A 42,762-nucleotide genomic window follows, 5' to 3' on the forward strand; every position below is an offset into this window, starting at 1 on the left:
GCCCGAAGAAGTCGCGGTTCCCGTCACCACACCGACCCTCGTCGGCGTGGTGACGGCGAAGAGAAGCGCTGCAGCCCAGTGTCCCGGTCGCCCCGCGTCCGTGCCGAATGAGGGCTCCCCCTGCGACGACAGCGGGTCGGGGACCGTACGGGTGAATCGGGGTGAATCGGTTTGGGCGGTGAGGGAGGCGGCTGCCAGGATCGCAAACATGATCTTCAAGCGATCCCTCGCCGCCCGGCCGACTGCACACCGTCCCCTGGGACGCGCCGCGTTCGTGGTCTCCGTCGCCGCGGCCCTGTTCTCAACGCTGGCGGTCCAGCCGGCGTCGGCGACCGACGGCGCCACCAGCGTGTGGGGCCCCACCGGCGCGCAGGACAGCTCCACGTTCAAGGTCTCCACCAGCTCGGTGCTGTGCCCGGAGGGGATGTCCGTGCAGTCCGCCGGCTACATGACCGGAGGCTTCCAGGGCTCAGCGACCGAGTCGTACCAGTTCATCCTGGCCAGCTTCCCCATCGTCCAGGACGGCCGTGTCGGGTGGCAGGTGTCCGCCGCTTACTCCACGGTGACCGCGAACATCGTCTGCGTCCCCGAGGCGAAGCCGGGCGAGCAGACCATCGTCGTGGGCCCCACGGCCAAGTGGACGGGCAGCAACCGTCCGATGTCGGTCGCCTACTGCCCGGCCGGCAGCACCGTGGCCACCGGTGGCTACCGCCTCGACAACCTCACCACCAACGGCAGCCGCATCACCGCCCACGTCCTGGCGAACGGCCCGACCCAGAGCGCCAGCGGCTGGTACACGGAGACCTACGGCTCGGACGCCACCACCGCTGCCCTCTGCACCAAGAACTGACCGCCACCCCGGCCGACACGCGACCTGGCCGGCCCGTGCACCGCACGGCACCGGTCCATCACGCGCCACACCCAGAACACGGCTCTGCCCCAGCGCAAGCCGGGGCAGACCGCCAAGCGGAGGCGTGGAGGCTCAACGCCCCCACCAGAGGTCAACGAGCACACAACCCGACTCGCTCCCCGTGAAGACCATCGGTCGGTTCAGTCCTTCGGCCGCAGTCGGAGGAACACGGCGGCGGCGCACAGCGCCTCCCCGACCCCGACCACCTCCCCCGGAGACTCCACCTCCCGGCCGACCACGGCCCCGCCGCATCCTCGACGCCACCACACCCCGGCGCGCCCCTCACTCCCGCCACGCACGCCCTCAGCGTCCACTTGGCCTCCTGCGGCTCACGACCGCTGCCCTCGGACGGGTGGTCTTCTCCACGGGCTCCGGCTACACCCCGTACGCGCTCCTCGAAGACCGGTCACACCAGCTCTTCGACCTGCGACTCCCATGTGCGGTTCCGGTCAGCCGGAGTCCTGCGTCATGGCGTGGGGCCGCGCAGCCTCACGGCCGCGGTCACCGGACTTCCCGCCGCACCCGGACCCGCGGGGCACGCGGATCCGGCGCTCCGGGCCCGGGACCGGCCGACCGGTCGCCCCCGTGCTCCACCGGAGTCCGGTGCGGCCCGCGGCGCCTCCTGATCAGCCTTCTCCCGATCCGTGCCCTGGACGGTGAGGCGGCACACCTCCTCGTCCACGGACAGCGACATCCAGAAGGTGGGAGCGGAGCCTTTTCCCCACAGGTCCCGGGCTGCCGCGTGCACGACGCTGACGAGCGCCTCAGTGTCGCCGGTTGCGAGCCCCATCGAGGTGCAGGCGGAACGGGCGAGCCTGACGGCCAGCACGACGCCGAGCCGATCGCGAGGCAGTTCTAGTTTCCAGGAGAATTCCATGCGACTCCCGCCCCTGCCTGGGTGCCGAGCAAGCCGTCCGTCCGGCTCTCCCACGTTCCTCGTACCGAAGGAGGGCTGACAGGGCCGGACGGCTCTGCGGGAGAGCCGTCCGGCCCCGTTTCCACTGCGGTACCGCGCGGCCGGATCGCGCCGCACCCGGCCGTTCGAGCCGTTCGAGCCGTTCGAGCCCGCCGGACGGGACCAACGGTCCCCTCGCTCGGGACGCCCGGCCCCTCCATCCTCCCCGCGCCCCGGGACCACGGTGGTCGCGGAGGTTGCACATCCATGAATCCACGCATCAGTCACCTGGCGGCGGGCACCGGCCCCACGTCCATCCCCACCGACCGGGACCGGGGTCGCGATTCGGACAGCCATGATCCACACGATCCGCACGCCGAGGGCGGCACCACCATGAAGGCACGCGCCGAGGAGCTCCACCGTGCGCTCACCGAACGCGCCGCTCCCGGCCTGCCGAACCTCGCCATCGTCTGTGAGCTTGCGGTCGAGGCCTGCGGGGTGGAGTCCGCGGCGATCCTCATCGGCCGCGGTCAACAACGGGGCTCCCTGCACAGCACCGACGGCGTCGCCGGCGCCATGGAGGACCTGCAGATCACACTGGGTGAAGGGCCCAGCGTCGACGCCTGGGACAGCCGGGAACCCGTGACCGCGGGCGACCTGGCGGAGCCCCGCTTCCTGGAGAGATGGCCCGGCTTCACACCGCAGGCCCACGGGGACGGCGTCTGCGGGGCCTTCGCCTTCCCCCTCCAGGTCGGGGCCATCCGCCTGGGAACGCTCTCGCTCTACCGTCGTGAGCCGGGGCACCTGATGCCCTTGCAGGTCCGTGACGCCCTGCTGCTCTGCACCGTGGCGCTCAACCAGTTGCTCTCGCTGTCCGAGGACAGCGCCTCGTCGGAGCCCGGAACCCTCGGTCTCGGAGCGGAGAGCCTTCAGGTCTACCAGGCAACCGGTATGGCCGCCTCTCAGATGCAGGTCGGCATCGAGGAGGCGTTCGCCCGGATGCGGGCCCATGCCTTCAGCGCCGGGATGTCCCTGTCGGAGGCCGCTCGACAGATGACCGCCGGCCAACTCGTCTTCGAACCGGTGAGCGACGGCAACAGTCCGCGATGCGGGCCGGCCGAAGAGCCCGGTGACGAGGTGAACGGTCAGGGAGGAACACAGTGATGGACAGGGAAGAGGCCCTGGCCTCCGCATTCGTGGAGCTGGCAGACACCCTGGTCGAGGACTTCGACATCATCGACTTCCTCAACAGACTCGCCGAGCACTGCGTGTCGCTCCTGGACGTGGAAGGCGCCGGCATCCTGCTGACCAATCCGCAGGGGGAGCTGCACCTGATCGCCGCGTCCAGCGAGAAGACGCGCCTGCTGGAACTCCTTCAGTTGCAGGGGCACCAGGGCCCCTGCGTCGCCTGCTACACGGAGGGACGCAGAGTCGACTACACGGATCCGGACCCAGCTCAGGAGGTGGCCAGCCTGCCCTGGCCACGATTCGCCAAAGCGGCACGACAGGAAGGTTTCCGCGGCGTGTGTGCCCTACCCATGCGGCACAAGGGCACCGTCATCGGCGCGCTCAACCTGTTCCTGCACGAACCCGGTCCGCTCGACGACCGGCGTGCCGCGCTCGGCCAGGCCCTCTCGGACATCGCCACGATAGGCATCCTCCAGGAACGGGCCACGAGACGCCAGGAGATCCTGGCGGACCAGCTGCAGTACGCCCTCAACAGTCGAGTGGTGATCGAACAGGCCAAGGGATTCCTCGCCCATCGGCTCGACACCAGCCTGGACGAAGCCTTCACGGCGCTCCGTGGACTGGCACGCGGGAGCAACCGCAAGCTGGTGGACATCGCCATGGAGGTGATCACGGACCCCAACAGCGTGGTCCCCGATCTCCAGCCGTGAAGCCCTCGGCCGGACGACCGGCGCACCGCATAAGTCCTATCGTCATGCTTATTTCGCGTCATCGGCGTGGCGCCGTGACACGGCACTAACATGCGCTTCAGGCCCCCCTCGGAAAGACGGGGGCCTGAACCAGGTGCCGCCCCAGACCCCGGCGGACTGAGGACACTCCACGCCCGGAGTTGTGGTGCACCTTTTCACGCTCAATCTCGCCCATCCCCACCACTATGTCGTCTCCTGCCATGGCGATGCAGACATCGTGAGCGCTCCCCTCATACGACGTGCCCTCGGCAACGCCCTCCGGCACGCCGGAAACCGTGACGTCGTGGCCGACCTCTGCGAGATCGACTTCATGGACAGCTCCGGTGCGGCCCCCCTGGTCGAGGCGGACCGGCTGCTCCACGCCAGGGGCCGCCGTCTGTGGATCGGCTGCTCGGGCGCACACGGAGCCCGCTTCCTGCACCTGCTGAAGCTGGACGGGTACTTCCCCAGGGTGCCCCCGTCGGTGGCGCTCCCGCTGTGCAACAGCGGCCTCGGCCACATCACCGGGATGGAGTAGCGGGCCCCGCACCGCCGTCGTCACCCTGCCGCATTCCGGCCGTGTCCCTCCTGCCGCGCACCAGCGCGAGGGGGCGCATGCTGAAAGAGGCCGGAAGGGACGGGCCGAAGGGAGGCGAGAGCCCATGGGCGCCCTTGACCTGGTGGTCGTCGTGGCCGCCGTCGTGGTGATCGGCGGGTTGGGCTGGTACTTCTTCGGACCCCGCCGGGCCGGAACGGCCCGGCTGGAGGACGGGGTGCAGCGGGTGGACGTGGTCGTACGGGGCGGCTACAGCCCGAACCTGATCAAGGTCCGGCAGGGCACGCCGCTGGAGCTGGTCTTCGATCGGCAGGAGTCAGGGGAGTGCACCTCCCGGGTCGTGTTCCCCGATCTCCACGTGAGCGCCGGGCTGCCCGCCCACACGCGCACCACGGTGCACCTGCGGCCCGACCGTCCAGGCTCGTTCGGCTTCGCCTGCGGCATGAACATGATCCACGGCACCCTGCTCGTCGAACCGGACGGCGACCCCGGATCGGCCTCACCGCCTCCGGACGCCGGGCGGGCCGCCACCGCATCCGCCACTGCTTCCGGCAGCCCATCCGGCGGGGCCCCGGCTTCCGCCGTGGAGCGGTCGGCGGCCGAGGCGGAGGCCGCCGACGTCGCCGAGCGGCAGGCGGAGATCGCGGACCTGACCCGTCGGGTCGCCACCGGTGCGGTGCTCACCCTTCCGGTGCTGTTCGCGGTCATGGCGCACGAGCTGTTCGGTGCCGACTGGGTACCGGGATGGCTGCTGAACCGCTGGCTCCAGCTGGCCCTGATCACCCCGGTGATGTTCTACACCGGGTGGCCGATCCACGTCACCGGCTGGCTGGCGCTGCGCCACCGCGGTGCCGACATGAACTCGCTGATCACCCTGGGCACGAGCGCCGCCTACGCCTACAGCCTCCTCGTCACCCTCGCCCCGGGACTCCTTCCGCAGGACGTGCGCGAGGTGTACTACGAGGCCGTCGGCGTCATCCTCACCCTCATCCTGCTCGGCAGACTGCTGGAGGCCCGAGCGAAGGCCGGCACGGGCGAGGCCATCCGTTCCCTCCTGGGACTCCAGGCCCGCACCGCACGCGTCGTACGGGACGGCACCGAGAGCGAAATCCCCGTCGAGGACGTGACCGTCGGCGACGAGATCGTGATCCGGCCCGGAGAGAAGATCCCCGTGGACGCCGAGGTCCTGACCGGCTCCTCCGCGATCGACGAGTCGATGGTGACGGGCGAGCCGATGCCGGTGTCCAAGCGCACCGGGGACCAGGTCATCGGGGCCACCGTCAACACCACCGGGTCCCTGCGCGTACGGGCCTCCAAGGTCGGCGCGGACACGATGCTCGCCCAGATCATCCGCCTCGTACAGGCCGCGCAGGCGTCCAAGGCGCCCATCCAGCGCCTCGCCGACGCCGTCTCGGCGTATTTCGTTCCCGCCGTCATCGCCATCGCCGTCGCCACGTTCGCCATCTGGTTCACCCTCGGGCCGCCGCCGGCCCTCACCCTGGCCCTGGTCTCGGCCGTGGCCGTGCTGATCATCGCCTGCCCGTGCGCGCTCGGGCTGGCCACCCCGCTGTCGGTGATGGTAGGCACCGGCAAGGGCGCCCAGGCCGGCATCCTCATCCGCTCCGCCGAGGCCCTGGAAACCGCCCACAAGATCGGCACCGTCGTCCTCGACAAGACCGGCACCGTCACCGCCGGAAAGCCCGTCCTCACCGACGTCCACACCGCCGACGCCACCACCGAGGACGAGCTGCTGCGGCTGGTGGCAGCAGCCGAGGAGCCGAGCGAGCACCCCCTTGCCCAGGCCATCGTCGCCGGCACCCGCGATCGCGGCGCAGCCTCGCCGGCGGCCCCCGTCTCCGGCTTCGAATCCGTCACCGGTCAAGGAGTCAGGGCGACCGTCGCCGGCCACACCGTTCTCGTGGGCTCCCCCCGCCTCCTGGCGACCGCCGGCATCGACACCGGCTCGCTGAGCGCGGAGGCGGCGCGCCTGTCGGCCGAGGGAAAGACCCCGGTGCTCGCCGGGATCGACGGCAGGCCGGCGGGGGTCCTGGCCGTCGCCGACACCGTCAAGGACGACTCCGCGGATGCCATCGCCGCCCTCCAGCGCCTCGGCATCGAAGTGGTCATGCTCACCGGCGACAACGCCCGTACCGCCGCCGCGATCGCCACCCAGGTCGGCATCGGCCGGGTGCTGGCCGAGGTGCTGCCGGAGCACAAGGCCGACGAGATCCGCCGGCTCCAGGCCGAGGGAAGCACCGTCGGCATGGTCGGCGACGGCATCAACGACGCCCCCGCGCTGGCCGCCGCCGACGTGGGCCTCGCGATCGGAACCGGCACGGACGTCGCCATCGAAGCCGCCGACGTCACCCTCATCTCCGGTTCCCTCAGCGGAGTCGTCACCGCCGTCACCCTCTCCCGCGCCACGATGCGCAACATCAAGCAGAACCTCTTCTTCGCCCTCGTCTACAACGCCGTCGGCGTCCCGCTCGCCGCCGGAGCCCTCTACCCGCTGTGGGGCATCCGCCTCAGCCCGATCATCGCCGCCGGAGCCATGGCGCTGAGCTCCCTGTCCGTCGTCACCAACGCCTCCCGCCTGCGCCGCTGGCGCCCCGCTCCCCTGCCGCACGCCGCACCGGCCCGCGTCCGGCCCCGGGTCGAGACTCCGGCCGACCGCGCTGCCGCCCTCCGCCGCCCCGACACCACGGGCCCCCACCCGCATCCTGGCGAGGAACACCCGGAGCCCGACAGCGCCGCCGCCGCACGACGGGCCGTGGACCCCGTGTGCGGCATGCGGATCGACGCGAGGGACCCGGCCGCGCCGCGCCGCCGGACCGGCACCGGCGAGTACCTCTTCTGCTCCGCCCACTGCGCGGCCGCCTTCGACGCCGACCCGAGCCGCTACGCCACCGGACACGACGGCGCACACGAGACCCGGTGAGCCCGTCTTCGCGCGCGGGCTGAGGGCGTCCGGCCCGGCTCCGGCCGCGACGGCCGGGGCAGGGGAGCCGGAAGGGACGCGCGCGACCGCCCCGACGGTGGGCGGCCCGGCGCGTGCCTGCGGCTCAGGGGGCGGCGAAGAGCGGCCGTACGGCGCGGACGGCTCGTTCGAAGGGCTCCGTACTACCGCTCGCCCGGCACAGCACCTGGGCGCCTTCGAGGAGGGCGATCAGCAGGGCGGCCTTCTCCTGCGCGTCGGCCGCCGGCAGTCCCGCCTCGCCCAGGTTCCGGACGAGCTGGTCGGTCCATGAGGTGAAGGTCTCGGCAGCGGCCCGGCACAACGCGCCGCCGTCCTCGTCCGCGGGGACGGTCACGGCGGCCACGGCGCATCCGGCACCGCGGGCCGCGGCCCGGACGACCGGCCGTGCGAACTCCACGAAGGCCAGGGCGACACCCTCCGGGTCGGCGGCGCGGAGTTCCGAGAGCCCGGCGCGCACCTCGCGGCCGTGCTGCAGGGCGGCCTCCGCCGCCAGCTCGTGCTTGCCGCGGGGGAAGTGGTGGTAGATGGCGCCCCGGGCCGCCCCGCTCTGCGCGAGCACCTCGGTGAACGACATGCCCTGCAGTCCGCGTTCGCGCAGCGCGTCCACCGCGGCGTCCACCATCCGGCTCCGGGTCTCCTTGGCCATCTCGTTCCGCCCTCCGTCACTTCCCGCTTGACTAGTACGCCCATCCTATTCCACAGTGGATCTCGCTAGGACGTACGTACTAGTTCACCGTCAATCTCGGGGAGCACACCCATGCCCATCGCCGTCATCGCACCCACCGGCGCCCTCACCCCGGCCGGAGAGCGGGAGATCATTCCGCAGCTCAGCGAGGCTCTCATCGACGTGAGTGGCCTGACCGGCAACACCTTCTTCACGCCGATGGTCGCCGGCGTGCTGCACCTACTCGACCCTCGGCACGTGTACGCAGGCGGAACCAACCGTTCCCTCGTGCTGATCGAACTGAAGCTGCCCGACATCGGCCTGGCCTCCGTCGAGACACGAGCGGCCTTCATCGAGAGGGCCACCGACATCGCGTACGGGCTCATGACGCCCGGCCACGATCGCGACGACATCCGGATCAACATCGTCAACGCCCCGGACGGAGGCTGGGGCATGGGCGGCCAGGCGTACACCGGGGAGCGCCTGGGTGAAGCCATCACCCGGGCGGCCGGCGCGGCCGGAGCCCACCCCTGACCGGCCGCCCACGCCTCGACGACACCGCCACGGGAGACGCCGAGCGGGACGAGGCGCTCACCGTCCGGTGGACCGCGCACGGTGTTCTCACCGTCCACCCGCCGCACGGCGGCAACCGGGGAAGCGGCGGTGCGGCCCGCTCCGAGTGAGCCAGTGCTCCACCGCGCCGAGAGAGGTGGCCCGGGGGCGTGGCCCGGCGCCCGGAAGGGCGGGCACGAGGCCGGATCGGGGCCCGGCCGGGGGCCGTACCCGGGGAGTCCGGCACGTCCGACCGGCCCATGGCGCCGTGTGGGCCGGCAGGGGCCCGTTGGGGGGAATTACCGGATGCGGCGGCCCCGGACCGCGGTGTGCGCGCGACCTCCGGGCGGCACCAGCCCCCAAGGTGGGACCTGCTGTCCTCATACCGGAAGGAAGACGCCCCATGGGAGCAGGTCCGCTGACCCGCGACACGCTGCGGACCCAGCTGTGGCCGTTGCCGACCCTGGGCGTCCTCCTCGCCGTCGCCGCGGGCGTGGGCCTGCCCAGGCTGGACATGCGGATCGGGCACCACGTTCCGCAGTCGCTCACGGCGTACCTGTTCGGGGGCGGCCCAGCGGCGGCACGGACCGTGCTGGAAGCGATCGCCGGCTCCCTGATCAGTGTCACGGCCCTGACGTTCTCGCTCACGGTGGTCACCCTGCAGCTGGCGAGCAGCCAGTTCTCCCCCCGTCTGCTGCGGACCTTCAATCAGGACCGCTACGTGCAGGCCACGCTCGCGCTGTTCCTCGCCACCTTCACCTATGCCCTGACCGTACTGCGCACCGTGCGCACCGAGGCCGACGGGCAACCGCCGTTCGTGCCGCAGCTTTCGGTCACGCTCGCCTTCCTCCTCACGCTGGCGAGCGTGTTCGCGCTCGTGGCCTTCCTGTCCCATCTGGCGCGCAAGATCAGGGTGGAGACCATGCTCCGCGATGTGCACGTCGCCGCCGACGACACCCTTCGCAGGCTCGTCCCCGAGGCCCGCCCGGCCATCCCCGGGGGCGCCGCCGGGGCGCCGGAAGCCCCTGGCGACGCCCGGACCGCCCTGTCCCTGTCCGCGGGGACCTCGGGCTTCCTGGCCGCCGTGGACGAGAAGGCACTCCTGGCGGCGGCGATCGAGGCGGACGCGGTCGTCCTGATCGACCGGTGCCCGGGAAGCTCACTGATCGCCGGTACCCCCGCCGGGGTCGCCTGGTCCCGTACCGGCACCCCGTTCCCTCCGGACACGCGGCGCCTCCTGATCGAGCGGACGGCCCGTGCGCTGCGCACCACGCCCGAACGCACTCCCGATCAGGACATCTCCTTCGGTCTGCGCCAGCTCACCGACGTGGCCACCCGGGCGCTGTCTCCCGGGGTCAACGATCCGACCACCGCGATCCACGCCCTCTCGCACTCCTCCGCGCTGCTGTGCGCCATGGCGCAGCGCGACCTCTCGCCCCGGCGCCTGCGCGACGACCGCGGCCGGGTCCGCGTCGTACTGCGCCGGGCGACCCTCGCCGAACTCCTCCACCTGGCCGTCGACCAGCCGCTGCACTACGGTGCGGCGGATGCCGCGGTCCTGTCCCGCGTCACCATGCTGCTGCGGGAACTGGCCTGGCACAGCGGACCCGAGCAGCGGCCCGTCGTCGCCGAGCACCTCGCGCGGCTGCGGTCCGCCATCGCCACACAGGAACTCCACCCGGGCGACAGGATCCGCCTGACAGACCTCGCCGACAGCGTCGGGCAAGCCCTGGACGGCCACTGGACCACGGCTGCGCCCTGACGTCCGTCCCGGCTCCGCTCGCAGACCGACGGGGGAACCCCGGGACGGGGCCGACGCCCGCCTCCCGGTGGCGCCGTGGCGGCTGCGTACCGCCCTATGGTGATCTCCGGTCGCGGTACCGGCCCCGCAGGTACAGGGCTGCGGTGACCAGCAGTGACACCCAGGCGAGACCTTCGCGACCGGTTCGTCCGCACGGGCACCGGCCCACCCCGGGCAGGGCCGCCCGCCCCGGTTCCCGCCCGGGGCGCCTGCTCGTCAGCTCCCCAGCGCCTCGGGTAGTCCCGCGAGAGACGGCCGGGTGTCGACCGGGGACAGGCCGTCCACCGGGCCGCCCTCGGTCCGCGGCGCCGTCCGGTGCGACGGCTGTGGAGTCCGGTCCTGGTGATGGTCCCCGGCGCGTTCGAGGAAGCGCAGGAGTTCGACGGGGAAGGGCAGGACCAGCGTGGAGTTCTTCTCGGCGGCCACGGCCACGACGGTCTGCAGGAGCCGTAGCTGGAGCGCGGCCGGCTGTTCGGACATCACCGCCGCCGCCTGGGCGAGCTTCTTGGACGCCTGGAGCTCGGCGTCCGCGTTGATCAGGCGGGAGCGCCGCTCGCGGTCGGCCTCGGCCTGCCGTGCCATGGAACGCTTCATGCCCTCGGGCAGCGAGACGTCCTTGATCTCGACCCGGTCGATGGTCACGCCCCACTCGACGGCCGGACTGTCCATCATCAGCTCCAGGCCCTGGTTGAGCTTCTCCCGGTTCGACAGCAGCTCGTCGAGGTTGGACTTGCCCAGGATCGAGCGCAGCGAGGTCTGCGCCATCTGCGAGACGGCGAACCGGTAGTCCTCCACCCGGATGATCGCGTCCACCGGGTCGACGACCTTGAAGTAGATCACCGCATCGACCCGCACGGTCACGTTGTCCCGGGTGATGCCGTCCTGGGCGGGCACCGGCATCGTGACGATCTGCATGTTCACCTTGTGCATCCGGTCGACCACGGGAACGACCATGGTGAAGCCGGGCCCGCGGACGGAACCCATCAAACGGCCGAAGCGCAGCACGACCCCCCGCTCGTACTGTCTGATCACCCGCGCCGCGGCCGCCACGTAGAGCACCGCGCCGACGCCCGCCACGACCAGAGCGGCCAGCAGCCCTTGCAGCATGACAATCACCCACAAAGATGACGTTTTACTTCTTTTTTGTATTGTTCCCCGCTCGGGCGCCGAGTAGGCCCGGGGTCGGCCGCCGCTATGTGTGGAACCGCAGGTGCCGGGGCAGCCGCCGCATGGGAGCGGGTGTGGTGGTCGGGGTCGTCGACGCCGGGGGGCTCGGGGGGCTGGTGCCGGCGGTACGGACGGCCGCTGCGGAGGCGGCGGTTCACGATGGGATCCTGCGGATCCTGCACGCGGTGGAGTGGCCGGTCCCGCCCGCCCCGGAGCTCGTACGCCGCTCGCCCGAAGCCGCTGTGGTCGTGGTGGGGCACCGGAGTACGGGAGGGTTCCCACGGCTTCCGCCGGGACCGGTCGCGCTGCGGGTCGTCGCCCATGCCGGGCGCCCCGTCCTGGCGGTCCACCCTGGCGAGGGGACCGGCTCCGGTGCAGCGGGGCGCCGGGTCGTCATGACGGCGCGGTGGTCAGCCGCGGCACGACGCCCAGCACCCCGTCCACCCGCCAGGCCGCTCGCAGCAGGGCGAAGGGATCGGTGGTGGAGCAGGGCAGCCCGTGGAGGGTGACGACGCCCTCCCGCACGTGGATCCGCAGGAGGTCGTCGGCGGACGGTGGCAGACGGGACGTGATCTCCGCCGCGACCTCGGCGCGGATCTCCTCGTCCGTCCGCAGGAAGACCCTCAGCAGGTCGCGGCGGGTGGTGATGCCGATGAGACGGTCCTCTTCGTCCACCACCGGCAGCCGGTCGACCTGCCTGCGCTCCATGACACGGGCGGCCTCGGCCACTCGCTGCTCCGGATGGACCGTCACGGCCGGCGTCGTCATCAGCTTGGCGGCCGTCACAAGGCCCGCGGCCCGGCCGGACTCGCCCGGCCTGCGGGTGAGGTCGGTGCGGGAGACCACACCCACCACCTTGTCGTCCTCGTCCACCACGGGCACGCCGCCGATCCGGTGACGGTCCATCAGCTGTTCCAGTCGCCTCGCGGACGTCCCGGCGCGGGCCGCGACGACGTCGCGGGTCATCACCTGACCCACCAGGGGTGTCTTCATCGTGAACCTCACCTCCGGCACGCTCGCCCCTTCCGGCCTTTCCGACCACCCCAGCCTGCGCCGCACCGGAATCCACCGGACAGGGGCCGACCGGCCCCGCCGCGGTGCCGGCCGTCCTCCGCGTTCCGGGACGCGGCCCCTCCGGCGCGGCGGCCCACCCGGCAACCACCCTCGAGGCGCGGGTCCGGGAGGGAACCTCCGCGGCGCTCCACCGCACCGGCGGCCGGGACAGGGCCGATCGGCCCTGTCCTTCGGCCTCTTGTGGAAGGCACCATGGGCAGCGTTCGCGCGTGTGCCGGACGGAACCATGCCAAGGAGAGAATCCATGCCCCCCAGCGGCACCCCTTCCCCCGCGCAGACGCCCATCAGCGTCTTCCTCCTCGACGACCACGAGGTGGTGCGCCGGGGTGTGCACGACCTGTTGGACGCCGAGCCCGACGTGACCGTGGTCGGTGAGGCGTCCACGGCCGAGCAGGCGTTGGTCCGCATCCCCGCGCTGCGCCCCCAGGTCGCGATCCTGGACGTGCGGCTCCAGGACGGCGACGGGGTCAGCGTGTGCCGGGAGTTGCGCTCGCGGATGCCGGACCTCGCGTGCTTGATGCTCACCTCGTTCGACGACGAGGAAGCACTGCTGGACGCCGTCATGGCCGGCGCGTCCGGCTACGTTCTGAAGCAGATCTCCGGCACCGACCTGGTCAACGCCGTACACACGGTCGCCGCGGGCCAGTCGATGCTCGACCCCGGGGCCACCACCCGGCTGATGGCGAGGATGCGCGGCGAGGTCCCCCCGGAGGAGGCGGCACCCGGCCTGCCCGGATTCACCGACCGGGAGAAGGAGATCCTGGTCCTGGTCAGTGAAGGGCTCACCAACAAGGAGATCGGACAGCGGCTCTACCTGGCCGAGAAGACCGTCAAGAACATCATCTCCCGGCTGTTCACCAAGCTGGGCGTCGAACGCCGAGTCCAGGCCGCGGTGATCGCCAGCCACGCGCTCACCCCGCCCCGTCAGCATCCCGTGCAGGCGACCGAATAGGAACAGAACCGGTTCCCCCGACTGCGGGATGGGCCCGGCTCGTTCCGGTGGCGGCCTCGACAGCGCCGCTGCCGGAACGAGCCGGGCCCATACACGTGTCCATGACAACCCTGGTGCCGGACCGGGGACACTCGGCACCGCGGAAGGGCGGTGGTCCGTGCCACGGTCCGTCCTCCCCGCCGGGTCTTCACCAGCGGGCGAGGAACGTCGCGACCGCCGTTCCCGGTATGAGGGTGAACCCGGCCACGGCCCAGGCCGTAACGGCGCGCCGCGGCAGGGCGCCGGTACGCGCGGGAGGCGGGTGACCCAGCGCCGACCAGCGTCCGGCCTCCTCCCGCTGCTCCGCGCCGTGCTGGACGCGGCCCTGGACGGCCAGGGCGCAGGAGGCGGCCGTTCCGGCCACCGCCGCGAGAGCGACGAGCCCCCGGGGCGCTGCCGCCAGGAGCAGCAGCGTGACGAATGCGGCGGTCCCCCAGCCCGTGAGGCAGGCCGTGGCGGCCAGCCTGCGGGACACCGGGCGGTCGGCGCCCGCGCGTATGTCGGTGATCGCGGGGACGTACCAGACACTGCCGGACACACAGAGGACCGCGACACCGAGTGCCGTCAGCACGTGGGACATGGGCTTCTCCTTGCCTGAGCCGTGCGGAGCCCGGCGCCGGCTCAGTGAGCGGCCGGTTCGAGGGCGGCGATCTCGGGGTGGTGGAGGTCGAAGGCGGGCGACTCGCTACGGATGCGCGGCAGGGCGCGGAAGTTGTGCCGCGGCGGCGGGCAGGAGGTCGCCCACTCAAGGGAACGGCCGTAGCCCCACGGGTCGTCGACCTCGACCTTCTTGCCGTACCGGGCGGTCTTCCACACGTTGTAGAAGAACGGCAGGATCGACAGGCCGAGCAGGAACGAGCCGATGGTGGAGAGGGTGTTGAGCCCGGTGAAGCCATCCGCGGCGAGGTAGTCGGCGTAGCGGCGCGGCATGCCCTCCGCGCCCAGCCAGTGCTGTACGAGGAAGGTGAGGTGGAAGCCGGCCGTGAGGGTCCAGAAGGTGATCTTGCCGAGGCGCTCGTCCAGCATCGTGCCGGTGAACTTCGGCCACCAGAAGTGGAAGCCGGCGAACATCGCGTACACCACGGTGCCGAAGACGGTGTAGTGGAAGTGCGCGACCACGAAGTAGGAGTCGGAGAGGTGGAAGTCCATCGGGGGTGAGGCCAGGATGACGCCGGTCAGGCCACCGAAGACGAAGGTGACCAGGAAGCCGATCGTCCAGAGCATCGGGGTCTCGAAGGACAGTGAGCCCTTCCACATGGTGCCGATCCAGTTGAAGAACTTCACACCGGTCGGTACCGCGATCAGGAAGGTCATAAAGGAGAAGAACGGCAGCAGCACACCGCCGGTGACGTACATGTGGTGCGCCCACACGGTCACAGAGAGGCCGGCGATCGCGATCGTCGCGGCGATCAGGCCGATGTAACCGAACATCGGCTTGCGCGAGAAGACCGGAATGATCTCCGAGACGATGCCGAAGAACGGCAGGGCGAGGATGTAGACCTCGGGGTGGCCGAAGAACCAGAACAGATGCTGCCACAACAGGGCGCCGCCGTTGGCCGCGTCGAAGACGTGGGAGCCGAACGTGCGGTCGCATTCGAGGGCGAAGAGGGCCGCGGCCAGCACCGGGAAGACGATCAGGACCAGCAGCGCCGTCAGGAGCACGTTCCAGGTGAAGATCGGCATCCGGAACATCGTCATGCCCGGAGCGCGCATGCAGATGATCGTGGTGATGAAGTTGACCGCGCCGGCGATGGAGCCGAACCCGGACAGCGCCACGCCCATGATCCACATGTCCGCGCCGAGGCCCGGGGAGTGCACCGCGTCCGACAGCGGCGCGTACAGGAACCAGCCGAAGTCGGCCGCACCGCCCGGGGTGAGGAACCCGAAGGCCGCGATGAGCGAACCGAACAGGAAGAGCCAGAAGGCGAGCATGTTGAGCCGGGGGAAGGCGACATCGGGCGCGCCGATCTGCAGCGGCATGATCCAGTTCGCGAAGCCGGTGAACAACGGCATGGCGAACATCAGCAGCATGATCGAGCCGTGCATGGTGAACGCCTGGTTGAACTGCTCGTTCGACATGATCTGCGTACCCGGACGGGCCAACTCCGCGCGCATCATCAACGCCATGGCACCACCCAGGACGAAGAATCCGAAGGCGCTCACCAGGTACATCGTGCCGATCTTCTTGTGGTCGGTGGTCGTCAACCACTCCACCCACGAAGCCCGGCCCGTCCCTCCGGGTATCGCGTGATGCGGGGTCTGCGCCACACCCGCCGTGTTCTTCGTTCCTGCCACGTCCACCGGACGGTGCCTCCCTGTCGGCCGTACACATGACGGACCGGGAGGTGCTGCGGACGGGGGATCCGCCGCGCCTCCCGGCACCGCTTCATGATCGGCGTGGGGTCGGCGGCCCGGACAGGGCCGAACAGTCCCCCCGGCCCCGCCCGGGCAGGGCCGAACGGCCTGTTCCTGCCGCACGGTGGGGCCGGGGAAGCGGCGCCCGCGCCCGGTCGCCGTCCGCCGGCCGGGACCCGTGCGGTCGGGGTCATTCCGGGCGGCTGAAGCGCCGGGTGGCGTAGAGGAGGGCGAGGACGCCCGCGACGAGGAGGGCTGCGGCTTCCAGGAGGAGCGGGGGTTGGTGGCCGAACCATTCGATGCCGGCCGCGGTCGTCTGGTCGGGCACGCGCAGGCTGATGGAGCGGCGCAGCAGGTCCACGCCGTAGGCGAGGGGGTTCAGGGAGGCCAGCCCACGTGCCCAGCCGGGCAGGTTGTCGAGGGGGAAGAAGCCTCCGGACAGGAAGAGCAGCGGCATCATCACCAGGCCGAGGAGCATATGGAAGAGCTCGGCGCGACCGAGGCTGACGGCCAGGGCGAGCGCCAGGGCGGTGATGGTGAAGGAGGCCAGGATCATGCCGGCGAGGAGCAGGGCCAGCAGCAGCGGGTCGTAGGGCAGGCCGACCGTGCCGGCCAGGGCGAGGAGGACGGCGCCCTGGACGGTGGCGACCACGGTGCCGCCCGCGCAGTTGCCCAGGAGCAGGGTGGCGCGGCTGACCGGGGCCATCAGGAGTTCCCGCAGGTATCCGCTCTGCCGGTCGGTGATGAGGCGGATGCCGACCATGATGGCGGGGCTCTGGACGGTCATCATCAGCATGCCGGGGAAGAGGTACACCTGGTAGCCCACGCCGAGCGCGGCGGTGGGAATCAGGGCGGCCAGACCGCCTCCGAGGATGAAGAGGTAGAGCACCGGCTGGATCAGCATCAGCGCGGTGTGGGTGCGCTGCAAGGACAGGCGCAGCAGGTCGCGGTGGACCAGGGCGTGGACCGCGCGCAGTTCCCGGCGCAGGCGGGCCGGGGATGCCGGATACGGGTCGGCGTGGCCGTCGGGGTTTCCCGGCGCGGTGACGGCGGGGGCGGTCACAGGCCCTCACCCGCCGCCTTGGGCCCTGCAGTGTGGATGCTGCGGCCGGTGTGGTGGAAGAAGACGTCGTCGAGGGTCGGCGGGGTCGCCGAGGCGGCCCGGACGGGGATGCCCTCCGCGGCGAGGGCCGCGCACAGGCGGGGGATCCAGGAGCTGCCGTCGGGCAGGCGCAGGCTGATCCCGTCGGCGCCGACGGCAGTACGGGTGCCCGGCGGGGCGGCGCGGCGCACGACGCGTTCGGCAGCGGGGTCGTCGTGGGTGCGCAGGACCACCCGGTCGCTGCCGATGGCGGCCTTCAGGGCGGCCGGCGCCCCCTGCGCGACCAGGCGGCCGCCGTCGATGATGGCGAGGCGGTCGCAGTTCTCGGCCTCGTCGAGGTAGTGGGTGGTGACGAAGAGCGTGGTCCCCTGCCGTTCGCGCAACTGGCGCAGGTAGTCCCAGACCTGCGCGCGCGCGTGGGGGTCGAGTCCGGTCGTGGGCTCGTCGAGGAAGAGCACCCGCGGCTCGTGGAGGAGGCCGCGGGCGAGTTCGAGGCGGCGGCGCATGCCGCCGGAGAGGGTGCGGACCGGGGCCCGCCGCCGGTCGCCGAGGCCGATGGCATCGAGGGTCTCGGTGGTGCGCCGTCGGGCGTCGCGGCGGCTCATGCCGTACAGCCGGGCGTGGACGCCCAGGTTCTGCTGCACCGTCAGTTCCATGTCGAGTGCGCTGTGCTGGAAGAGCATGCCGACCTGGCGGCGGACCTGGCCCGGGTGGGTGAGGACGTCGACGCCTGCCACCGTGGCCGTTCCGGCGGTGGGGCGGGCCAGGGCGCACAGGAGGGAGATGGTGGTCGACTTCCCCGCGCCGTTGGGGCCGAGGAACGCGAAGGTTTCGCCCTGGTGTACGTCGAGGTCCAGGCCGCGCACGGCGGGGGTGAGGGTGCCGTCCGGGCCGGGGTAGCTCTTGACCAGGCCGCGGGTGCTGATGGCGTACGGCCCCCGGGCCGCTGGCCGCGCGCCGTCCGGGGCCGTGGCTGAGGTCGGAAGGGGCACCCGTGTGGGGGCATCGGCACCGGCGTGCGGCTGCATGGTCACTCAGGTCCTCGTCTGCTGGGTGTCGTCCACGGACTTGGGCGCGCGCTGGGTCGAAGGGGCGGTGTGGTGCTCGGGGGCCGATGCTTCGTGCCCCGTGAAGGCGGGGGCCGGACGCTCCGGCCGGTGGCTGCCGCGGGGGCGGCCACCGGCCGGAGGTCGGCCGGGATCCCTCGTGCTGCCCTGATCGGCTGGCGACGCGGGTGCACTGGGGGTGGCTGGCCTACGGGCGACCGGCGTTCATTGCCTCGTCAACAGCGGAGCGGTTGACGAGGCCGCCGGGCGGTATCGGATCCGCGCGGGCTGCTACGGCCTGGGTCAGGCGCAGCTGATGCCGACGCAGACGGTGTTGAGGAGCGTGAGCAGGCCGACGCACGCACACGTGTCGGCGAACGCAACTCCGTCGGCGCCGATCGGGTCGGTCTCCGGAAGGGCGTGCAGGTGAGCCAGCAGTTCGAGGTCGCGGTTCTCCATGACTATCTCCTTCTCTCGGTGGTGTCGACAGGGTTTCCTGTCAGCCCGGCTGCTGGATCATCCAGAGCCGGGAGTCTGTGTGGCGGGTCCGCAGGAGGAACGCCAGGATTCCTGCGGACCCGTCGCTCCAGCCCGTCGAGACGTCCCCGTACTCGTTGGGGAAGACGACGTGGCCGTTGCGGTGGATCTGTTCGGCGGTGATGAGGCGGGCCAGGGCCTCGGCCGACGCGTGGTGGGCGGGATCCCCCGTGGCGGCGGCCATGTCGAGGAGGAAGTCGCCGTTGCCCGCCAGGCCATGGCATTGGGCGAGGGGGGCGCGCGAGGCCCGCTCCACCACGGCCTTCGTCGCCGCCAGGGCGAGATCGCCGTACCGGTCGTCGCCGGTGGCCTGCCACAGCCGGAGCAGGAAGGAGCCGATCCCCGCGGAACCGTGGCACCAGTACGGGGCGGTCGGCACGTCGCCGGCCTTGGAGGGCCACTGTGCCGCCCCACCGACCGTCAGGGAGGCGGCCACCAGTGCGTCCCCCGCCGCCCGGGCCAGGTCCCGGTCTTCCTGACGGCCCGTGACGGCTGAAGCGGCGAGCAGGAAGCATCCGATGCCGGCCGTCCCGTGGGCGAAGCCGAGATAGCGTTCGCCGACGCTCCCGGTGACCACTTCGGGGGGCGCGGGCCAGCTGACACCGGACGGCTCGGACGTGGCAGCGGCGGCCAGCGCGTCGGCCGCCTCGACGACGCGTTCGGCGAAACGCTGGTCCCCCGTGCGGTACCAGAGGTGGGCGGCGGCCAGTCCGCTGCCCGCCCGGCCGTGGGTGATGTCGTGATGGGGTGCCGGTTCCTGGGGGGCCAGGGCCAGAGCCGTCGCGTGCTCGACGAGCACACGGTCGTCGAGGACCCGGCCGGCTTCGTACAGCGCCCATGCGGTCCCCCGGCCGCCGAAGTGCAGGCCGGATCGCGTGGAGCGGGTGTCCGTCCGCGCCGCCATCCAGTGTCCCGCCGTGGAGAGCACCTCCGGCAGGCGCCCGTCGCCGGTCAACTCGAAGTAGCGGGTCAGGACCGCGAGCACACCTGCGGCGCCCTGCTGCACCGTGCACGGGTCGGTCTCCCCCGCCATGGTGGACACCGGCCACAGGCGGCGTTCGTCCTGCGGGGTCATCGAACCGATGAGGTGGTCCACCATCCCCGCCACCGCGCCCTGCGTCGCGTCGGACCGCGAGGTCGGATGGGCCGGTCCCGCGGCGGCCCGGGCCGCAGGTCCGCGTACCGCCCGGCGGAGGGCCGCGCCGGCCCGTTCGGGGTCCCAGCGCTCGGCGGGGTCGTCACTCATCAGCCCGAGGATCATCTCGGTCAGGCCCTCGGGCAGCCGCAGCACGTCGTCACAGGCGGCCAGCCACCCGGCGAGCCGCTCGTGCGCGGTCCTGGCCGCGGGCTCCTCGGCCAGCAGGCTGGGGACCTTTCCGGTGAGGACGAAGCACACGGCGGCACCCAGGCTGTAGTAGTCGGCCGTGGGCGAGACCGGCGCGCCGGCCAGCCGCTCGGGGGCGCTGAAGCCGGGGGTCCCCACCGTGGTCGGGAGCGGGACGTCGTCCTTGAGGACGGCGAGCTCCAGGTCGATGAGGCGCAGTTCACCGTCGGGCCGGACCATGATGTTGCCGGGCGTGAAGTCCCGCAGGACGCAGCCCCGTGCGTGGGCCTCGGCGAGGAGATCCACCAGGCGGCCCGCCTGGGCCAGGGCCTCGGCGCGGTAGCGCTCGCCCCCGATGTCGCGGAAGCGCTCGGCGACCCAGTTGCGCAGCGGGACGCCCGGGATCTCCTCCTCGGCCAGGAAGAGGTGTCCGCCGTGCTCGAACACCGCAAGGAGCCGCGGGGCGAGGCCCGTGCCGTCGAGGAACTCCAGTACCCGGGCCTCCACGCGCAGCCAGTCGCGTACGTCGGATCCGGAGGCGTCGGCTTCCACGTGCGGCCGCGCCTCCTTGATGACCACCGGCGCGTTCGAGGTGACGTCCCTCCCCCGGTAGACACCGCCCTTGTTCGTGTGGCGGATCGCCTCCCGTACCGAGAAGCGGCCGCCCAGCAGTACCGGGGCCGTCGTGGCCCGCTCCTCGGTCGGCGCGGCAGGCACCGAGGCCGGGAACGGGCTCACCGCCCAGGACGGCGGGGAATAGCGGCCGGTACGGACGTCTTCCACGGGGTTGCCGTCCGGGTCCTCCATGTACCACACCAACAGGCCCGAATCGGAGAGCCGTTGACGGGCGACGAACGCCCCGTAGCGGTAGTGCACCAGGCTGTTCGCGGCGTAGGGCTGGTCCGACAGGATCCGCGGGCCGGCGAGGCCCGCCGTGGCCTGGTGCAGTTCCAGCGCGATCGCGGCCGCGTCGGCGTCGGAGCGGGGGTAGACGGTGATGAACTTGCCCGAGTTGCCCCTCGGTGTGGCCCGGGAGTTGAGCGCGCTCACCTGTTCCAGGGACCGGGCGAACTTGAACATGGAGTCCCGCAGCAGGAGCACGTCCAGGGACCGCGCCAGCACCGCGGGAGCGGAGGCGGACGTGGCCGACACGTGCAGCTTCCAGCCCTGCTTGCGTTGCGCCGCGGAGGCGGGTGTGAGGCGGCACCACGTCGTGTCCGTGTCCACGGTCCACTGCGCGGCCTGCCCCGTGGCCTCCAGTGACCTGCCCAGCAGGTCCCGGAGTTCGACTTCGCTTGCCTGGCTCGTCATGCCCATCCCTCTCCACCGCGAGGACTGCAGATTGGACTATGCCTTCGGAACATATAGAGCGTGCGTGCCCGCGTCACCCGGCGCAGCGAGCGCACTGTGTCGTTGACGGTGCCGGATGCTCTCGAACGGCGCGGAGAACGGAGTGCACGCGGGCGCACAAAGGCGCCCATCCCCATTCCTCCGGATTACCTTGCGGCCGGAGTCATCCGTGAACAACAACAGAAGCCGGCCGGGATCGAGACCTTCTCCATTCCTCATAGAGGATTCCGCCGAGCATGAATACGGACCGCCCACCCATGCAGCCAACTCCTGAACACACCGCAGAAATCCACACCGTCGGCAACGAACGCGAACGCCCTGCCCTGCACTTCCTGCCGAACTCCGGATCCGATGTGGGCCTTCCACCCGCCCCCTCTGTTTCGACCTGCCCCATCCCAAGAGAACGCCAGGCTCCGGCCGTGTCGCGGTATCCGTCGCGAGGGCGACACCGGGCGATGCCCCGGCCCAAAGCTTCGCCGCCGAGGAGCGCCGAGTAAAGGGCCCGATTTCGCCACGCTATGGGCCGGCTACGGAACGCGACAGATCGCGCCGCCGTGAATCCCGATCACGGTCCTGGGCTGCACTCAAACGCAATCTCCCAGCCCCTTGAATTTCGCTCAGCCCTCACGATGCGGCCGAAAACCGCGAAAACGACCCCTCCATGATCGATCGAACGGTGATCGAACGGTGCTCTGCCGACGAGACGGGCGATACGGTAGAGGTGCACAGCACCTTGGCTTTCCATTGGGGCAGTTCTGAAATTTGCGGCTGCCGTGGTCCGTCATCGGGCATGCTCGCCGGCCCGGTGCAGGTACCGGAACGCCACAACCGTGGTCCGTGGGGAGCACGGGGCGGACTTGACGGCCTGAATGAGCGGCCCTTTCACCTCACCTGCCGCCGTCCCGCCCGGCTTCCGCCGAGCGGATTCCTCCCGCACCGCTCCGCGGGGGACGCGCTCCGACCGGTCCGCGTTCTCGGTAGCGTGATCGTCCAGCGTACGGAGTGACCGTGCGCCCGGCCGGTCCGTACGAGGGATTGCTGTGATGACTGAACCGACGAAGCCCGAGATCGAACGTCCCGAGGGAGAGGCTCCGCAGGAACTGACGGTCCGGGACCTCCTTATCGGGGACGGCGCCGAGGCGAAGCCGGGCAGGGTCGTCCGCGTCCACTACGTCGGGGTCACCTTCGCGTCCGGAGCGGAGTTCGACGCCTCTTGGGACCGGGGCCAACCGTTCAAGTTCGCCGTGGGCGGCGGCAGGGTCATCAAGGGCTGGGACCGGGGGATCAGAGGAATGAGGGTCGGCGGTCGTCGCGAGATCATCATTCCGCCGCGCCTCGGCTACGGCGACCGCTCCCCCTCGCCGTTGATCCCTGCGGGTTCCACCCTGGTCTTCGTGGTGGACCTGCTCTCCGTGGTCTGAGGGATGCACGGCCGGGCCCGCGACCGGTACCGGCGCATGGCCGCACGCCCGGACGGTCCATGTCCTTGCGGGCTCGGTCGAACTCGTCGACGATGCTTTCGAGCCCCGGCCTTCCGGAAACCACCGGTCCCGGATCGGTACGGGAGAACAGGGGGAAGAGAAATGACAGGTCACGGCCACCCGCAGAGGCGCCCCGCGGTCGCGTGGGCGATCGCCGGGATCCTCGTGCTCGCCGGACTGGTCTGGGGTCCCGCGGCGACCGCCTCGGCGGCAGCTCCGGCCGCCCGCCACGCTCCCGCCGCCACGGCCCTGCCGCAGGGCGGCGCCCTCGCCGGCACCGGCGCGGCGACTGCGTTCCGGGCACCGACGTCGTCCCAGGCCCAGGCCGCAACCGGGGTCAAGAAGGGCAAGAAGAAGAGCAAGAAGAAGAGCAGCTGGCTGAAGAAGCTCGTGATCGTCGTGGTCGTGGTCGTCCTGCTGCTGATCGTCGTGGTCGTGGGCCGCCGCGCCCTGCGCCGCAGGTCCTAGTGCTGTGGCTGCTCCGCGGCCGTCTCGCCGGCGGGGGCAGGCAGTCGCCGGAGTTCGAGCAGCGCCATCGCGATCTTCACTCCGGTGGAGATCGTCAGGGCCTGGAGGAACGGCATGCCCGTCAGCCACAGGGCAATGGTCATGGCCGTGAGCACCAGGAACGCAGGCAGCAGATTGGTCCGTTTCAGAACCGTTCGCACGTGTGTGGCCTCCGGCATCGCCCTGTCCCTTCCTCGCGGTCGCCCTTCGGTACCGAGCCTCGCGGGCGCCCCGGGGGACTGCCACCGCTGCCACCCGCCGCGCCGCCGTCCGGCGTACAGGTTCACCAGGCCGGCCCCGAGCGGTCTCCGGTCGCCGGGCAGGCGGCTTTGCAGTCCGGCGGGCCCGCGGCTCAGGCAGCCGTCGGGTCCGCCGGAATCGGGTGCACCTCGACCGGGTCGCTGCCGGGCTTCCCGCCCGGTCCGGGGCAGGCGGACGCCCGTGCGGCGATCTCCAGGGCCCGCTCCTCGCCCGTGACGTCGACGACCCAGTACCCGGCCAGGATGTCGCCCGCCCGAGCAGGCCCGTCGGTCACCCGGGGCCGGCCGTCGCTCCCGGCCCGCACCGTCTTGACCAGCGCGGGGCCGCCGAGGCCCTGCCCGTCCACCCATTCCCCGGTGGAGGTGAGTTCGTTGTTGAGGGCGTCCATGTGCGCGAACATGGCCCTCATGTCCTCCTCGGAGTACGACGACATGAGGGCGTCCCACTCTGCGGCCGGTACGTTCATCTGGATCATGTACTTCATGTTCCTCACCCTTCCGGGGCGACTGCGCTCCGCATCCTGACGAAGAGGTAGACCGGCGGCGGCCGGAGAACTCATCGGTGGCGCCGGACCGTCCCGGTCGGCCCGCGGTCCGGGGACCTCAGGCCAGGCTCCACGACCAGGTCCCGTCGGCGGTGACGAGGCAGGCGAGGAGTGCCACGTCGGCGAGGCCCAGGCCGACGGCCAGGCGGGCCCGGCCGGGCCTGCTCGTGTTCCGCAGGAGTGCGAGGGCGCCGAGGACGACGGCGGTCGGGCCGAGGATCAGGTTCATCACCAGCAGCCCCACCAGGCCGAGGACGAAGCCGGTGACGGCCATCGCGTCGGCGTCAGGGGTACCGGCCGGGGCCCGGGCCGGGGTACGGGGATCCGTCATCGGGGTCATCGGACACCCCGGGGGTCGTGGCCGAGCCGTCCGGCCCGGCGGTGTCCGGAGAGGTGCTCGCGTGCGGCGAAGAGGGCGAGCCAGCAGGCGATGGCGAGACCGGCGACCGCACTCACGGGGGCGGGCACATGGGCCACGGTGCCGAGGACGACGCCGAGCACCAGCAGCGCGCCTACGAGGAAGAGCATGAGAACGTCCTCCATTCCGGTAACAGTTGTTCACTGACTACCCGGTTCAGTTTGCATCATGCTGGCGGCGGACGACTGTGACGCGGTTGACTTCGCGCCATGAGTGCTCAGACCGGCCTTCGCGAGACCCGGCGCCGCCGCACCCGGCGCGCCCTCCTGGACGCGGCCCTGTCGGAGCTGGCGGAGCGCAGCTTCGGCAGCCTCGGACTCCGGGAGGTGACCCGGGCGGCCGGAGTCGCCCCCACCGCCTTCTACCGGCACTTCGGCGACATGGACGAGCTGGGAACCGCGCTGGTGGAGGAGGCACTGGACAGCCTGCACGGGACGGTGCGGGAGATCCTCGACGCGAGTGGTGACGCCGAACAGCGCGGCGGTGCCGCGGTGCGGCTCATCGCCGCACTCGTGCGCGAGCGACCGGCGCACGTCCGCTTCCTGGTCCGTGAACGCCACGGCGGGGTGGCGGTGGTGCGCGATGCCATCGCCGCGCAACTGGACGTCTTCGCCGACGAGACGGGCGCCGCGCTCGGTTCCGATCCCGTGAGCGCGGGCTGGCAGGCCGATGACGTGACCATGCTGTCACGGCTGCTGGTGGACCACATGTTCATGACGGCCTCGGCGTTCCTGACCGCATCCCTCCGGGGCGAGGACTGGTCGGCCGCCACCGGCACGGCCCTCGCCCAGCTGCGCCTGATCCACCTCGGGCGGGTGCACTGGGCCGACGGGCCGGCCGACGGGGTGACGGGGTGACGGCGCGGCGTGGGCGTCGGATCAGATGACGCCCTGGGCCAGCATCGCGTCCGCCACCCGCTCGAATCCCGCGATGTTCGCGCCGGTGACGTAGTCGCCCGGGGCTCCGTACCGCTCGGCGGTCTCGTGGGCGACCGCGTGGATCGCCCGCATGGTGGCGGCCAGTTCGTCCTCCACCCGCTGCGCGCTCCAGGCCACACGGCCGGCGTTCTGGCTCATCTCCAGGGCGCTGACCGCGACACCGCCCGCGTTGGCGGCCTTGCCCGGCCCGAAGGCGACCCCGGCCTCCCGCAGGATCCGCACGGCCTCGGGCGTGGTCGGCATGTTGGCGCCCTCGGAGACCGCCCTGACCCCGCCCGCGACGAGGGTACGGGCGTCCTGCGCGTCCAGTTCGTTCTGCGTGGCGGACGGGAAGGCGACGTCCGCGGGTACCTCCCAGACCCGCCCGCCGGGCACGAACCGTGCCGAGGATCCGCGGCGCGCCGCGTACTCGCTCACCCGCCCGCGCTCGACCTCCTTGACCTGCTTGAGCAGTGCCAGGTCGATGCCCTTGTCGTCGACGACGTAGCCGTGGGAGTCCGAGCAGGTCAGCGGGTTGGCGCCGAGCTGTTGCAGCTTCTCGACCGTGTACAGCGCGACGTTGCCGGAGCCGGAGACGACCGCCGTCAGCCCGTCCAGCGACGCGCCGCGGACCTTGAGCATCTCGGCGGCGAACAGCACGCTGCCGTAGCCGGTCGCCTGGGGCCGGATCGCGGAGCCGCCCCAGCTCTGGCCCTTGCCGGTCAGGACGCCGGCCTCCCAGCGGTTGGTGATGCGCCGGTACTGGCCGAAGAGGTAGCCGATCTCACGGCCGCCGACGCCGATGTCCCCGGCGGGGACGTCGGTGTGCTCCCCGATGTGCCGGTGCAGTTCGGTCATGAAGGACTGGCAGAACCGCATGACCTCGGCGTCCGACCTGCCGTGCGGGTCGAAGTCGCTGCCGCCCTTGCCGCCGCCGATCCCGAGGCCGGTCAGCGCGTTCTTGAAGATCTGCTCGAAGCCGAGGAACTTCACGACGCCGATGTCCACCGACGGGTGGAAGCGCAGACCTCCCTTGTACGGGCCGAGCGCGCTGTTGAACTCGACGCGGTAGCCGCGGTTGACGTGGACCCGGCCCCGGTCGTCCTGCCACGGGACACGGAAGACGATCTGCCGCTCGGGCTCGGTGAGCCGCTCCACCAGGGCCACGGCCGGGTCGGCATACTCGGGGCGGGCGGTGAAGACGGGGGCCAGGGTGTCGAGGACCTCCCCTACCGCCTGGTGGAACTCGGGCTGTGCGGGGTTGCGGCGCTCGATCTCGGCCCGCAGCGTTTCCAGCCTGTCCTTCGAGTCCTTCACGTATGTCCTTCCGTCGGTTTGCACGGACAGCGCGCCGCGAACACGCGCTTTCGGAAGAGTTCTTCCGCAGAGCGGCTCCTTCGCGGAGGCTACCGCGCGCGGTGCCGCTCCGGACAAGGCTTCTGCCCCGCGGACAAAAAAGCGTGTCAGCGGCCTTACCCCCGGGCCGCCGTCGCCGCGCGGTGGGGGTGGGCCGTCCCGCGCGGCCGTCAGGAGAAGCGGAAGGTGGTGACCACGGCAGCGTGGTCGGAGGGCCAGTCGTTGGCCGCGACCTCCGGCCAGGGGGCGATGCGGCCCGTGGCCAGGGTCGTGGAGTCGACGACGGTGAGGCGGTCGCCGGAGTGGAGCACGAAGTCGATCCGGTCCTGCGGTTCCGGGCGGCCGCTGCCGTCCTCATGCCACGGGTGGACGGGCGACCAGGTGGTTCCGGGAGCCACCACCGGGTCCGGGTGGGCCTCGCGGTAGGAGTCGCGCAGCCCCGCCCGTTCCACGGCGCGGGAGACGGGCCAGTCCACCGGTCCGTAGCCGCCGTGCAGCGGGGCTGCCGTGGGCGTCCAGTCCAGGTGCGAGGGGGCGTTGAAGTCCCCCACGAGCAGGACCGGGGTGCGATCGGCGGCGGCGAGGTCCGGCGCCATCCGGTCCAGGACCGCGTTGATCTGCCGGACCCTCCCCGACTCCTCCTCACGGGCTTTCAGTTCGGGTGCGGCCAGGCCGTCGAAGCAGGCGTCGTAGGGGCCGTACGGCGTGTGGTTGAGGTGGGCGGTCCACAGCACCAGCTCATGCGGGGCGCCGTCGGGACGCTCGTCGAGCCGGATCCGGGCCCCGGCCGCCCCGTAGAAGCCGACCTCCGGGTCACCGAGGGTGTCCACGACCGGGTGGCGGCTGAGGATCGCGAGGTTCTCCCCGGCGCTGTGGTGGAACCAGCCGAGCGCGTCGGCGAGTTCGGGCGCGGCGTGCACGGCGGTCTCCTGGAGGCCGACGGCGTCGACGTCGGCGGCGAGGAGCACGGCCAGCTGCTTGTCGCGGTGGGCGTCGACGGGGCTGCCGCCGAGCCACAGGTTCCAGCTCATCACCCGGACCCGGTCGAGCGCGGGTGCGTCCGCGGCCGCCACGGGGATGCGGACGGTGAGGTGGGCGGTGGCGCCGTGCGCGTCGACCGCGGTGATCTCGGCCGTGGCCACGGCCACGGCGGCGGAGTCCTGCCCCGGCAGGGGCGACGGGGTACCGGCGAGGGTGCCGTCGGCGTGGACGGTGAGCCAGTCGGGGCGGTCGGCGGCGGCGAAGGTCACCGGACGGGCCGCGCCGCGCAGGAGGCCCGCGACGCGGGCGGTGAAGGGCCGGCCGGCGCGGGCGCGGCGGGTGGTGAACCCGGGGACGAGGAACCGCGGTGCCGGTGCGTCGGCGACCAGGGCCCGCAGCCGGTCCGGGGTGGCCTCTTCCAGTGAGTCCAGCACGGTACGGCCCGGGGCCGCATCGATCCCGGTGACGGAGGGCACGGCGAGGACCTGGCAGCCGGCTGCTTCGGCCGAGGCGATGCCGGTGGGGGTGTCCTCGACGGCCACGCAGGCGGCGGGCGCGACCCGCAGGGCGCGGCAGGCCGCGAGGTAGGGGTCGGGGTGGGGCTTGGTGAGCGCGGTGTCGTCGGCGGTGACAGTGACCGTGAAGCCGCCGTGGCCCTCCTCCGCGAGGGCGGCCACCACGGTCTCGGCGACCTCCCTGGGGGAGGCGGTGACCAGGGCGGTGGGGACGCCTTCGGCACGCAGTGCACCGAGCAGGGCCAGCGCGCCGGGCCGGGGGACGACGCGGGTACGGACCCGGTCGGCGAAGGCCCGGTGCAGCTGGGCCGCGATCGCTGCGGCGGGGGCGCCGCTGCGGGCGGCGAGGACGCCGGCGGTGTGCTCCACCGGCCGGCCTAGCACGTCCGGCTGGTCGGTTTCGAGGAGGACGTGCCCGAGCCGCTCGGCCGCCTCCGCCACGGTGTCCCACCAGAGCCGCTCGGTGTCGACGAGGGTGCCGTCCATGTCGAAGAGGACGGCTTGCAGCGTGGTCGGGACGGGAGAGTGCGAGGACGTCACGAACGGGGTCTCTTTCCGGTGCGGGGTGGTGGGGTCGCGGCCGGGCGGCCGTGGTACGGGCGGACTCGGGCGGGTGCTGCCGCGCGGATGTCCGCGGATCAGCTCGCGCGCGGGGCCACCAGGACCGGACGGTCCGGCAGCGCCAGGCGGACGGGCGCGCCGGCGGCCAGGTGGCCCGCATCGTGTGCGGGGACGTCGGCCTTGACCAGGGTGCCGTCGGCCAGGGCGACGGACACGCGGACCGTGGCGCCCAGGAACGAGGTGCCGAGGACTCGGCCCTCCCCCGCCTCGTCGGCGGTGACCCCCAGCGACTCGGGCCGTACGAGGACGTCGACGTCGGTGCCGTCCCCGGTGCTCGGCGGGGTGCCGTCGACGGCGAGCTCGCGGCCCAGGACCGCGACGGTCGCGCCGGAGGCGAGCAGCCTGCCCGGGATGCGGCTCATGGTGCCGACGAACTCGGCGACGAAGGCGGTGGCGGGACGGGCGTACAGCTCGGCCGGGGCCGCGCACTGCTCCAGGCGGCCGGCGCGCATGACCGCGACGCGGTCGGCCATGGACAGCGCCTCCTCCTGGTCGTGGGTGATGAAGAGGGTGGTGATGCCCAGTTCCTGCTGGAGGCGGCGGATCTCCTCGCGCAGGGTCAGGCGCACCTTGGCGTCGAGGGCGGACAGCGGCTCGTCGAGGAGGAGCACGCGCGGTCGCAGGGCGAGGGCGCGGGCCAGTGCGACGCGCTGCTGCTGGCCGCCGGAGAGCTGGTGGGGGAAGCGGTCGCCCTTGTCGGCGAGGCCCACGAGTTCGAGGAGTTCCGCGGCGCGGGCGCGCCGCTCGGCGGTGCGGACCCGGCGCATCCGCAGTCCGAACGCCACGTTGTCGAGGGCGTTCAGGTGCGGGAAGAGGCTGTAGGACTGGAAGACCATGCCGGCGTCGCGTCGGTGCGCGGGAACCGCGGTGACGTCATTGCCGTCGACGAGGATCTCACCGGAGTCGGGGTGTTCGAAGCCCGCCAGCATGCGCAGCGCGGTGGTCTTGCCGCAGCCGGACGGGCCGAGCAGGGCGAGGAGTTCACCGGGGCGCACGGTGAGGTCGAGTCCGTCCAGGGCGGTGGTGGTACCGAAGGACCGACGCAGGCCGCGCAGTTCGACGGTGGCGGCGTCGGCCGGTGCGGGCGTCGCGTTCGCGGTCGGCGCGGGTGCGGTGAGGCGCATGAGGGGTGTCATTTCCGGTCGGTGGTCGGGGAGGGGGTGCGGCGGCCGCCGCCGAAACCGGCGAGGAGCAGGAGCAGGAGCCAGGTCACCAGCAGGCTCATGACCGAGACGGCCACGGACATCTGGGCCTGTGAGCCGCTGATGTTGACGATCCAGACGGCGAACGGCCGGAAGCCGAGGAGTTGGGCGATGGTGAATTCGCCGAGGACCAGCGCGAGGGTGAGGAAGGAGGCGCTCAGGAGGGCTCCGCGCAGGTTCGGCAGCACGGCGCGCAGCAGGGCGTGCGGCAGGCTCGCGCCGCAGGAGCGGGCCGCCTCGACGAGGGTGCGGACGTCGACGGCGCGCAGTCCCGCGTCCAGGGCGCGGTGGGCGAACGGCAGCGCCATCACGGCGTAGGCGAGGACCAGGACGACCGGGAAGTCCGGGTTCTGGACGGCGACAAACGTCTGGAAGAGCGGGGTGCGGGAAAGGTGCTCGGGTCCCCACTTCAGGACGGTCCCGATGCCGGCGACAAAGGCGATGGGCGGGACGACCAGCGGCAGCGCGCACACGATCTCGACGACGGGCCGCAGCTTCGGGGCGGTCAGGCGCAGTGCCACCGTGGCGGGAACCACGAGCAGCAGCACCACCGCGATGGTGGCGGCGGCGAGTTCGAGGGAGAGGAGCAGGCTGGGCAGGAAGCCCTCGGTGTCCAGGATGCGGGTGTAGGCGTCGAGGTTCAGGCCCTGGCCCGGCACGTCGACGGTGAAGACGACCGAGGCGGCGAGCGGCACCAGGAAGTACAGGGCCGCGGCGGCGAGGACGAGGGCGCGCCAGGGGGACGCCGTGGCCGGGTGGGCGGTCAGGCGAGCCATCGGGCGCTCCGTCGTTGCAGGGGCAGGTAGACCGCCATGACCAGGCCCGCGACGAGGACCATGTCGAGGCTGAGGGCGAGGGCCACGTTCTCCTGGCCGATGAGCACGTTGCCGGAGATCGCGTCGGCGATCTGGAGCGTGACCAGCGGGACCGAGCTGCCGACCATCGCGGCGGCGGTGGCGTACGCGGCGAAGGCGCTGCCGAAGAGGAGGACGAGGCCGCCGAGGAGGGAGGGGGCGAGCACGGGCAGGGCGACGTGCTGCCAGTACTGGCGGTGGGTGGCGCCGTTGTTCTGGGCGGCCTCGCGCCACTGGGTGCGCAGCCCGTCGAGGGCGGGAGTGATGGTGAGGACCATGAGGGGGACCAGGAAGTACAGGTAGACGAGGACCAGGCCCCAGAAGCTGTAGAGGTTCCAGCCGGTGCCGGTCAGGCCCAGCTCGCGGGTGAGGACGCCGGAGTTGCCGAGGGTGGCGACGAAGGCGAAGGCGAGGGGGACGCCGCCGAAGTTGGCGAGGACTCCGGAGGCGGTCAGGACGGCTTCGCGCAGGCCCCGCAGCGGGGAGGTGACGATCGCCTGGGCGAGGAGGAGGCCGAGGAGGGCGGCGAGGACCGCGGAAGTGGCGGACAGCTCCACGCTGCCGACGAGCGCGGTGAGGTAGGCGCCCTGCAAGGAGGCGGTCAGATTGCCGAGGCCGTACGAGGCGGTGCCGCTGGCCGGGTCCCGGACGCTGAAGGCGCCGTCGAGCATGGCGGCGGCGGGCAGGCCGAAGGCGATCGCGGTGAACAGCAGCAGGGGGACGACGGCGAGTGCGCCGGAGCGGCGGGCCCGCCGCCGCCCGGTCCGGACGGCGGGGGCGGCGGGGGCCGCCGGGGCGGCCGCGGGTGACGCGGCCGCTGTGCGGGATGTCATGTCGGTGGTCATGGGTGTCGTGTCAGTGCTCGTATCGGAGGTCGTTGCCGTGGCCCGGCCGGCGGTCAGCCGGCGACCGCCTTGCCCCAGCTCTGGGCCAGGACGCCCTTGGCCGCGGTCTGCTGGGCCTCCGTGGGGAAGGTCGGGGTGCCGCTGACCTGCGGGAGCCTTGCGGCGGCGGCCTTGTCGAGGGTTCCGGCCCCTTCCATGGTGCTCATGAGCACCGGGCGGGCATAGCCCTTCAGCCACAGGTTCTGGCCTTCGGGGCTGTAGAGCCACTCCTGCCACAGCCGGGCGGCGGCGGGGTGCGGGGCGTCCTTGTTGATGGCCTGGGCGTAGAACTGCGCGTACTTGCCGTCTTCGGGGACGGCGACCTTCCAGTCGACGCCCTTGCCCTTGAACTGGTCGGCGTAGCCGGCGTTCAGGTAGTCCCAGTCGATGCTGATGGGCGTCTCGCCCTTCTCGACGGTCGCCGGGGTGGACTCGACGGGGGTGTAGTTGCCGTTCTTCTTCAGCTGCCCGAAGAAGTCGATGCCGGGCTGAATGTCGTCGAGGGAGCCGCCGTTCGCGAGGGCGGCCGCGTAGACGCCGCCGAAGGCGGAGCCGGACTTGGTGGGGTTGCCGTTGAGCGCGACCTGGCCCTTGTACTCGGGCTTGAGGAGGTCCTTGAAGCTGGTGGGGCAGTTCTTGACGCGGCTCGCGTCGCAGCCGATGGAGATGTAGCCGCCGTAGTCGTTGTACCAGCGCGCCTGGTCGTCCCGCTGCGCCGAGGGGATGTCGCCGTACGCGGCGACCTTGTACGGGGCGAACAGGCCCTGCTGGGCGCCGCTGACGGCGAAGGAGGTGCCGAGGTCGAGGACGTCGGGGGCGCGGTCCTGGCCCTTGCGGCTGGTGACGGCGTTGATCTCGTCCTGGCTGCTGCCGTCGGGGTTCTCCACCTCGACCTTGATCCCGTACTTCTCGGTGAACCCGTCGATGACGGCGCCGTAGTTGGCCCAGTCGCGGGGCAGGGCCATGGCGTGCAGGACGCCTTCCTTCTTGGCGGCCTCGACGAGGGCGTCCATGCCGCCGAAGTCCGCCGCGGAGGTCGCGGTGGCGGCGTCCTTGCCGGTGGCGGTCTTGTTGTCGGCCTTCTCGGGGGCCGCGCCGCAGGCGGTGAGGGCGAGGGCTACGACGGCGAGGCAGCCGGCGAGGGCGGCGTTTCTCGGCAGGGACACGGTCTCTCCTGGGAGGTTGCGCGAGGGAGCGCGGGCAGGGATGGGAGCGGTACGGCGGACCCGAAGGCGCCGAGGCCAACTTGTCTGAACAAGTTGGCCTCAGTAGGCCCGGCATCCATGACCTTCGGGTGAACGGAAGGCGACGGATTCCAGCCAACAAACTGGACACTCTGCACTCGTTTCGATCCGCGCGGCCCTGCGCTTACGCTGTACGCGCCAAGTGCATTGCGCACAGCCAGCGTTATGACGAGGGACGGGAACACAGCCGATGACGGCCCGGCACGAGGAGATCGCCGAGGAACTGCGCCGGGCGATCGACCGCGAGGAGTACGCGGTGGGGGCACTGCTACCGGCCGAGACGGAGCTGGCGGCACGCTTCGGGGTCTCCCGCGGCACCGTCCGCCAGGCCGTGCTCGCCCTGACCTCCGAGGGGCTGATCGGATCCCGGCAGGGCGCGCGGCGCGTGGTGCTGGCCAGCCGCCGCAGCCAGAGCTTCACCGAGCTGCGCAGCTTCGCCCAGTGGGCGGCGGCCATGGGCCGTACGGCGACCGGCCGGGTGGTGTCGTCACAGGTCCGGCCGGCCACCGACCGGGACGTCATGTGGCTCCAGGTGGAGCCGGGCGCACCCGTGCTGCACGTCCTGCGCGTGCGCGGTCTGGACAGCGAGCCCGTCCTGCTGGAGCGCACCGTGTACGCCGACTGGATCGCGCCGGCCGTCGAGCGCATCGAGCCGGACTGCCCGTCGGTGACCCAGCGCCTCCTGGACGACACGGGGCTGGTGTTCGCGTACGGGGAGCACCTCATCGACGCGGTCGCGGCGGGGTCACGCGACGCCGAGCTGCTCCACGTGCGGCGCACCAGCCCGTTGTTGAGGGTGCGCCGCATGACCACCACGCGTGACGGCCGGCCGGTCGAGTGGTCCGACGACCGCTACCGCTCCGACGCGGTGGGCTTCAGCGTCCACAACTCGATCGGCAGCAACGCCCTGGCCCGCCGCACGGGCCCGGCCCTCGACGACGCGTGAGCGCACCCCCTCCGGACCGGGTGAGGGCGGCCGCGCCGGAGGGGACGGCGGAAGCGGTCGCACCGGATGCCGGCGCCGGCGGGTCGGCCGGGTTCAGGTCCTCCCGGACCGCTCTCCGGCGGCCGTGTGCTCGCCGCTGCCGGCGCACGGAGCCCTCAGCGACCGTCTCGCTGCCCGCCGCTGACGACGGTACGGCCCTCCGGTACCCGGCGCGGCAGCAGGAGCGGGGTGGCCATGGCGAGGACACCGGCGATCGCGATCGCCGCGCGCGGTCCGGTGGCGAAGGCCAGCAGCCCCCACAGGGCGGTCAGCGCGGCGATGGCGGCCTTTCCGGAGACCGACCAGGCGAGCAGGGTGCGGGCGGCCAGGTCCGCCGGGGTCCGCTCCAGCCGGCAGGTGGCCAGCACCGGGTTGAAGACGCCCATGCAGGTGATCAGCCCGAACTCGACGGCCATGACGAGCACGAGCCCGGACGGGCCCGGCCCGACGAAGGCCAGCCACGGCAGCCAGCACGCCCGCAGCGCCCCCGCGGTCAGCAGGACCCGGTGCCGGCCGAACCGCTCGGCGAGCCGCGCCGCCAGCCGCGAGCCGATCAGGCCGCCCACGCACGGCACGGCGAAGGCGAGTCCGTACTGCCAGGGTGCGAACCCGAGCGGACCGAGCATGAGGACGGCCAGCAGCGGCGAGGTCGCCATGATCAGGCCGCTGACCAGGGCCGTGTTGAGGAACAGCGGGCGCAGCACGGGGTCGGTCAGGATGTGCCGCCAGCCTGCGGACAGGTCGCCGGCCCACATCCGTCGCGGCGGTGCGGCCGGCGCGGGACGCGGCTCCGGTCCGCCGATGGCGCGGATCCCGGCAGCCGAGAGCAGGTGACTGACCGCGTTGGCCAGGACGGTCACCACCGGCCCGAACGCGGCGATCGCGGCCCCGCCGAGCGGCGGTCCGAGCAGGGTGGCGGTCCACGTGGTGGATTCGAGGCGGCCGTTCGCGACGAGCAGGTCCTGCGGCGGGACGAGTTCCTTCAGGCACGCGCCGCCGGCCGCGGTGAAGGCGATTCCGGCCGCGCCGACCACGACCGAGACGAGCAGGAGCTGGGCGAAGGTGAGCCCGTCGAGGGCGAACGCCACCGGCACGCTCGTCAGCGCCGCGAACCGGGCCAGGTCCATGGCGATCATCACCGGTCTCTTGGGGCGCGACTCCACCCACGGTCCGAGCGACAGCGCCAGGACCGCCCCGACCGCGGGTCCGACGGCCGCCAGCAGCGACACCCGAGTGGTCCCGGCGTGCAGCACGAGGATCGCGATCAGGGGGAACGCGTCGAAGGCGAGCCAGGTGCCGAGCGTGCTGACGGCGTACGAGGTCCACAGCCACCGGAACCGCCGGCCCAGCGACCGCCCGTCCGCCATGATCAGTCCGCCCCCGCTCACCGTCCGGACGCCCTCGCGCCGCCCAGGGGATCAAAGCGAGTCGCGCACCGGCAGGTCAACCTGACACGGGTCGCGGCCGCCTGAGCGGGCCCGGCCCAGGCGCTACGGTGGCGGAATGGAACAGCGCATCAGCCTGGTCACCCTGGGGGTCGTGGACCTCGCCCGCGCCAAGAGCTTCTACACGGCGCTCGGCTGGCGCGGCACCGAGGTCGAGGAGACGGTCTTCCACCAGGCCGGCGGCCTGGCCCTGGTCCTGTGGGACCGTCGGAAGTTGGCCGCGGACTGCGGTCTCCCGGACGGCCCGCCGACCGGCTTCGGCGGTATCGCCCTGGCCCACAACGTGCGCACCGACGCGGAGGTGAACGCCGTCCTCGCCGCCGCCGTGGCAGCAGGCGGCACGGTCACGCGACCGGCCTCCGTCAACGCCATCGGCTTCTACTCGGGCGTCTTCACCGACCCCGACGGCCACGCGTGGGAGATCGCCCACCATCCCGGCTTCACCTTGGCCGAGGACGGCTCCCTCGTCCTGCCCGACTTCGACGGGTAGCGCATATCGGGGTGGGGAAGCGGGTACGCGTCCTGGGGCAACAGCGGCCCCGGGACGCTCTCTTGTGTCGCATGCGGGTCCGAAAGCGGGCCCGGCGGGCTCCGCAGCGCCCGGACGACGGCATCGGGTCGGGATGCGTCACCCCCCGGCGGACCGGGCCGAGTTGGGACGATTGCCCGGCTCATCCCTGCGCTGATCCTGCGGGCTTCCTTAAGGGAACGTGAAGAACCCCTTCTGGGCGTCCTTTTCGCTGGTCACCGACCTAGGCTCGGGCGGACCCCCCTCCTCCTCTTCTCTTGCGAGGTGTTACCGGCATGAGCCGCAGCCGAACTCCCCAAACGTCGACCCGCGTCGAGGCCCGGCGGAAGAAGACGGTGCGCACGCGCATCGTGCTGTCCGTCACCACGGCCGCCGCGGTGGTGGCGGTGGGGGTCGCGGTGGCCGACTCCGGCGATGACGCGCGTACCGACCGGCGCGCCGACGCCGCCGGCTCGTCCTCCGGGACGGCGACCCCCTCCCCCGACGCCGCCTCGCCCACCGCCGACGCCCCGACCACGACGAGCGCCGACGCGTCGCCGACGCCCGACGCCTCGGCCTCGGCGTCCGCGACGCCCACGGAGCCGGCTACGGCGGAGAGCAGCACCCCGGCCACGACCGAGCCCTCCCCCGCCGCCAAGCCCGCACGCAAGCCGGCCACCACGACGGGTGGCGGCTCCGGCAGCACGGGCGGCGGGGGCGGCAGCACCGGCGGGAGCGGCAGCACGGGCGGCTCCGGTGGCGGGGGCAGCACCGGCGGGGGCGGCGGCACCGTCAACACGGACGCCGAGTCCGCCGTGCTCGCCCTGGTCAACAAGGAGCGGGCGGCGGCCGGATGCGGCGCCGTGACCGTCAACTCCCAGCTGAGTGCCGCCGCCCGGGGGTACAGCGACACCATGGCCCGCGCTGGCGTCATGTCACACACCGGTCCGGACGGGTCCACCATGACCAGCCGGGTGGAGGCCGCCGGCTACCGCTGGTCCAACCTGGGCGAGAACATAGCCCGCGGGCAGGCCGACGCGAACGCCGTCATGAAGGCGTGGATGAACAGCTCCGGCCACCGGGCCAACATCCTCAACTGCGCCTTCAAGGAGATCGGCATAGGTGTCCACAAGGGCGACGGGGGCCCGTGGTGGACCCAGAACTTCGGCGCCCCGAGGTAGTCGGCCCCACCCGAGAAGCCTGCGGGGCGCCCCCCACACACCGCCCCCACCCACCCCCCACAGCCGCGTCCCCCCACCCGTATGCGGGTGGGGGGACGTCGGCGTCCGCGCCCGCCCCGGCCCCGGGGCCGGCCTGCGGGCTGGGGCGGTTTCGGGGGAGCCGGTGACGGACCGGCCGGGCCGTCGGACACTATGGGGCCGTGCCCCGAACTTCGCGCTACCTGCTCATATGGCTGTCCTGCACGGCCGCCAGCGTGACCGCCGTGCTCGCGACGGTCCAGTTCGTGGTCGGTTCGACCCGGCATACGCCCCCGGTCGCACGGTCCGCCCCGACGGTCATCGACACGCCTCCCGCATGGCAGGCGGGGAGCCCGTCCCCGAGCACGCCGTCGCCGACCGCGTCGGCCGGCCCCTCCCCCACGGCGTCGCAGAGCCCCTCCCCCACGACGGCCGCCCCCACGCCCGTCAAGGCCACGTCGGGTGCGCCCAAGACCCCCGCCCCGAGGAAGGTCGACTGTGCGGAGGGCGGGGCCGGCCTGTACACCGTCCCCACACAGGGCGGCAAGGTGACGGTGCGGTACGGCAGCCGGGGCGTGTGCCTGATCTCAGCGGTCCCCGGCCGCGGCTTCAGGACCACCACCTCACAGACCTCGGACAGCACCCTCACGGTCACCTTCACCAGCTCCGACCACAAGTCGGTCGTCACGGCGACGATCGATCCCAGCGCGAAGGCCAGCGTCCGCGAATCGTCCTTCTGAGCTCCGCCCGCCCTTCCGCCCCCCTTGGCCGTCCGTGCCCCGTTCGCCGGGTCAACACCTTCTGTCCGCCCTTGAGGTGGTTCCGGCGAAGCGGAAGGTGAGCTCTTCCTTAGGGCAAGCTCATGATCGCGCCGAGGCGGTTGCGCAGGTCCCGAACGGTCCTATGCTCGCGTCAGCCGAGCAGCCCTCGGTGCCGGGGCAGGGCGCCCCGGCGCACCCTCGGGCCGCCGGCTCCGCCGAGCCCGTGGGCGCTTCGCCCATCCCGCAGTCCGACCGTGCCCTGGGGTGTCTTCGTCATGAGTTCTCGCATGCTCCGACCCGTCCGCGCCGACCGCCGAACGACATCGCCCCGGTCCGCCGCACTCCGGGGAAGACGGCTGCCGCTGGTCGTCGCGGCCGTCGTCGCGGCAGGCCTGGCCTCGGCCTGCGGACCGTCCTCCGAGCCCGTCGGCTCCACCGCCGCAGCCGCGACGGCCGACCGGTCCGCGCAGCCCTTCCCCACCGAATCGCCGTCCGCGACGGCCTCCTCCGAGGCTTCCCCGACGGCGTCGGCCTCGCCGTCCGCGTCCGCGTCGCCCTCCGCCTCGGCGACCCCCTCCCGGACACCGTCCGGTTCCGCGTCGGCCCGCGGCGGTGCCCCCGCGCCGGTCCGCACGTCCGCCGCACCGGCCCCGGCCAAGGTGCCCGGCCCCGGCTACGACAGCTCCGCCGACGCGCAGAAGCAGATCGACGCGGCCCTGCGTGCGTCCAGGGCCGACGGGCGGATGGTCCTGCTCGACTTCGGTGCGAACTGGTGCGGCAACTGCAAGGCCGCGGACAAGGTGTTCGCCCAGTCGCAGACCGCCGGGATCCTCGGCGCCTCGTACCACCTGGTCAAGGTGGACATCGGCGGCAACAGCCCGGCCAACTCGGCGCTGCTGCGCACGTACAGCCCCTCGGGCGGCACCTACACCCTGCCGGTCCTGGTCGTCGTCTCGCCGTCCGGCACGGTGCGCACCGACACCCACGTCACGGGCAACCCGTCACTGACCTCGGAGGGCATCAACGCCTTCCTGCGCAAGTGGGCTTCATGAGACGACCGGGACGCACGTCACCCGTCGCCCCGGCCGTCACCGGCCTCGCCGTGGCGGCCGCCCTGGCCGCCGCCGGCCTCTGGACGGACGACCGCCCCGCCGCGGGACTCCCTGCCGGACAGCCGGGCACGGTCGGCGCCGCGGCCGGGGCGAAGGTCATGGCTCCCGGCATCCGGCCGGACGCGCCCGCCCTCGCCGGTGCGGACCTGGACGGCAGGCGGGTCGCGCTCGGTGACTTCCGGGGGCAGGTCGTCGTCCTGAACGCCTGGGGCTCCCGGTGCGACCCCTGCCGCGCGGAGGCGGACGACCTGGAACGGCTCAGCCGGCAGACCCGGGCCGACGGAGTCCGGTTCCTCGGGATCAACACCCGGGACCCGGACCGGGCGGCGGCCCGGTCCTTCGTACGCGCCCACGGCCTGACGTTCCCCAGCTTCCACGACCCCGACGGCGACCTCCTGCTTCGGTTCCCGCCCTCCCTGGTCGACCCTCACGCCGTCCCCTCGGTCCTGGTGATCGACCGGCGCGGACGCGTCGCCGCCGCCCTCGGGGGCGCCGTCACCGACGAGCAGCTGCGGCCCCTGCTCACCCGCCTCCTGGCCGAGGAGCCGTGACGGCGGGCGCGGCGGGCGCCCGCGCCGGACGGCGACCGGCGCGCCGCCGTCTGCCCCGGGGTTCACGGCGGTCCTCGTCCACGGGGCCCTGCCGACGGCCGCGTAGTGTCGGGTCAGGGGCACGTCCGTCCCAGCCGCGCCGGCCCGGCGTCGGACGCCGGGCGCCGGGCGCCTGCGGACCGGGCGAGCACCACTGCCCCGGGGGCCCCGACCCGTACGAACCGGACTCGTGCACGACACGCGACACAGAGGCACAGAGGCACAGAGGCACAGATGAACGTTTCCACGCAGGCGGGGCACTCCCGCACGGTCCGCGCCGCGGCTGCTCTCCTCTCCCTGGCCGCGCTCTCGGCCTGCGGCGGGCAGCACGTGACCGGCGCCGCCCCTCCCACCGTCGCCGCCCCCACGACGCGCTTCTCCGAGAACGGCGTCACCGTCACGCTGTCGGTGTCGGACTGGAAGGGCTCAGAGGGCACCCTCACCGCGGTGTTCACGCCGGAGAAGAAGGGCTTCCACCTGTACAGCACCGAACTGCCGGAAGCCGGCGTCGAGGGGGTCGGCCGGCCGACCGCGGTGGCGGTCACCGGAGCCCTGAAGGCGAACGGCCACCTGACGGCGGCCGCCGGGGTACGGTCCATCAGCGTGCCCGGTGTCGACGCCCGGGTCCCCGTCTACCCGGACGGCCCCGTCACCACGGCGCTGCCCGTCCGCGCCGACGGGCACGGAGACGCGACGGTACTGGTCGGCTACGCGAGCTGCAGCACGCGGGAAGGCTGCACCATCCCGGTGTCCGACCGCCCCGTGCGGCTGCGCGTCACCGGTGAGGGCCCGGTGTTCGAGCTTCCCTGACGGCGGGTCTCCGGCGGGGAGCGGACCCGGTGGGCGCCCGGTTCGGGCGGCTTCGTATGATCCTGGGGTGTTCGCGGCCGCGTCCGCCGCCCCTGCCGTTCACCGCCGGACGGACGCGCGTCCGCCGGCCCTCCCGCGAAGACGCCATCGCCCTTGAGCACCGACCAGACCGCCCCCGAGCGGGCGCGGCCGCGCCCGTCCACGAACGCACGCGGCCGGATTCTGCCGCACCTCGCCGGACGCGCCCCGGCTCCGACGCCGGGCAGCGTCCTGCACGGCGTGAGCGGCGCCACCGCCGTGATGCTGCTCCTGGTGGCCATCGGCGCCGCCCTCCACGAGCCCGTCCTCATCCCTCCGCTGGCCGCGTCCGCGGCGATCGTGCACAGCGCGCCCGGTCTGCCGCTGGCCCAGCCCCGCAGTGTGATCGCCGGCCACCTGCTCTGTGCGGCCGTCGGATACGCGGGACTCGCCGCCTTCGGCAGCTCGCCCTGGGTGGCCGCCCTCGCGGCGGGGCTCGCCCTCGCCGTGATGACCGTGGCCCGGACCCCGCACTCGCCAGCCTGCGCGACCGCCGTCGTCATCGTCCTGGGGACGCCCGACCCGCGCACCTTCGTACCGCTGCTGGCCGGGGCGGCGCTGCTCGTCGTCCTCGCGGGCGTCGCCCTCTCGCGCGCCCGCCGCACCGGACCCCGCTACCCGCAGTACTGGTGGTGAGCCCCGGCACGCCGACCCCTAAGGTGTCCCGCATGCCGAGCGTCCTGGTCGTGGAAGACGACCCCAGCATCCGCCAGTCACTGATCGAGGTCCTGGCGGAGCACGGATACGCCGTGCGCAGCGCCGCGGACGGGTTCGGCGCCCTGCGCGAGGTCACCCAGACGCCGGTCGACGCCGTGGTGCTCGACCTGGGGCTGCCCGATCTGGACGGAGGAGACGCGCTGCGGATGATCCGGGGCATATCCTCCGTACCGGTTTTGGTGGCGACCGCCCGTGACGACGAGTCGGAAATCATCAAGATCCTCAACGCGGGTGCGGACGACTACCTGGTCAAGCCCTTCTCGGGGGGCCAGCTCGTCGCGCGCCTGTCCGCGGTCCTGCGCCGCACCAGCCACGCCCCGCCCGTCGGCGGCGCGGGCGCACCGGCCGCGGCGGCGGCCGAACCACTGCGGGCCACCGTCGTGGGCGAGCTGGCGGTGGACCCGGCCGCGCGGACCGCGTACCTGGCAGGGCGGGAGCTGCGGCTCACCCGCCGCGAGTTCGACCTCCTGGCCTTCCTCGCCCACCACTCGGGGCAGGTCGTCTCCAAGCGCCGCCTGCTGACCGAAGTGTGGCGGGAGCCGTACGTGGACGACCAGACCGTCGACGTCCACCTGTCGTCCCTGCGCCGCAAGCTCGGCGAGCGCGCAGCGGCCCCGCGCTACCTGCTGACCGTCCGCGGCGTCGGCATCAAGCTGGTGGCCCCGAGGTGAGGCGCTCGCTGGCCGGAGTGGCCCTCGCCGTGACCTCCATGGTCGCCCTCTCCTTCCTCATACCGCTGGCCGCACTGGTGATGTCGTTGGTCAAGGAGCAGGGTGTCAACGCCGCCGAGCAGCGCGCGGCCGCCCTGGCACCCGTCCTGACGCTGACCACGGACCCGGACGCGCTGCGCGAGTCCGCGGCGAGCCTGGACGCGGCCGACCACTTGGTGGTGCACCTGCCGCGGTCCGGACCCCTCGGTACCTCCAAGGCCCCGCCGGCGCTGCTCAAACGGGCCCAGCAGGGGCGCGAGTCCATCTCCCAGGAGATCCCCGACGGCTGGATCTGCCTCCAGCCGGTGGTGCTGCCCGGCGAGCAGGTCGCCGTCATCGAGAACTTCGTCCCCGAGGCGGAACTCACCCGCGGGGTCAAGGAGTCGTGGGCGGTCATGGTGTTCCTCGCGGTGGGCCTGGTCGGTGGTTCCGTCGTGGTCGCCGACCGTCTCGGCGCGAAGGTGGTCCAGTCCTCGAAGCAGCTGGCGCAGGCGTCCCACGCGCTCGGCCGGGGCGACCTGGACACCCGCGTGGACCCCATGGGCCCCAGGGAGCTGCGCGACGCGGGCATCGCCTTCAACGCGATGGCCCACCGGATGACCGAGCTGCTCGCCGTGGAACGCGAGCTCGTCGCCGACCTGTCGCACCGGCTTCGTACGCCCCTGACGGCCCTGCACCTCGCGTCGGAGCGGATGGCCGGCACTCCGGAGTCGGCCAGGGTCGAGGCGGCGGTCGGCGAGCTGGAGACGGAGCTCCAGGCCATCATCGCCGCGGCGCGCACCCCCCTCGCCGTGGGCCCCATGGGCCAGGGCCTGCTCGGCACGGACCCGGCCGCGGACCCGGAC

41 protein-coding genes are annotated in these 42,762 nt (G+C 72.6%); 21 read left to right on the plus strand and 20 right to left on the minus strand.

The genetic code is table 11. The features are described 5' to 3' along the window. The first annotated feature begins 208 nt into the window (after positions 1 to 208). The 5 genes from ACFW2G_RS27115 (at position 209) to ACFW2G_RS27135 (ending at position 7,215) form a co-directional block, all read left to right on the plus strand. Positions 209 to 850 carry a hypothetical protein gene (locus ACFW2G_RS27115; protein WP_384456102.1) on the plus strand — a complete coding sequence of 214 codons (642 nt, stop codon included), beginning with the start codon at positions 209 to 211 and terminating at the stop codon, positions 848 to 850. A gap of 1,222 nt (positions 851 to 2,072) precedes the next feature. Continuing rightward, on the plus strand, positions 2,073 to 2,969 hold the full coding sequence (locus tag ACFW2G_RS27120) for a GAF and ANTAR domain-containing protein (RefSeq protein WP_384456099.1): 897 nt from the start codon (positions 2,073 to 2,075) through the stop codon (positions 2,967 to 2,969). Beyond that, positions 2,969 to 3,703, plus strand: a complete 735-nt coding sequence (locus tag ACFW2G_RS27125; protein WP_384456096.1) for a GAF and ANTAR domain-containing protein — start codon at positions 2,969 to 2,971, stop codon at positions 3,701 to 3,703. The genes ACFW2G_RS27120 and ACFW2G_RS27125 overlap by 1 nt, the downstream gene beginning before the upstream one ends. A gap of 184 nt (positions 3,704 to 3,887) precedes the next feature. Next, entirely contained in the window at positions 3,888 to 4,259 is a 372-nt protein-coding gene (locus ACFW2G_RS27130; protein ID WP_384584197.1) for an STAS domain-containing protein, read from the plus strand. Between the two features lie 124 nt (positions 4,260 to 4,383). Then, positions 4,384 to 7,215, plus strand: coding sequence for a heavy metal translocating P-type ATPase (locus tag ACFW2G_RS27135; RefSeq protein ID WP_384584200.1), 2,832 nt, complete (start codon positions 4,384 to 4,386; stop codon positions 7,213 to 7,215). A 124-nt stretch (positions 7,216 to 7,339) separates the two neighbouring features. Here ACFW2G_RS27135 and ACFW2G_RS27140 read toward each other — a convergent pair whose 3' ends face one another. Beyond that, positions 7,340 to 7,900 (minus strand): TetR/AcrR family transcriptional regulator, encoded by a 561-nt coding sequence (locus tag ACFW2G_RS27140; RefSeq protein WP_384456086.1) that lies wholly within the window; start codon positions 7,898 to 7,900, stop codon positions 7,340 to 7,342. 111 nt (positions 7,901 to 8,011) lie between these two features. On the opposite strand from ACFW2G_RS27140, the gene ACFW2G_RS27145 reads away from it, so the two are divergent. Together ACFW2G_RS27145 and ACFW2G_RS27150 are read left to right on the plus strand one after the other, a co-directional pair. After that, a complete protein-coding gene (locus tag ACFW2G_RS27145) occupies positions 8,012 to 8,452 on the plus strand; it encodes a 4-oxalocrotonate tautomerase family protein (RefSeq protein ID WP_384584203.1) in 441 nt (146 codons plus the stop codon). A 421-nt stretch (positions 8,453 to 8,873) separates the two neighbouring features. Further along, on the plus strand, positions 8,874 to 10,232 hold the full coding sequence (locus ACFW2G_RS27150) for a DUF2254 domain-containing protein (protein ID WP_384456080.1): 1,359 nt from the start codon (positions 8,874 to 8,876) through the stop codon (positions 10,230 to 10,232). Between the two features lie 255 nt (positions 10,233 to 10,487). Here the strand turns inward: ACFW2G_RS27150 and ACFW2G_RS27155 are convergent, their stop codons facing one another. Next, positions 10,488 to 11,378: a slipin family protein gene (locus ACFW2G_RS27155; protein WP_384456078.1), complete on the minus strand. Its 891-nt coding sequence runs from the start codon at positions 11,376 to 11,378 to the stop codon at positions 10,488 to 10,490. A 453-nt stretch (positions 11,379 to 11,831) separates the two neighbouring features. Beyond that, positions 11,832 to 12,431: a CBS domain-containing protein gene (locus tag ACFW2G_RS27160; protein WP_384456075.1), complete on the minus strand. Its 600-nt coding sequence runs from the start codon at positions 12,429 to 12,431 to the stop codon at positions 11,832 to 11,834. Positions 12,432 to 12,756: 325 nt separating this feature from the next. Here ACFW2G_RS27160 and ACFW2G_RS27165 point away from each other — a divergent pair, with 325 nt between their 5' ends. Further along, positions 12,757 to 13,464 carry a response regulator gene (locus ACFW2G_RS27165; RefSeq protein ID WP_384584206.1) on the plus strand — a complete coding sequence of 236 codons (708 nt, stop codon included), beginning with the start codon at positions 12,757 to 12,759 and terminating at the stop codon, positions 13,462 to 13,464. Positions 13,465 to 13,651: 187 nt separating this feature from the next. On the opposite strand, the gene ACFW2G_RS27170 is transcribed toward ACFW2G_RS27165, so the two are convergent. The 6 genes from ACFW2G_RS27170 to lanL form a co-directional block, all read right to left on the minus strand. Continuing rightward, the gene (locus ACFW2G_RS27170) at positions 13,652 to 14,083 is read right to left on the minus strand and encodes a hypothetical protein (RefSeq protein WP_037928850.1); all 432 of its coding nucleotides are present in this window, start codon (positions 14,081 to 14,083) and stop codon (positions 13,652 to 13,654) included. Positions 14,084 to 14,124: 41 nt separating this feature from the next. Next, positions 14,125 to 15,771 (minus strand): cytochrome c oxidase subunit I, encoded by a 1,647-nt coding sequence (gene ctaD / locus ACFW2G_RS27175; protein WP_052031325.1) that lies wholly within the window; start codon positions 15,769 to 15,771, stop codon positions 14,125 to 14,127. A gap of 277 nt (positions 15,772 to 16,048) precedes the next feature. Further along, a complete protein-coding gene (locus ACFW2G_RS27180) occupies positions 16,049 to 16,921 on the minus strand; it encodes an ABC transporter permease (protein WP_370466627.1) in 873 nt (290 codons plus the stop codon). Further along, complete coding sequence (locus ACFW2G_RS27185) at positions 16,918 to 17,988, minus strand: ATP-binding cassette domain-containing protein (RefSeq protein ID WP_384454053.1); 1,071 nt, start codon at positions 17,986 to 17,988, stop codon at positions 16,918 to 16,920. Before ACFW2G_RS27185 ends, ACFW2G_RS27180 begins: the two co-directional genes overlap by 4 nt. Before the next feature lie 321 nt (positions 17,989 to 18,309). Then, entirely contained in the window at positions 18,310 to 18,465 is a 156-nt protein-coding gene (locus ACFW2G_RS27190; protein WP_172671412.1) for a VenA family class IV lanthipeptide, read from the minus strand. Between the two features lie 40 nt (positions 18,466 to 18,505). Beyond that, on the minus strand, positions 18,506 to 21,178 hold the full coding sequence (gene lanL / locus ACFW2G_RS27195; RefSeq protein ID WP_384453983.1) for a class IV lanthionine synthetase LanL: 2,673 nt from the start codon (positions 21,176 to 21,178) through the stop codon (positions 18,506 to 18,508). 1,082 nt (positions 21,179 to 22,260) lie between these two features. Between lanL and ACFW2G_RS27200 the strand changes: the two genes are divergently transcribed. Next, on the plus strand, positions 22,261 to 22,638 hold the full coding sequence (locus ACFW2G_RS27200; protein ID WP_384453986.1) for an FKBP-type peptidyl-prolyl cis-trans isomerase: 378 nt from the start codon (positions 22,261 to 22,263) through the stop codon (positions 22,636 to 22,638). Between the two features lie 162 nt (positions 22,639 to 22,800). Beyond that, entirely contained in the window at positions 22,801 to 23,166 is a 366-nt protein-coding gene (locus ACFW2G_RS27205) for a hypothetical protein (RefSeq protein ID WP_384583677.1), read from the plus strand. Here ACFW2G_RS27205 and ACFW2G_RS27210 read toward each other — a convergent pair. The 4 genes from ACFW2G_RS27210 to ACFW2G_RS27225 all read right to left on the minus strand — a co-directional run bounded on the left by ACFW2G_RS27210 (position 23,163) and on the right by ACFW2G_RS27225 (position 24,538). Further along, on the minus strand, positions 23,163 to 23,309 hold the full coding sequence (locus ACFW2G_RS27210) for a hypothetical protein (protein ID WP_157840316.1): 147 nt from the start codon (positions 23,307 to 23,309) through the stop codon (positions 23,163 to 23,165). The genes ACFW2G_RS27205 and ACFW2G_RS27210 overlap by 4 nt on opposite strands. A 248-nt stretch (positions 23,310 to 23,557) precedes the next feature. After that, positions 23,558 to 23,950, minus strand: coding sequence for a YciI family protein (locus ACFW2G_RS27215; RefSeq protein ID WP_384453990.1), 393 nt, complete (start codon positions 23,948 to 23,950; stop codon positions 23,558 to 23,560). Positions 23,951 to 24,068: 118 nt separating this feature from the next. Then, complete coding sequence (locus tag ACFW2G_RS27220) at positions 24,069 to 24,341, minus strand: DUF4190 domain-containing protein (protein ID WP_384453993.1); 273 nt, start codon at positions 24,339 to 24,341, stop codon at positions 24,069 to 24,071. Positions 24,342 to 24,346: 5 nt separating this feature from the next. Continuing rightward, positions 24,347 to 24,538, minus strand: coding sequence for a hypothetical protein (locus ACFW2G_RS27225; protein ID WP_037929366.1), 192 nt, complete (start codon positions 24,536 to 24,538; stop codon positions 24,347 to 24,349). Positions 24,539 to 24,637: 99 nt separating this feature from the next. Between ACFW2G_RS27225 and ACFW2G_RS27230 the strand changes: the two genes are divergently transcribed. Next, positions 24,638 to 25,285, plus strand: a complete 648-nt coding sequence (locus tag ACFW2G_RS27230) for a TetR family transcriptional regulator (protein WP_037928869.1) — start codon at positions 24,638 to 24,640, stop codon at positions 25,283 to 25,285. Between the two features lie 21 nt (positions 25,286 to 25,306). Here ACFW2G_RS27230 and gdhA read toward each other — a convergent pair whose 3' ends face one another. From gdhA to ACFW2G_RS27260, 6 genes are all read right to left on the minus strand, one after another. Continuing rightward, the gene (gene gdhA, locus ACFW2G_RS27235; protein ID WP_384453997.1) at positions 25,307 to 26,662 is read right to left on the minus strand and encodes an NADP-specific glutamate dehydrogenase; all 1,356 of its coding nucleotides are present in this window, start codon (positions 26,660 to 26,662) and stop codon (positions 25,307 to 25,309) included. Between the two features lie 209 nt (positions 26,663 to 26,871). Next, a complete protein-coding gene (locus tag ACFW2G_RS27240) occupies positions 26,872 to 28,737 on the minus strand; it encodes an HAD-IA family hydrolase (RefSeq protein ID WP_384454000.1) in 1,866 nt (621 codons plus the stop codon). Positions 28,738 to 28,835: 98 nt separating this feature from the next. Further along, positions 28,836 to 29,942 carry an ABC transporter ATP-binding protein gene (locus tag ACFW2G_RS27245; RefSeq protein ID WP_384454003.1) on the minus strand — a complete coding sequence of 369 codons (1,107 nt, stop codon included), beginning with the start codon at positions 29,940 to 29,942 and terminating at the stop codon, positions 28,836 to 28,838. An 8-nt stretch (positions 29,943 to 29,950) separates the two neighbouring features. Then, complete coding sequence (locus tag ACFW2G_RS27250) at positions 29,951 to 30,796, minus strand: ABC transporter permease (protein ID WP_384454006.1); 846 nt, start codon at positions 30,794 to 30,796, stop codon at positions 29,951 to 29,953. After that, positions 30,784 to 31,707 (minus strand): ABC transporter permease, encoded by a 924-nt coding sequence (locus ACFW2G_RS27255; RefSeq protein WP_384583680.1) that lies wholly within the window; start codon positions 31,705 to 31,707, stop codon positions 30,784 to 30,786. Before ACFW2G_RS27255 ends, ACFW2G_RS27250 begins: the two co-directional genes overlap by 13 nt. A gap of 65 nt (positions 31,708 to 31,772) precedes the next feature. Beyond that, positions 31,773 to 32,918, minus strand: coding sequence for an ABC transporter substrate-binding protein (locus tag ACFW2G_RS27260; RefSeq protein WP_384583725.1), 1,146 nt, complete (start codon positions 32,916 to 32,918; stop codon positions 31,773 to 31,775). 274 nt (positions 32,919 to 33,192) lie between these two features. Between ACFW2G_RS27260 and ACFW2G_RS27265 the strand changes: the two genes are divergently transcribed. After that, entirely contained in the window at positions 33,193 to 33,948 is a 756-nt protein-coding gene (locus ACFW2G_RS27265; RefSeq protein WP_037928878.1) for a GntR family transcriptional regulator, read from the plus strand. Between the two features lie 155 nt (positions 33,949 to 34,103). On the opposite strand, the gene ACFW2G_RS27270 is transcribed toward ACFW2G_RS27265, so the two are convergent. Next, positions 34,104 to 35,354: an MFS transporter gene (locus ACFW2G_RS27270; RefSeq protein WP_384583728.1), complete on the minus strand. Its 1,251-nt coding sequence runs from the start codon at positions 35,352 to 35,354 to the stop codon at positions 34,104 to 34,106. Positions 35,355 to 35,490: 136 nt separating this feature from the next. Between ACFW2G_RS27270 and ACFW2G_RS27275 the strand changes: the two genes are divergently transcribed. The 9 genes from ACFW2G_RS27275 to ACFW2G_RS27315 form a co-directional block, all read left to right on the plus strand. Next, complete coding sequence (locus ACFW2G_RS27275; protein ID WP_384583683.1) at positions 35,491 to 35,922, plus strand: VOC family protein; 432 nt, start codon at positions 35,491 to 35,493, stop codon at positions 35,920 to 35,922. A 314-nt stretch (positions 35,923 to 36,236) separates the two neighbouring features. After that, entirely contained in the window at positions 36,237 to 37,121 is an 885-nt protein-coding gene (locus ACFW2G_RS27280) for a CAP domain-containing protein (protein ID WP_037928884.1), read from the plus strand. A gap of 200 nt (positions 37,122 to 37,321) precedes the next feature. Further along, complete coding sequence (locus ACFW2G_RS27285) at positions 37,322 to 37,879, plus strand: hypothetical protein (RefSeq protein ID WP_384454019.1); 558 nt, start codon at positions 37,322 to 37,324, stop codon at positions 37,877 to 37,879. Positions 37,880 to 38,187: 308 nt separating this feature from the next. Continuing rightward, entirely contained in the window at positions 38,188 to 38,952 is a 765-nt protein-coding gene (locus tag ACFW2G_RS27290; RefSeq protein ID WP_384454022.1) for a thioredoxin family protein, read from the plus strand. Continuing rightward, complete coding sequence (locus ACFW2G_RS27295) at positions 38,949 to 39,563, plus strand: TlpA family protein disulfide reductase (RefSeq protein ID WP_384454025.1); 615 nt, start codon at positions 38,949 to 38,951, stop codon at positions 39,561 to 39,563. The genes ACFW2G_RS27290 and ACFW2G_RS27295 overlap by 4 nt, the downstream gene beginning before the upstream one ends. A gap of 273 nt (positions 39,564 to 39,836) precedes the next feature. Then, a complete protein-coding gene (locus ACFW2G_RS27300; RefSeq protein ID WP_384454028.1) occupies positions 39,837 to 40,412 on the plus strand; it encodes a hypothetical protein in 576 nt (191 codons plus the stop codon). Positions 40,413 to 40,565: 153 nt separating this feature from the next. Continuing rightward, positions 40,566 to 41,126, plus strand: coding sequence for an HPP family protein (locus tag ACFW2G_RS27305; protein ID WP_384454031.1), 561 nt, complete (start codon positions 40,566 to 40,568; stop codon positions 41,124 to 41,126). A gap of 32 nt (positions 41,127 to 41,158) precedes the next feature. Continuing rightward, positions 41,159 to 41,878: a response regulator transcription factor gene (locus ACFW2G_RS27310; RefSeq protein ID WP_384454034.1), complete on the plus strand. Its 720-nt coding sequence runs from the start codon at positions 41,159 to 41,161 to the stop codon at positions 41,876 to 41,878. Continuing rightward, the coding region (locus ACFW2G_RS27315; protein WP_384681077.1) for a HAMP domain-containing protein at positions 41,875 to 42,762 on the plus strand (888 nt) is incomplete at its 3' end. The genes ACFW2G_RS27310 and ACFW2G_RS27315, both read left to right, overlap by 4 nt.

The organism is Streptomyces sp. NPDC058880, from assembly GCF_042742535.1.
Lineage (GTDB): Bacteria > Actinomycetota > Actinomycetes > Streptomycetales > Streptomycetaceae > Streptomyces.

Coding starts and splice junctions, on each gene's coding strand:
- ACFW2G_RS27150 (WP_384456080.1), top strand. CDS start 8,874: ATGGGAGCAGGTCCGCTGACCCGCGACACGCTGCGGACCCAGCTGTGG.
- ACFW2G_RS27205 (WP_384583677.1), top strand. CDS start 22,801: ATGACAGGTCACGGCCACCCGCAGAGGCGCCCCGCGGTCGCGTGGGCG.
- ACFW2G_RS27310 (WP_384454034.1), top strand. CDS start 41,159: ATGCCGAGCGTCCTGGTCGTGGAAGACGACCCCAGCATCCGCCAGTCA.
- ACFW2G_RS27140 (WP_384456086.1), bottom strand. CDS start 7,900: ATGGCCAAGGAGACCCGGAGCCGGATGGTGGACGCCGCGGTGGACGCG.
- ACFW2G_RS27290 (WP_384454022.1), top strand. CDS start 38,188: ATGCTCCGACCCGTCCGCGCCGACCGCCGAACGACATCGCCCCGGTCC.
- ACFW2G_RS27250 (WP_384454006.1), bottom strand. CDS start 30,796: ATGGCTCGCCTGACCGCCCACCCGGCCACGGCGTCCCCCTGGCGCGCC.
- ACFW2G_RS27230 (WP_037928869.1), top strand. CDS start 24,638: ATGAGTGCTCAGACCGGCCTTCGCGAGACCCGGCGCCGCCGCACCCGG.
- ACFW2G_RS27275 (WP_384583683.1), top strand. CDS start 35,491: ATGGAACAGCGCATCAGCCTGGTCACCCTGGGGGTCGTGGACCTCGCC.
- ACFW2G_RS27185 (WP_384454053.1), bottom strand. CDS start 17,988: ATGCAGCCGCACGCCGGTGCCGATGCCCCCACACGGGTGCCCCTTCCG.
- ACFW2G_RS27295 (WP_384454025.1), top strand. CDS start 38,949: ATGAGACGACCGGGACGCACGTCACCCGTCGCCCCGGCCGTCACCGGC.
- ACFW2G_RS27255 (WP_384583680.1), bottom strand. CDS start 31,707: ATGACATCCCGCACAGCGGCCGCGTCACCCGCGGCCGCCCCGGCGGCC.
- ACFW2G_RS27115 (WP_384456102.1), top strand. CDS start 209: ATGATCTTCAAGCGATCCCTCGCCGCCCGGCCGACTGCACACCGTCCC.
- lanL (WP_384453983.1), bottom strand. CDS start 21,178: ATGACGAGCCAGGCAAGCGAAGTCGAACTCCGGGACCTGCTGGGCAGG.
- ACFW2G_RS27160 (WP_384456075.1), bottom strand. CDS start 12,431: ATGAAGACACCCCTGGTGGGTCAGGTGATGACCCGCGACGTCGTCGCG.
- ACFW2G_RS27125 (WP_384456096.1), top strand. CDS start 2,969: ATGGACAGGGAAGAGGCCCTGGCCTCCGCATTCGTGGAGCTGGCAGAC.
- ACFW2G_RS27120 (WP_384456099.1), top strand. CDS start 2,073: ATGAATCCACGCATCAGTCACCTGGCGGCGGGCACCGGCCCCACGTCC.
- ACFW2G_RS27270 (WP_384583728.1), bottom strand. CDS start 35,354: ATGGCGGACGGGCGGTCGCTGGGCCGGCGGTTCCGGTGGCTGTGGACC.
- ACFW2G_RS27220 (WP_384453993.1), bottom strand. CDS start 24,341: ATGACGGATCCCCGTACCCCGGCCCGGGCCCCGGCCGGTACCCCTGAC.
- ACFW2G_RS27300 (WP_384454028.1), top strand. CDS start 39,837: ATGAACGTTTCCACGCAGGCGGGGCACTCCCGCACGGTCCGCGCCGCG.
- ACFW2G_RS27135 (WP_384584200.1), top strand. CDS start 4,384: ATGGGCGCCCTTGACCTGGTGGTCGTCGTGGCCGCCGTCGTGGTGATC.
- ACFW2G_RS27245 (WP_384454003.1), bottom strand. CDS start 29,942: ATGCGCCTCACCGCACCCGCGCCGACCGCGAACGCGACGCCCGCACCG.
- ACFW2G_RS27210 (WP_157840316.1), bottom strand. CDS start 23,309: ATGACCATTGCCCTGTGGCTGACGGGCATGCCGTTCCTCCAGGCCCTG.
- ACFW2G_RS27165 (WP_384584206.1), top strand. CDS start 12,757: ATGCCCCCCAGCGGCACCCCTTCCCCCGCGCAGACGCCCATCAGCGTC.
- ACFW2G_RS27215 (WP_384453990.1), bottom strand. CDS start 23,950: ATGAAGTACATGATCCAGATGAACGTACCGGCCGCAGAGTGGGACGCC.
- ACFW2G_RS27225 (WP_037929366.1), bottom strand. CDS start 24,538: ATGCTCTTCCTCGTAGGCGCGCTGCTGGTGCTCGGCGTCGTCCTCGGC.
- ACFW2G_RS27145 (WP_384584203.1), top strand. CDS start 8,012: ATGCCCATCGCCGTCATCGCACCCACCGGCGCCCTCACCCCGGCCGGA.
- ACFW2G_RS27170 (WP_037928850.1), bottom strand. CDS start 14,083: ATGTCCCACGTGCTGACGGCACTCGGTGTCGCGGTCCTCTGTGTGTCC.
- ACFW2G_RS27265 (WP_037928878.1), top strand. CDS start 33,193: ATGACGGCCCGGCACGAGGAGATCGCCGAGGAACTGCGCCGGGCGATC.
- ACFW2G_RS27155 (WP_384456078.1), bottom strand. CDS start 11,378: ATGCTGCAAGGGCTGCTGGCCGCTCTGGTCGTGGCGGGCGTCGGCGCG.
- ACFW2G_RS27280 (WP_037928884.1), top strand. CDS start 36,237: ATGAGCCGCAGCCGAACTCCCCAAACGTCGACCCGCGTCGAGGCCCGG.
- ACFW2G_RS27200 (WP_384453986.1), top strand. CDS start 22,261: ATGACTGAACCGACGAAGCCCGAGATCGAACGTCCCGAGGGAGAGGCT.
- ACFW2G_RS27190 (WP_172671412.1), bottom strand. CDS start 18,465: ATGGAGAACCGCGACCTCGAACTGCTGGCTCACCTGCACGCCCTTCCG.